Genomic DNA, 57,671 nt, shown 5'->3' with positions numbered 1-57,671 from the left:
TCCTGCGGATGACCTACCCGCACGGCGCCGACCCCAACTTCGTTCTGCAGGCCACCCGTTCGGGCATCACCGGCCAGGTGCACGTCGATCCCGGCGCGCGCGAGATCACCGGCTACAACCCCGACCGGCAGGACAAGAACCTCGGTCCGTTCAAGGCGTCGAACTTCAAGGGGTACTTCGTCGCCCGGTTCGACACCCCGTTCACCGGCCACGGTACGGCCACCGGCGCGACGCAGTACGAGGGCCAGGCCGATCGCACCGACGCCGACCTGTCCGCGTACGTGCGCTTCCCGACCGGTACCCGGACGGTCCAGGTCCGGATCGCGACCTCGTTCATCTCGGTCGACCAGGCGCGGGCCAACCTCACCGCCGAAGTGCCCGACGACCAGACCTTCGAGCAGACCGTCGGCAAGACCCGCGCCCAGTGGAGCGACAAGCTCGACCGGGTCGATCTGCAGGGCTCGACGCCCGACCAGTCAGCCGTCTTCTACACCGCGATGTACCACGCCCTGCAGTACCCGTCGGAGATGTCCGAGCACGGCCGCTACTACAGCGCCTACGACGACAAGGTGCACTCCGGCGTCAGCTACACCGGGTATTCGACGTGGGACACCTACCGGGCCGAGAACGCGTTCCTGACGCTCTTCGCCCCGGAACGGATCAACGGCATGGTCACCTCCATGCTGCAGGACTACCAGCAGGGCGGCTGGCTCCCCATGTGGAAGAACATGACGGAGACCAACATCATGGTCGGCACGAACGCCGACTCGATGATCGCCGAGGACATGGCCAAGGGCTTCTCCGGATTCGACCGCGAGCTGGCCTACGAGGCGGTGCGCAAGGACGCGATGACACCGCCGGACCGGGACACCGAACTGGACTTCCACGACCGCGAGCAGGGCACACCCGTGGAGGCAAGGGCGGGCCTGACCACGTACAAACAGAACGGCTGGGTCGCAGCGGACCACACGTCGGAGGCCGGGTCCCGCACGCTGGACTACGCGTACGAGGACTGGGCGGTCGCGCAGATCGCCAAGAAACTCGGCAAGACCGACGACGCGAAGTTCTTCCTGGAACGCAGCAACAACTACAAGAAACTGTTCAACCCCGCGACGGGCTTCATGCAGGCCCGCAACCTCGACGGATCCTGGGCGAACGGGGGCTGGTCCGAGGGCGACCAGTGGGTGTACACGACCGACGTCATGCACGACATCCCCGGGCTGATCGACCTCAAGGGCGGCAAGGAGAAGTTCGCGTCCTGGCTGGACAGCTACTTCGCCGGCGGCCACAACAACCACACCAACGAGCCCAGCCACCACGCCGCCTACCTGTACGACTTCGCCGGCCAGCCGTGGAAGACGCAGGAGCAGGTACGCCGCATCGCCCATGACAACTACGCGAACAGCGCCGACGGGCTCAGCGGCAACGAGGACTGCGGGCAGATGTCCGCCTGGTACGTGCTCTCCTCGCTCGGCATCTACCCGGCCAACCCCGCCTCAGGCCAGTACACAGTCGGAAGCCCGTTCTTCGACAAGGCGGTGCTGCACCTGCCCGCCACGTCCCGTCCCCTGGTGATCAGCGCGCCGGGAGCGGCCACGAAGCCGTACGTCCAGTCGCTGTCCCTCAACGGCCGGAAGATCACCAAGCCCTTCCTGAACCACGCCGACCTGGTCCACGGCGGAAACCTGAAGTTCACCATGAACTCCGCGCCGCAGGCCTGGGCCGCCACCTCGACTCCGCCTGCCGCCGACCCCGACCTGGCCTTCGGCAAGCCGGTCACCATGATCAACGGCACGTCGGCCTTCGGCTGGGGCAAGCCGGTGGAGGACGCGGTCGACAACGACCCCTCGACCATGGCGCAGTCCAAGGACAGCGCCCCGTGGAGCCTGAAGGTCGATCTGGGTGCGGCCACGTCCGTCGGGCGGATGGTGGTCGATCCCGACTGGGAGAACTACCCGAAGACGTACAGCCTCAAGGTCTCGACGGACGGCGAGAACTGGACGACGGTGGCCGCCGAGGCGGACTCCGGGGGCACGACCGGTTGCGCCGACAAGGGGGTGACCACATGTGGTCAGACGCATGCGTACTCGTTCGCCCCGGTGAACGCTCGCTACGTGCTCCTGGACGTCACCGACTGGACGAACGCCAAGACCGGGACACGCCCCACCGAGGGATGGGGCTGGGCGCTCGACGAGTTGGAGGTGTACGACAGGTGAGGTCCGGCAGCCCGCCGGTGCCGGCTCCCTCCGCGGACGCCGGCTGAGCCCACCGCGACAACGCCGACCACGCCGACCGGCCCGGCGCCCGAGCGATCCACGGCTGAGCCATTCGCCGGACCGGTACGAATCACGCACGTGACTGGTGCGTGGCGGCAACTACCGGCGCCTCGCGCCGGATTCGAGCGCCACCCCGGAGCGTGGGGCGTCGCCCCCGGCCTGCCCCGGCCGGGGGCGACGCCCCACGTGTCTGCGGGTCAGCTGAGATCCGGCCCATCCTGCATTCGATCCCACGGGCGCAGAAATCGCGGGTCGGGTCGGCGTCAGGCCATCTGCGGAACACGGGACAGGAAGGGCTCCCCGTCGAGCGTCCAGTGCAGGTCGGGCCCGATGCCCAGGGCGGCGTAGACGTGGGCGGCGACGTCGGCGTGCCGGAGGCTGTCCGGTGGGGTCGAGGGGTCGATGCCGGGGCCGTTCGCGGCGATCCAGGCGGTGCGCTCCAGTGCGCTTCGTCCGCCGTGGCCACCTTCCTCGCGGTGACCGTGGTCGGTCACCACGATGACGGTCCACTCCTCGGAACGGGCGTCGGGCCGTTCGCGTACGGCGGTGAGGAGCTGTCCGAGCCGTCGGTCCGCGGTCTCGATCGAGCGCCGGTACTCGGGGCCGCAGCCGAGGTAGTGGGCGGTCTCGTCGACGGCGCCGAGGTAGACGAAGGACGCGTCCAGGTCTTCGCCTGAGCTGAGGATCCGTGCGGCTTCGTCGGTCACGCTCTGGTCGCACTCCTCCCAGGCCTGCGGGGTGTCCTCGCGCGGGGCGATGTAGGCGAGCCTGCTCGGGGCCGCGAAGACCGGGCCGCCCTGCCGGGCCAGGAACAGGGGTTCCCAGCCGCCGGCCGCGAAGGTCCGCCGCCCCTGCTCGGCGGCCAGCCGGGTGGTGAAGTCGGGGAACACCCCGAGCCGGTTGCCGGTGAAGTTGTTGCCCCAGACCCCGTGCTTGGCCACGCCGACACCGGTGACGATCGTGGTCCAGCAGGGACCCGACATGGTCGGAGTGTCGTCGTCGATGCCGACGGGCGCGAGGAAGCCGTCGTCCGCGAGTTCGTCGAGGTGCGGGGTGTCCAGCAGGGGCAGCAGGTCGAGGCGGACGCCGTCGATGCCGACGACCAGGACACGGGGTGTGGGCATGTTCTCGGTTCTTTCGTGGTTCGGGTGCGGAAGAGGGGGCGGAGCGTCAGACGGTGCGGCGCAGCCGGATCAGGCGGCTGGAGTAGTCCCCGGCGGGCAGCCGCAGGTCGATGCCCTGCCCGGACAGGACGGCGCCGCTGTGGACGGTGTCCTCGTCGATGTCGAGGTAGTGGGCCGCGGGGTCCAGGGCCGGAAGTGCGAGCGTGGGGGCCGGGTGGCCGTAGCGGGTCGCGGGGCGCCAGGCGAGGATGGCGTGTTCGGTGTCGTCCTGGGACGCGTAGTGCACGGCGGTCACTCCGCCGAGGCCTTCGAGGCGGTGCTGGTGGCCGCGCTGGACCAGGGGGCGGATCTCCTTGTACCGGGTGACGAGCGCGGTGGCCTCGTCGAGCTCCTCCTCGGACCAGGTGGTGAGGTCCCCGCCGATGCCGAGCGCTCCGGCCATGGCGGAGTGGAAGCGGAACTGGAGAGGGGTGCTGCGGCCGGTGGTGATGTTGGGGTTGTCGGTCACCCAGGCGGCCATGGCCTGGGCGGGGAAGAGCTGGCTGAAGCCGTGCTGGATGCCGATCCGGTCGACGGGATCGGTGTTGTCGGAGGTCCAGGCCTGGTCGGTGCGGGCAAGGACGCCGAGGTCGGCCCGTCCGCCGCCGCCCGCGCACGCCTCGATGCGGAGGCCGGGGTGGTCCGCGCGGAGACGGTCCATGATCCGGTAGACGGCGCGGGTGTGATCGATCCACAGCCGGTCGGGGTCCGGGGCACCGGCCCATCCGGCTTCGGTGACGACCCTGTTGGCATCCCACTTGAACCAGTCGATGCCGTGGTCGCGCACCAGCTGGTCCAGGGTGCGGTGGGCCCAGGCCTCGACCTCCGGGCGGGCGAAGTTCAGCATGAGCTGGTTGCGCAGTTCGGTGGCGTCCCGCGTCGGCGCGTGGACGACCCAGTCGGGATGGGCGCGGTAGAGGTCGCTGTCGGGGTTGACCATCTCCGGCTCCACCCACAGCCCGAACTCCATGCCCAGGCGGTGCACTTCGTCGGACAGCGGGCGCAGACCGTCGGGGAACGCCTCGGGCCGGGGTGTCCAGTCGCCGAGGCCCGCGTGGTCGCTGCTGCGGCTGCCGAACCATCCGTCGTCGACGACGAAGAGTTCGGCCCCCAGACGTGCGGCCAGCCGGGCCAGGCCCAGCTCGCGGGGCCCGTCCACGTCGAAGCCGGTGGCTTCCCACGAGTTGTAGAGGACGGGCCGGTCGCGGTCGGTGTCGGGCAGCACGGTGTCGCGGATGTGGGTGTGCCAGGCGCGACTTGCGGCGCCGAAGCCGTCGCGGGTGTAGAGGCCGGCGAAGACGGGTGTGTGCAGGCTCTGACCGGGCTGGATGGTCCAGCTGAGCCCTTCGTGGCCGAAGCCGCCGGTCCAGGTGGTCCGGCCGACCGGGTCGCGGTGCACGGTGATGCGCCAACTCCCGCTCCAGGCCAGAGCGGTGCTCCAGACCTCGCCGTGTTCCTCGCCGGCGGTGCCGTCGTCGAGAGCGAGCCAGGGACTGGCATGGTGGCTGGTGACACCGCGGCGGCTGGTGAGCACGGTCTCGGCGACCGGGAGGCGGTCGCGGTTCAGCTGGAACTCGCTGTTCCAGCCGCCCACCAGGTGACTGAGCCGGTAGTCGGGCAGGGCCGGCAGCGACCAGGAAGCCGAGTCCAGCCGGTCCACGGTGATCGGCCCCGAACCGTCGGCGCCGGTGTGGGTGAGTTCCACCCAGCGCTCGACGACGTCGCTTCCGGGACGGACGCGGTAGCACAGTTCGGCGGCCAGCGGATACCGGCGATCGGCCAGTTGCAGACGGAGTTCGCCGTCCTGGGCCGTGTGGCCGGTGAAGGACCACTGGGCCCCGCGGGTGCCGTCGTCGAACCGTACCTGGAGGCCGGCCGGTCCGAACCGCGCACCGGTCTGCGGGGCCAGTTCGTCCGGGGCCGCGTCCGACTCGAAGCTGCTCGCAGCAGGCGAGTTGGCCACGAGCAGCTCACCAAGGGCTTCGGCGTCGAGCTGTTCCCCCCAGTACAGATGCCGGGGGCTGCCGTCCGCGCCGATACGCACAGCGTAGACGCTGTTCGGGGTCCGGAGGACCGCCAGCTCGCGGGCGGCGTCGAAGGATACGGATGAGGGCATGGGAGGCACAGAAGTTCCAGAGGGGTGTCGAGCGTCGGCCAGGACCGGGCAACCGTCCACGGCGAACAAGGTTTGAAGTGGCCGGAGTTGGGCCAGAGCGTAGAACCGCCCGAACAAGAAAATCAATACTGGACGAAGTTATTTATTTATCGTAGGTTTCGGCCGTGTTTCCAAACCACTCTCGGCCACTGGTCACCGCACCGGCCGAAACCGCCATCCTCGCCCTGCTGTTGGCCGAGAGCCCGCTCAGCCGGGTGGAGCTGGCCCGCCGGACGGGGCTGTCCTCGACCGCTGTGACCAAAGCCGCACGACCACTCATCGACGACGGCTACCTGCACGAGCTCCCCCCGGAGCGCACCGCTCCAGGGGCCGGACGCCCCGTGAACCCGCTGGCCGTCACTCCCGACCGGGAGTTCATCGTCGGTGTGAAGATCAGTGCCGATACCCTCATCGGCGCGGTCTGTGACCTGCGGGCCCAGATGCGGACCACCGCCAGCCGGCCTCTGGGCGACCGCGACCCGGTCTCCGTGTGTGAGCTACTGGCCGAGCTCGTCTCCGAACTCCTCGACACGAAACCCGAGTACCGGGCCCGCACCCGGCACCTGGGCATCGCGGTCTCCGGCGACGTGGACCGCCCCCGCGGGCGTGTTCGCTACTCCGTGCTCCCCAGCTGGCGCGATGTACCGCTGGCCGATACCCTCGCCGCGGCGACCGGCCTGACCGTCACCGTGGAGAACGACGTCAAGGCCATCACCTCCGCCGAGCACTGGTTCGGCGAAGGCATCGGCACCGAGTACTTCGCGCTGGTCTGCATCGGAGCCGGGGTCGGTTCCGGCATCGTCATCAACGGTGAGCTGGTCGCCGGGGCGTACGGAGTCGCCGGGGAGATGGGGCACATCAGCATCGACCCGGCCGGACCGCGGTGCCACTGCGGCCAGGTCGGTTGCGTCGAGGCCATCGCATCCAGCGACGCCGTCCTCACTGCCGTACGCCGCACCACCGGCCAACCGGATCTGGACTTCGACGGCGCGGTTCAGCTCGCCCGTGGTGGAGACCCCACCGCACAGGCCGCCTTCGCAAGGGCGGGCCACGCCATCGGCGTCGGCATCGCCACACTGGTGAACCTCGTAGGTCCCGAGCGCGTCGTCGTCACCGGCGAGGGGCTCGACACCTTCGACCTCTTCGGACCGCACATCAAGGACGCCTACGCGGCGAACTGCTTCAAAGCAGCGGCGAAATGCCCGCTGACCCTGCGTCCGCTCCCCTGGGAGGAGTGGGCCCGCGGAGCCGCCGTCGTCGGCATCCAGGCCCTCTTCCCCTGACCGGGCACACCATCCTGCTCGTCGGCCCAAGTGTCCGGCACAGCCGAATGTCCTCCACCGTCTGCCAACGGTGAACTCCGGACACCGGCCACGCCGGACAACAACACGTACGCCCAACCCTCTGAATCTGAAGGACCCGAAGTGAGCGCACAGAGAGCCAAGCTTAGCCGCAGGGGATTCCTCGGCGGATCCGTCCTGTTCGTCGCAGGAGCAGCGGTCGCCTGCAGCAGCGACCCGACCGGTGGTGGCTCCTCCGGGGCGAAGACCACCCTGAACGTCTGGTCCCACGCCTACGGCGAGGCCGGTACCCAGCAGGCCCTCACCCGTTACGCCACCGCGTTCACCAAGGCCCACCCGGACATCGCGGTCAAGGTCACCTGGACGCCGGGCGACTACACCAGCAAGCTCAACGCGACCCTGCTCACCGATGCCGCCCCGGACGTCTTCGAGATCGGCGACTTCAGCGAGAGCTTCGCCCGGAGCGGCCAGATAGCCGAGCTGGACGACCTCTACGGCAGCGCCAAGTCCGACTTCAACCCGGGCGCCCTCGAGATGGTGACCGTCGCGGGCAAGCTCTACGGCGTCAAGACCCTCGACGACATCATGATGCTCTACTTCCGCAAGAGCACGCTGTCCAAGGCCGGCATCACCCCGCCCCAGAGCTTCGACGAGCTCGTCGAAGCGGCCAAGGCCCTGAGCTCCAAGAAGACCAAGGGGCTGTTCGTCGGCCAGGACGGTCTGGGCGACAGCGCCATCCTGTCCGTGTTCTCCAACGGCGGCGACCTCGTCACCCACGACGGCAAGGCGGCCTTCGGCTCCGCCCAGGCCGCCGAGGCCGTGGCCGGGCTCAAGCGCCTCCACGACGACAAGTCCCTGCTGCTCGGATTCACCACCGACTGGTGGGACCCCTCGGCCCTCACCCAGAACGTCGTCCCGATGCAGTGGGGCGGCCTCTGGTCGATGCCCGCCATCAAGACCGCACTCGGTGACGACTTCGGCGTCCTGCCCTGGCCCGCCTTCAAGTCCGGCGGCAAGCCTGCTGTGCGCGTCGGTGGCTGGAGCACCTGCGTCAACGCCAAGGGCAAGCACGTGGAAGCAGCCAAGAAGTTCGTCCAGTGGCTCTGGGTCCAGCAGACCGACCTCCAGGAGGACTGGTCGCAGAGCTACGGCCTCCACGTCCCGCCACGCAAGTCCGTCGCCGCCACCGCCAGCAAGCTCAGCCAGGGACCTGCCAAGGAGACCGTCGAACTGGGCGCCAAGTACGGCAGGAACAACCCCAGCACCTGGAACAAGACCGTGAGCGACCTCTTCGCCGCAGCCGCGGCGAAGATCGTCAGCGGGCAGGGCGACGCCGCCAAGCTCCTGGCCGACGCGGCCAAGCGGGCCCAGAGTGACATCGACAAGCAGCGCGCATCATGACGTCCGCACCTCCATCCACGCTTGACCCCGAGCGTGTCGGGTGCCCCGCGGCCGAGCCGCGGGGCACCGCCCCCCTCCGCCGTTCCCGCACGGACTGGCGTGCCTGGGGAGCGTTCGCACTGCTCGCCGGGCCCCTGCTGATCGGCCTGGGCCTCTTCAAGTACGTTGCCATCGGCTGGAGTTTCCTGCTCAGTCTCAGTGAGGCCCGCGGCACCATCGCCCTGGGGCACTGGGTCGGCCTGGACAACTACCAGACGCTGTTCTCCGATGCGGTGTTCCGTAAGTCACTCGGCCAGATCCTGCTGTTCACGGTGTTCATCGTGCCGCTGACGTTCGCCGCCTCGCTGGGGCTCGCGCTGCTGGTGCACCGCATCCGGCGCGGCCGGGCCGTCCTGCGCACCGCCTTCCTGATCCCGGCTGCCGTCTCCTACGTCGCAGCTTCCCTGCTGTGGAAGATGTCGCTGTTCAACGGGTTGCCGAGCGGCATCGCCAACACCATCGGCGGCTGGTTCGGCATGGACGTCGAACCATGGCTGCAGACCACCTCGCCGCCGCTGTACTGGGTCGCCCTCGTCACCCTCCGCCTCTGGCTCCAGGTCGGCTTCTACATGGTGCTCTTCCTGGCCGGGCTCCAGGGCATCCCGAAGGAGATGTACGAGGCCGCCGCCCTCGACGGCGCCACCGGCCTGCGACTGCTGCGCAGGATCACCCTGCCGATGCTGCGCAACACCTCGGTAGCCGTCCTGATGCTGCAGTTCATCGCCGCTTTCCAGGCGTTCGACGAGTTCTACAACCTGTTCAACAGCGGGCAGTCCGGAGGGGCAGCGGCCCCGGTCCGAACCCCGCTGGGCTATCTCTACGACACCGCGATGGGTTCCCAGAACTACGGCCTCGGGTCGGCCGGAGCCTTCGTGCTCACCGCCCTCATCGTCTGCGTGACCCTGATCCAGGGCCGGATCACCGGCTTCGGGAAGGGTGAGGAGTGAGCAACATGACAACCGCCCGACACCTGCCGCCGGTACTGCGCCGGTCCGTGCGTGGCGTGCTGGCCGGCCTGCTGACGGCAGTGTTCCTGGCGCCCTTCTATCTGATGCTGCGCAATGCCCTGATGGACACGCAGGGTCTGACGTCACCGCACTGGACCTGGTGGCCGTCGTCGATGCACTGGGAGAACTTCAGCTCGCTCTTCAGCGACCCCGCGCTGCACATGGGCCAGGCCCTCGGCAACTCGTTGCTGATCGCCGGGATCACCGCCCCGGTGTCGACGCTCCTCGCGTCGGCCGCCGGGTACGCCCTCGCGCGGATCCCGGTACCCGGACGGGGCGTTCTGCTCGCCCTGGTGGTGGCGACGCTGATGATCCCGGGCTCGGTGACGTTCGTCCCCACCTTCGTCGTCGTGGGCTCCATGGGCGGGGTCAACACCCTGTGGGGGATCATCGCGCCCGGACTGTTCAACCCCTTCGCCGTTCTGCTGTTCCGTAACTTCTACCTCCAGTTCCCCAGCGAGATCGAGGAGGCCGGACGCCTGGACGGGCTCGGCTGGCTCGGTCTCTACCGCCGGATCGCCCTGCCGTCGTCCGGAGCGATGCTCGCCTCGCTCGGCGCGCTCGCCTTCATCGACAGCTGGAACGCCTTCCTGTGGCCGCTGGTCATCGGGCAGGACCCGTCCTCGTGGACGGCCCAGATCGCCCTGTCGACGTTCCTCACCTCACAGACCGTCAACCTGCCCGGACTGTTCGCGGGGGCCGTCGTGACCATCGCGCCACTGGTGGCCATGTTCCTGGTCGCCCAGCGCTACATCGTCGAAGGCATCGCCACCAGCGGGCTCAAGGGCTGAGAGAGCCACCGAGCCGCGCCTGGCTCCGGACCACCGGTCCGGAGCCACCTGACTCCGGACCACCCGGTCCGGGCCGCACCACCTGGAGATCCAACCCCCACACCCACCCCACCCTTGGAGGGGACAAGCATGAGATCCGCTAGGTCGGCTCCCGCCGTCAGGAAATTCTTCTCCCGCGTCCTGCCCGCCACGGCAGCCGCGGCCACCCTCGTTCTCACCGGAACCTCCGCTTCCGTCGCAGCGCCGTCCCCCAGCACCAGCACCGCAACCCCCCTGACCGGACCGCAGCTGGCAGCCTCCTGGACGGGGCCGCTGAGCACCCGGGGGCGGTACATCGTCGATGCCAACGGCAACCGCTTCAAGCTGAAGGCCGGCAACTGGTCCGGCGCCCAGGGCACTTACGAGGGCAGCGGCGACGTCAACGACCCCGCGAACCACCAGGCGGACCAGGATTCCCACAACATCCCGCTGGGCCTGGACCGCGCGCCGCTGAAACAGATCACGGACGACTTCCACGAACTCGGACTGAACAGCATCCGGCTGCCGTTCGCCAACGCGATGCTGCACGACTCCACGATCGTGCCCGACTCGGCCGTCGCGGCCAACCCGCAGCTCAAGGGCAAGACCCCGCTGCAGGTGTACGACGCGGTGGTGGCGGCCCTGACCGCCGAGGGGTTCGCGGTCATCCTCAACAACCACACCACCACCTACCGCTTCTGCTGCGGCCTGGACGGCAACGAGCGCTGGAACAGCGGCCAGACCGCCCAGCAGTGGCAGGACGACTGGGTCTCCCTGGTGAACCGCTACAAGGCGAACAAGCGGGTCGTCGGCGCCGACCTGCGTAACGAGATCCGCCGCGACACCCTGGACGACCCCAACTGGGGCATGGGCGACGACCACGACGCGTACGCGGCCTTCGAGCTGGCGGGCACCCGCATCCTGGGAGCCGACCCCGACATGCTGATCATCATGGAGGGCATCAACTGGCAGGGCATCCCGCTGGACGGGCTGAACTACGGCCGGCCGATGCTGACCCCGGTCCGCAACCTCTCCAACACCCTGATCGCCTCGGGGAAGCTGGTCTACGCCGCGCACTTCTACGGCTACACCGGGCCGAACTACACGGGCGCCGCCAGTGGACCGGGCCACACCAACGACTGGCCGTACGAGGACTTCCCGCTCGACCAGCTGAAGCAACTGGTCAACGACGAGGCCCTGTTCGTCACCCAGGCCGGCCAGCACTTCACCGCCCCCGTCTGGATCAGCGAGTTCGGTGCGGCCGGCCGGGGATCGGACGACGCCAAGGAGAAGACCTGGTTCGACAACTTCACCGACATCCTGGTCCAGAACGACACCGACTTCGCCATCTGGCCGATGGTCGGATGGACCGACGCCAACGGCAAACCGCAGGACAACTGGGCCCTGATCTCCTACGACGCCACCGGCAAGCGGCAGAGCCTCAGCGACCCCGGTGACTGGCGCTCCGCCGACTGGAACAAGCTGGTCAACGCCTCCGGCGTCTCCGGTCCGGTCGCACAGGTCGACCACTGGAACATGCTCGACCTCGACTTCCGCGACCACAACGTCTCCTCCCACATGCTCGCCCAGGGCGACTGGAGCCCCGGCTACCGCAAGGGCAACTGCCCCGACAGCCAGCGTCTGATCGGCCTCGGCCGCAGCGACAAGCGCGGGCTGTGCACCGACGCGAACCAGCCCGCCAAGGGCACCGGTGACTGGGTGGCCGTCCATGACGACCGCTACGTCACGCACGGCGACTGGGCCTCGGGCTACAACAAGCTCCAGTGCCCCGACAACACCTTCGCCGTCGGCTACAGCGTCAGCGGCAACGCCATGGCCGGCCTGCTCTGCGCGCCGTCCGCCGCACCGCTGCCGCTGACCGGCCGCAACGTCTGGTTCGACAAGAGCGACAACCGTCCCGCGTCGGGCGGCTCGGTCCAGAGCGACTGGGCCCCCGGCTACTACAAGGGTCAGTGCACCGACAAGGAGTACGTCGCCGGTGTCGCCTTCACCTGGCAGTGGAACCACGGCGGCGTGCCCGACGCGCTGCTCTGCCGTCCGCTGAGCTGACCCACCGCACCCGTTCCATCAGCCCCATCATCGAGGAGACCAAGGCAATGCCACGACTCGAGGTTGCCGTAGACGGCTTCCGTCTCGACGACCGACCGCTGCGAATCATTTCCGGCGGGCTGCACTACTTCCGGATCCATCCGGAGCAGTGGGCCGACCGGCTTCGCAAGGCGCGTCTGATGGGGCTGAACACGGTCGAGACCTACGTCCCGTGGAATCTCCACTCGCCCCGTCCGGGCGAGTTCCGGCTGGACGGAGGTCTCGATCTGTGCCGGTTCCTCGAACTGGCCGCCGCCGAGGGCCTGCACGTCCTGCTCCGCCCCGGCCCGTACATCTGCGCCGAGTGGGAGGGTGGCGGCCTGCCGTCCTGGCTGCTCACCGACGAGGACATCGAACTGCGCAGCTGCGACCCCCGCTTCCTGAAGGCGGTGGACGAGTACCTCGGCGCCCTGCTGCCGCCCGTCCTTCCCTACCTCTCCACGCAGGGCGGCCCGGTCATCGCCGTACAGCTGGAGAACGAGTACGGCGCCTACAGCAACGACTCCGCATATCTGGAGGATCTGGCGGAGCTGCTGCACCGGCACGGAGTCGACGTGCCGCTGTTCACCTGCGACCAGCCCTCAGACCTGGAACGTGGCGGCCTCGACGGCGTCCTGCGCACCGTCAATCTCGGCAGCCGGGTGGACGCCGGGCTCGCCGCCCTGCGCACGCATCAGCCGTCCGGGCCGCTGATGTGCAGCGAGTTCTGGATCGGCTGGTTCGACCGCTGGGGCGGAACCCACGTCACCCGCAGCGCGGCCGACGCCGCGGCGGACCTCGACCAGATGCTCGCGGCCGGTGCCTCGGTCAACATCTACATGTTCCACGGCGGCACCAACTTCGGTTTCACCAACGGCGCCAACGACAAGGGCACCTACCGCGCCACCGTCACCTCGTACGACTACGACGCGTGCCTGGACGAGGCAGGCGACCCCGCCCCCAAGTACGCCGCCTTCCGCGAGGTCATCGCCCGGTACGCGCCCGTCCCCGAGGAGCCGGTACCGGCCCCCGCGCCCAAGCTCGCTCCGGCCACCGCCGAACTCGCCGTGTGCGCGGGCCTGCTGGACCAGCGCGAGCAGCTCGGCAGCGCGGTGCACGCCGACCGCCCGCAGATCATGGAGCAGCTCGGTCAGTCCTTCGGATTCGTCCTGTACGAGACGGAGCTCCCGGCGGCCGGGCCGACCGTCCTGCGCATCGCGGAGGTGCGCGACCGCGCCCAGGTCTTCGTCGACGGCCAGCCCGTCGGCGTACTGGAGCGCGAGAGCCACGAGCACAGCCTCGCCTTCCACTCGCCCCGCAGCGGCGCGCGGTTGGCCGTGCTGGTGGAGAACCAGGGCAGGGTCAACTACGGCCAGGGCATGCACGACCGCAAGGGGCTGCTCGGTGAGGTCACCGTCAACTCACTCGCCCCGGAGGACTGGTCCAGCAGGCCGCTGCCTCTCGATGATCTCGGCAGGCTGTCCTTCACCGCGTCCGATCCCGCCTCGCCCCCGGTCGGCCCCACGTTCCACCGCGGGCACCTGGACATCGAGCAGCCGGCCGACGGCTGGATCGCCCTGGACGGCTGGACCAAGGGCCACGTCTGGATCAACGGCTTCGCTCTCGGCCGGTACTGGTCCCGAGGACCGCAGACCACCCTCTATGTCCCCGCACCGGTCCTGAACGCCGGCCGGAACGAGATCACGGTCCTCGAACTGCACAGCGCCACCACCCGCACGGTGGAGCTGCGGGGCACCCCGGATCTGGGACCCGTCGAGGACTGACGTCCGTGCGGCCGGTCGGGCCACCCCGGCCGGTCCACCTGCCGATACCCCCCGGTCGGGCCACCTGCCGGTACGCCCCGGCCGGTGGCCCGACCGGTCGCACCGAACCGACGACGGAGGAATCCGTGCACAGCAAGCGACGCCTCACCGAGCAGCGGCTCGACCGGGTGCTGAACCAGCGCATCAGGCCAGCGGTCCACGCGCGTACCGTCCCGGTCGAGATCGCGATCTGGAACGCGCCGGGCGAACCGGTCTCCGTGTCCGACGGCCTGGCCGCGCCGTACGAGCCCGTGGCGCTCGGGCACCGGTGGGGGCCGCCCTGGTCCACGAGCTGGTTCAGGATCAGCGGCACGGTCCCGCGGGAGTGGGCCGGTCTACGGGTCGAGGCAGTCATCGACCTCGGCTTCAACGTCACCGGTGCGGGCTTCTCCACCGAGGGCCTGGTCCACCGGGCGGACGGCAGCGTGGTGAAGGCCCTCAACCCCCGCAACGCCTATATTCCGGTCGCCGACCCGGCTGTCGGCGGCGAGGAGTTCACCTACTACGTCGAGGCAGCCGCCAATCCCAACCTGAACGACGACCACATCCCCACCCGGACCGGCGACCGCCCCTCCTGGCTGACGGGAGCCGGCTCCGCGGACGCACCCCTGTACCAGCTGCTCCGGCTGGAGTTGGCGGTCTTCGACACGCAGGTGTCGGAACTCGCCCACGACCTGGACGTCCTCGGGGGGCTCATGCGCGAACTGCCCGAGGCCGACCCGCGCCGCTGGCAGCTCCTGCACAGCATCGAGCGGGCCCTGGACGTGGTCGACCTGCAGGACATCGCGGGCAACGCCACCGCCGCCCGCGAGGTGCTGCGCCCGGCGCTCGCCGCCCCCGCCGCACCCGGCGCCCACCGGATGTCCGCCGTCGGGCACGCCCACATCGACACCGCCTGGCTGTGGCCGCTGCGCGAGACCGTCCGCAAGGTCGCCAGGACGCTCTCCAACGTCACCCATCTCATGGACGACCACCCGGGCTTCCTCTTCGCCATGTCCCAGGCCCAGCAACTGGCCTGGCTCAAGGAGCAACGCCCCGAGGTCTACTCCCGGGTCCAGGAGAAGGCGCAGAAGGGGCAGTTCCTCCCCGTCGGCAGCCTGTGGGTGGAGCCCGACACCAACATCACCGGCGGCGAGTCCCTCGCCCGGCAGCTGATCCACGGAAAGCGTTTCTACCTCGACGAGTTCGGCGTAGAGACCGAGGAGATGTGGCTGCCCGACACCTTCGGCTACCACGCGGCCATGCCGCAGCTGATGAAACTGGCCGGGGTCCGGTGGTTCCTCACCCAGAAGATCTCCTGGAACACCACCAACAAGTTCCCGCACCACACCTTCTGGTGGGAGGGCATCGACGGCACCAGGATCTTCAGCCACTTCCCGCCGGTCGACACCTACAACGCCGAGATCACCGGAGCCGAACTCGCGCACGCCGTCGGCAACTTCCAGGACAAGGAGGCGGCCAACAGCTCGCTGCTCCCGTTCGGATACGGAGACGGCGGCGGCGGCCCCACCAGGGAGATGCTGGCGCGGGCGGAGCGGCTCGCCGACCTGGAGGGCTCGGCCCGGGTCGTCATCGAGAGCCCGGCGGACTTCTTCGAGCGGGCCCATGCCGAATACCCCGACGCGCCGGTGTGGCAGGGCGAGCTGTACCTGGAGTTCCACCGCGGCACGCTGACCAGCCAGCTGAGGACCAAGCAGGGCAACCGGCGCAGTGAGCACATGCTGCGGGAGGCGGAGCTGTGGTCGGCGACCGCCGCCGTGCGCACCGGATTCGCGTACCCGTACCAGGCCCTGGACCGGCTGTGGAAGACGGTCCTGCTGCACCAGTTCCACGACATCCTGCCCGGCTCCTCCATCGCCTGGGTGCACCGGGAGGCGGAGGAGACCTATGCCGCCGTCACCACCGAGCTGGGCGCGCTCACGGACGCCGCCCAGCGCGCCCTGGCAGGCGAGGGCAGCCTGCCCGTGGTCTTCAACTCCGCTCCGTTCGCCCGCGACGGTGTCCCCGCCCTCGGCGCCACGCTCCGGCCCCGGCCGCCGGTCCGGCCCGTCGCACCGGTCCCCTGCGGGGACGGTTTCGTACTGGACAACGGCCTGGTCCGTGTCCGGATCGATGCCCGGGGCCTGGTGACCTCGGCGTACGACATCGCGGCCGAGCGCGAAGCGCTGGCCCCCGGCGCCGCCGCCAACCTCCTCCAACTGCACCAGGACTTCCCCAACGAGTACGACGCCTGGGACATCGACGCCTTCTACCGCAACACCGTGCACGACCTCCTCGACGCCGACTCGGTCCGGGCGGAGGACGGCGGTGTCCGGATCGTGCGGACCTTCGGCGACTCCCGCGTCGAGCAGCTGGTCTCCCTGCCCGAGGACTCCCGGCGTCTGGACATCGACACCGAGATCGACTGGCACGAGAGGGAGAAGCTCCTCAAGGCCGCTTTCCCGCTCGACGTACGGGCCGGCCACTCCAGTGCGGAGATCCCCTTCGGACACGTCCAGCGCCCCACCCACACCAACACCAGTTGGGACGCTGCCAAGTTCGAGATCTGCGCCCACCGCTTCCTGCATCTCGGCGAGCGGGGGTGGGGTGCGGCGGTGGTCAACGACTCGACCTACGGGCACGAGGTCACCCGGGACGTCCGCGCCGACGGCGGCACCACCACCACCCTCCGGCTCTCCCTGCTCCGCGCTCCCCGCTACCCCGACCCGGACGCCGACCAGGGCCACCACCGGCTGCGCTACGGGTTCGTCATCGGCGCCGACATCGCCGACGCCGTGCGCGAGGGCTACGCGTTCAACCAGCCGGAGCGCAGCCTCCCCGGCTCGGCCGAGGTCCGGCCGCTCGTCAGCACGGACAGCGAGGCCGTCGTCGTCGAGACGGTCAAACTCGCCGACGACCGTTCCGGCGACATCGTCGTACGCCTCTACGAGGCCCACGGCGGACGCGCCCGAACCGTCCTGACCACCGGCTTCCCGCTGGCGTCGGCGGTCGCGACCGACCTGCTGGAACGCGAACCCGCCCCGGGCGAGGGCGTGGACGCCGTACAGGCGGACGGCCGGGAGATACGCCTGGCGCTCCGCCCGTTCCAGATCCTCACGCTGCGGCTGAGGCCCGGGGCGGGTAACTGACCGCGTTCGAGGGGGACATCGACTCTGGCAACAAGGCCACAGCCGGTGTCCCATTTACGATCAGTCGGCAACCCGCCGACCTGTTGTGGCGTCAGCACACCGTCTACCGGGAACACGGCGGCGCCGTCATCCGCGGCGAGCACGTCGGGAAGTGGATCAGCCTGACAGCCCGCGGAACGCGCCACGTACAGATCCGTGCGGGCCGACTGCTCGAAGGCGGCACCACCGCCCCGGCCCGCGCCGAGACCACCGCACCCTTCGACGGCAACATGACCGAACTGGCAGCTCACTGCCGCGCGTTGCTGGTCAGAACGGTCGACACCACCACGGACACCACCACAGACACCGCAACGGAGAACCCGGCCGCGCCCGCCCAAGGACAACGTCCCCGACGGTCCGGCAATCGGGGTGCGATCACACTCGCGCCGGCCTGTAGCGCTGTTGCTCTCGGACTGCTCCTCGCGGCCATGGGCGGTGCACTGGGCTGAACGCGAAGGCCGATCTGCACAGCAGACGGCAGCCGCCGTGTCAGGCTACGGCGCCGATCGCCGTGTGGATGTTGTCGACCGCAGCCACGAAGGCCCCCGGCTCGCGCGGCTCCATCTCCAGGCAGATACCCAAGGGGGTCTCCGTACCGCGCAGTTCGACGACCTGGGCCAGGAGTCGGTACTCCTCCGCCGGGATGTCGGCGAGATGCTGGTCGAGGTACACGGGCCGGCCCCCGTACTCGGCCCTCACATATCCGGCGAGATGGATCTCCGCGACCCGCTCCCACGGGAAGGAGCGGGGCAGGACGGGGCTGCGTCCGTGCACATTGCGCTCGAACTGCAGGACGTGCGAGAGGTCGAGGCAGATCTGTACGCCTTCGTGGTCCGACGCCTCGTCCAGGAACGACCACAGGCACGGGGAGTTCGGAAGCCACTCCAGTGGCGGGTTCTCGACCCGGAACGGAACCCCGCACGCCGCCGCGATCGCGGCGGCGCTCTCCCCGCACCGTGACGCCGCCAGGTTCATGTCCGGGGGACGGAACCACGTGCCTCGGCGCCGGTCGAGGTACCAGAAGCCGGCATCGCTGACGAGTGCCGTGACCTCGTGCTCCCGCACCAGGGACGCCAGCGACTCCACCCAGGGTCCGGCACCCTGTTCCGGCTGGGCCATATTCATGTCGAGAGGGTGAAGTGTCAGCCCGGAGCCCAGCGCCCGCCGGGTCTCGACCACCCAGTCCGGAACCCCGGCGGCCGTGTGGACGCCGTACTCGACGAAGTCGGTGACCCAGCCTCCCGAGGTTTCTCCGCGTGCGTACTGATCACATGCGGCCTCGACGGCGACTCCGATGCTGACGCCGCCGATCACCGCGCGCCCCCCGCGGGGACGTAGGACATGGAGACGCTGTCGTCGTGCCGACGGAAGACGACGACGCCCGGACGCGGCTCCGGCGAGGGCGTCACGTCGAGCGGCGGCACGCGCAGCAGCCACATCAACGGAGCGGACCGGACGAATGTCATGTCGCGGTAACCAGTGACGTGCTGGAGGGTCTCCAGGACATCGTGGCCCACGATCACGAACTCCTTGCCCCCTCGTTCCTGGATACCGAGGGCCTCCTTCACGGCCTTCCGCTCCGCGTCGTCCAGATTCTGCGCCATGGGGCTGGACCACATCTCGCAGCGGGCGAGGTCCTTCAACCATGCGGGGTGCTCCTGTGCGACGAAGTGGCGCACGAAGTTCACGGCGTGGGCGAGGGGCTCGGTGTACGCGTTCTCGTACTCCCCGGACTCGCAGTAGGGCCGCAGTCCGTCGAGGGATCTGTACGAGGACGCCACGGCCACCGCGAAGTTGGGCGCCCACCGGGAGAGGTCGTCGACGACCTGTGCCATGAGGCGAGCCCAGGCGAGGTACTCCGTCGTCGTCTCGTCGTGCGGGGGCCGCCGGACCAGACTCCGGAAACAGTCGGCCTCCGGCACGTCGCGACCGACTTCTTCCGACGTGGTCATGCCATTGCCCTCTCAATCGCGTCGAGACCGCGGTGCTGGACCTCTGCTGGAGCCAGTTCGGCCTCGTAGGTCACCCAACCAAGCTTCGGGGCGCGCTTCTTCACGATCCGTAACACCTCAAGACAACCCCCCAGCGGTGGGACGTTGTGGTTGTCGAGCAGCAGCCGCCGGTCGCCGTACCCGACCTCGCTCAATCCGGCGATGTGCGCCACCCGGACCGCCTCGAACGGCACCCGGTCCACCTCCCGCTCCACATCCAGGCCCTCGTTGACGCACGCGGCGTAGAAGTGCCCGATGTCGAAGCAGAGCGTCGCTCCGCGCTCGGCCAGTTCCTGCATGAACTCGCGGGGACTCAGATCGCCGCCGTGGGTGAGGCTGAAAGGGTTCTCGGCATGGACCGGGGCACCCAGCTTCGCCGACAGCCCCTGGACGTTGCGGGCGATGCGTCCGGCGACCTCGCGGTCGAGCAAAGCGGGGCGGAACCAGAGGTTTCGCTCGCCTCGCCCGCCCAGCCTCCAGAAACCGAAGTCGGTCACCATGTAGCGCGGCTCGGTTCCCGCGTGGTTCTCCGCGATCAGCCTGGCCTCGTCCTCGATGTCGAGGACGTCGGGCAATTCGACCGACACGAGGTGCCGGGTCATGTCGCTGACGATGCCCTCTTCGAAGAGGTGTCGCATGCCGGGGTCGTTCGCCGGCGGGTGGTGACCGCCGTACTCGACATAGGAGACCCGCCGGTACACGGTGTCGTCCAGGTGTCCCAGAGCGGGCACGAAGTCGGAGACGCTGATCCCGATCCTGGTCAATTCTTCCCGCCCTTCCATTCGTGCCGCAGCAGTCCGAAGATCACCTCGTCGACGCGCTGTCCGTCGCGCAGAATGTTCTCCCGCATGACGCCCTCGCGTACGAAGCCCACACGCTCGAACAGCCGCAGGGAACGTGGGTTGTCGGCGAAGACCTCCACCGTGATCCGGTCGAGACCGAGCACGTCGAAGGCGTGGTCGACCCCCTGCACGACCGCCAGATGCCCGTAGCCGCACCCCCACAGGTCCTTCTCGCCGATGACGATGCCCAGCCGGCACCGCCGGTGAGCCCGTTCGATGAGCGCCAGGTGGAGGAAGCCGATCGGCTCCGCACGGCCTGCGAGCCCGATCGCGAGGTGGACGATGTCGTCGCTGGGACGCATCCAGCGCTCCAGCGTCGCGACGACCTGCTCACGGGTGTACGTGTGCGTCCCGTCGTCGCTGAGCCGCTGGATCTCGGCGTCGTTCTTCCACCGCAGCAGCGGTTCGAGGCTCGCCGACGTGTGGGGCCGCAACTCGACGGCGGCATCGGTCACCTGGGCCGCTGGCCTCTCGTTCATCGCGTCTTTCGCTCCTTGACGAGTTCATGGATACATCGCATCGCGATCTCGGCAGTCTCACGGTGGGCGGGATCGGGCACGAGCTCCGACACGTCGGCGCTCACGACAGTGCAGTTGTCCGCGATCCAGGCCATCACGCGTCTGACCTGCTCCGGGGAGGCTCCGAAAGGCTCCTTGCTCCCCGTGTTCGGGACGTACACCGGATCGAGTACGTCGACATCCAGGCTGACGTGCACCTTCCTGCCTCTCAGCGCGGACAGCGCCCCCGGGTCGACGTCGCGGATGACCGTGACGGGGCCGCCGGGGCCGTAGGGATCGTCGTAGGTCGTCCAGGCCCTCGCGCCCACATTGACCACCTCGCGGAAGGCGCCACCGGCGGCGAGCGCCGCCACGAAGTTACCGTTGTGCACCTCGCCGGATCCGTCGAGATGTAAACCCAGGTCCAGATGGGCGTCCAGGTAGACGTAGGTCAGATCCTGGTGCCGTGCGGCCGCGGTGACGGCTACCGGATAACTGACCGTGTGGTCGCCTCCGATGACGACGGGGACATACCCGGCCGCGAAGACCGTCGAGTAGATCTCGGAGATTCCGCGGACCATGTCGCCCGCGTCGCCGGAGAGGATGCCCACATCGATGGCAGAGGGCCGGTACCGGCGGGCCCAGGGCCGCATCCGGGCGGACCAGCGCCGGACGAAGGTGGCAGCCCCGTCGGAGTTGTCGCCGAACCTCCGCGAGATGTCGAGATCGACCCCGAAGAAGCAGGCCGCCGCGGACGGGGCGCTCGGGAGCCCACCGAGGGGAGTCACCGCTGCGCCCCCGAAACCCACCAGTCCGGTGCCGTGCGGATCGTCGGACGCCTCACCCATCGGCGCCACCCTTCACGAAGTACGAGAAGGGAGCGGACTCGCCCGGGATGCTGAGGCTCAGGTCCGCGACGGTGTCCCTGACCGCACGGTCGCCGTCCCACCGGTACGGAAGACGAATGACCTTCCGCCGATCCGGAGCCTTCCGGCCACCGGCGCGCGCGATCTCCAGCTGATAGGCGGCCGTCTCGACAGCCGTCCGCAGATCCGACAGTCGCGTCTCCAGCTCGGGCGTCATATCGGTCCGCACGAACCGAAGGTGATGCTCACCGTGGTCGTTGGTGGTCCTCTGGCCGTTGAGCACGACGAGGTTGGCGCTCTCGGGGGTGAACGCGAGCGGGGCGTGGGGGGTGAGCCCAAACGAATGAATGCCGAGCGATTCGACGTACTGGAGAATCTCGTCGAGCTTCTCGAGGGTCTCCTCGACGTGACGCAGCTGCATCCTCGGGTGATCGAAGATGAGATTGGCCTTCACCTTGATGCCCTGCTCACGGGCCAGCCTCATCGACCGCAGGATGTCGGTGTACGTGTTGCCCTTCTGCATTCCTTCGAGGACTTCGTCCGCCAGCGACTCGACGCCGATCGTCACCAGGTCGACGCCGCACTCGGCCATGGCCTCGAAGTGGTGGGCCTTCGCCTTCGGTTCCGCACGGATCGAGCATTCGAGTCGTGCACCGAGCTCACGCGGACGACCCGCGCCGGCGTCGGCGAGCAGACGGAAGTATCCCATCGGCACGGCGTCCGAGATCAGGTCGATCCGCGACACCCCGCGTTTCTCGACGAGTTCACCGATGTCGTGCACCACGTCGGTGGCCTGCCGGAAGAAGGCACTGACCTTGAACGGGTCCTGGGAGGCGAGGAACGGGTAGTCGCAGAAGTCGCACTTCCCCCAGTAGCAGCCCTCCGAGACCAGGACCGGATAGATGCGCTCCTCAAGGTATTCCGAGCGTTCGACCAGGTCGTACGAGAGGGCACGGACCATCGTGCGGAAGGTGCCGCCCTTCGCCTTCGCATGGCGCAGTGCGCCCGCCGCGTCGAGGTAGGTCGCGTTCGCCACTTCGTCGGCGCGGCACTCTCCGCGCACGAATGCCGCCAGGCTGGGGAATTCCCCGTAGACGCTGTACTTGTAGGCGAGGTCGGCGGCACAGACGGTCATGAGCTGTTCGAGCGCCAAGTCGTCCGTCAGCTTGATCGCCGCTCCCCCGAGCACGATCCGCCCGTCGAATCCGGCGCCGCGAAGTCTCCCGCACAGCTCGGCCGCCGCCTCGGTCTGCGTATGGAACAGGGTCGAGAACGCGATGTGGTCCGGTTCGCGCCGCAGGATCTCCTGGCAGAGCTCGTCCATGGCCCTGCTGAGCCACAGGTCGCGGAACTCGGGGTCGGGCACCTCTGACCTGGGGTTGACGAGGAGTTCGTGGACGGCGTTCCAGTCGACTCCCGCCCTGGCACCACTGATCTTCCCTCCACGGCAGTAGTCGCTCTCCAGGAAGGACAGGTACCGGCCGATCCGGGTGAGGTCCCCCGACTCGAGCGCGTCGTGCGAGAGTTCTTCGGCGGTGAGTGCCTTGAGCCGGGATGTGACAGCAGCCCGCACGACATCGCTCTGCAGCCAGTCGAAGAAACACAGGTTGGCGTCGAAGAATTCGACGTCCACACCGTGGGGCGCCAGTGCGTACTCGAGCAGCAGGGGAGCCAGCGGCGGACCGTTGAGCATGCTCACCGCTTGCGGCGGAACGACGACAAGGAGCTTGGGCTGTGTCATGTTGTCTCCGCCGGCAGGAACATCGCCAACGCGTTCTTGATCAGGAAGTCGAGCAGGATCTGTACCTGCCGGGAGAGGCCTCCCCGCGCGTCGATCCGCAGCCATCCACCGCGGTCGAACAGGGTCGCGAAGAGCTTCGCCCGTTCGCCTTCGAGGACGACCGCGCGCCCTGTGAGTCCGCTCAAGAGCGTGGTTCCGTTGTGGTCACTGTGGGAGTGGTAGAAGGGGATGACGTCGAACGCTTCCCAGGTCTGCGCATATCCCCACTGCGGTATGGGGAACGGCGCCCGGGAACACTTCTCGAAGTACAGCAGGCTGTGCAACGTGCAGGTGGCACCCAGGAACGGGTACGGGAATCCTCTGACCAGGCGAAGCGCGTGCTCGAAGTCGTCCTCGGGGTAGGCGTCGACCGGTTCGCGGTGGCTCCAGTCCAGCTCCCACGGAATGGCCGGGTCGCCGGAGGGGTCGTAGTGGACATCGATCCCGTAATGATCGGGCCTGAGAGCGATGTCCGCCCCCGGGGTCAGCCCGAACTTCCCCAGCGCGACAGTCGCGGCGGATTCGAGCAGCGCCTCCGCGGTGTCCAGTGTCACCTGGGCCTGGCGGCGTGTCTCCCCGGGATGTCCGGTGAAGCCCATCAACTGCACGGGGATGCCGGCATCCGCGAACGAGCCGACCAGCGACTCCAGACGGAGGACCTCCGTGCCCTTGTTGATGATGTCGAGGACGTCCTGGTCGGTGCTCTCCATCCCGAACGCCGCGCCGAGGCACCCGGCACGGGCGAACACCTCGGTGTTCTCCGTCCGGTAGCTCTTCTCGAGCCTGAAGTCGGCCATCCACTTGATGTCCAGATCACTCGCGATGAGCGCCTCGGAGATCTTCAGGGCGTAGGCCGGCGACAGCACGTCGACGGCGAAGAAGAAGTGCTCGGAGTACTTGGACGCGAGTTGCAGGTCCTCGATGACGCGTTCCGGTGTACGGGTACGCCACGGCGACGTCGGCGTGTTCATCGCAAGCCCGTAGTCGCAGAACGAGCACTTGTTCCAGTAGCACCCGCGAGTCGGCGAGTAGAGCGCACCGGGCTTCGGCGAGGCGTACAGGTCGTAGTCCCACACACCGTAGTTCGGGGACGGCAGAGCATTGACGTTCTCGAAGAAGAACCTTTTCAGCGGGCGGGGGTCCCGGACGTCGACGAGATTGTCGACGTCACCCAGTTCGGCCCCCCGCTGGCAGTGGTCCGCCAGACGCTTGATGGGCGTCTCGCCCTCGCCGGTGACCAGGTAGTCGACGGCGAAGTCGAGTGCCTTCAGTTCGGTCACGTCGTCGATGTACTTGTAGAACTTCGCGGCGATCGGTCCGCCGATGACCACCGGGACACCGCGTCGCTTCAGGCGGGCCGCGAGGGCCAGGGAGTGTTCGAGCTGGGAGATGAACGGGATCGTCAGACCCACCAGGCCGGGGCGCATGGCCGCGATCCGGTCGGCGTGGTGATCGTAGAAGGCGTCCACGACATCGATGCCGAAGCCGGCCTCGATCTCGCGGCGCAGGGTCACGAGGTTGATGCGATCGTGCTCCATGCCCGGAGGCGAGGCGCTGCTGAACGTCCGGTAGACCGCGGAACGGGACAGCAGGGTCATCAGCCTGGGGAGCAGACTGAGTTCGCGCACGGCATCGAGATATGCCGGGAGTTCGTAGAAGGCCTTCTCGTCGCGGAGGGTCGCGAACGCCCGCTGGAAACGCCGACTGTCATCGAGTGTGTCGATGAAGAACGGCAGGAGCGAATCCTCCTCGGGTTCGGCTTCGAGCCGCCGGACACAGACGGCACGCAGCTGCTCGACGACCGGAGGCGACATCATGTAGTGCCAGAACTCGATGGCGAGATCCCGTACCACGTAGGAATGCCCCGAGTCGTCCAGCGTACCGGCGAGATAGGAGAGGCTGTGGTAGGGCTGAGTGATGTCGGTCGTCCCGCAGCTTGTGAGGTAGATGACCGACTCGTCGCCGGAAGCGTGCGCCGAACGTGATGTCCAGTCCTTGTCCTGCCGGTCGAGGACTTCCCGGACGGCGCGAGGCAGGAGGTCCTCGATCCGGACAGTCATACTCAGCGGTCGTACTGCACTGCGGAGATGGAACCAGGCGCGATCTCAAGGGCCTTCACGACACGCACATTGTCCGCGTTCTCGAGGTCCGCGGACGCCAGCATGTCGTCGAGCTGCTGGACCGTGAAGGTGGACCGGCCGTCCTGCGCCGGGGCGCTCGCGGACGCGGCCGTGGCACCCGTCGCCGTCACAGCGGCGGCGACAGCGACGGTCGCGGCAGCCGCGGCAGCCGTTCGGATGATCTTGTTCTTGCCCTTCTCACCGCTGGACGGCTTCTGTTCGTCACTCATGGTGCTTCCTCTCTGTCGCCTTCCGAGTCGCTCTGCTGAGCGACAGGGGACCTTGATAGCAGCACCTCAAAAGGCGCACAAGGGCATGATTGATCGTCAAGTCGCTTACTGGCTGCACCACTTGGGTTGATCGAGAAGCACGTCAGCCTAGTTTTCCGGCGGCTTCGCGGAGTTCCGCGAAGGTCGGGCAAGCGGACCGGCGGACCGGTCACGCCGGTCGCGCGTCTCCGCGTCACGAGTGGACCGTGAAGGCGTGAGCGGCGGCCGAGCCGGCGGCGAAGCCGTGCGGACCGATGCGGCCACCGGTACTCCCGCCACCGCAATCGTCCGAAAACAATCACCGTTCCTAGCGGTGGAGCCGAAGGGAACGATCGGGCCTCCGGCCGGTAGGTGATGCCGCTTCGGGGATTGTCCGCCTCAGTCGTCGCGGGAGCCCCCGGCCGGGGGCAGGTCGCCCAGAGTGAGGGCGCCTTGCCGCACGAGCTCCCGGGCGACGGACTCGAGCGCACTGCCCCGGATGACGCCCCAGTGCACGTCGCTGGAGGCTGTCGCCTGCCACAGCTTCCTCGTCAGGTCGCTGATGTCCATGTCGGCCACGTAGTCGTCCTGGGGCGCGACGAGTTGGTGAGTCTCGGGACCGCCGGGCGGCGCCGAGGACACGAGGTGAACGGCGGGGTTCGGCCGCAGGATGCCATCCGTGTGTCCGTCCAGGTCACGGTCGAGGAACCGGAAGTGGTCCACCACATGGGAGCCCGTCGGCCGCGTCACGGGGCCGGCGATGCTGACGGTCTGGACAGTCCCCGGGCGCGGACCGCCGCCGGGCTGCCTGCGAACGACGATGTACCCGGTGTGGACGGTGCTGATCCCGGCGTCACCCAGGGCGTCCACCATGCGCGCGGCGTACTCCGTCCGTTCCCTGGTCGTCGGGGCGTGTGACGCATGGGTGTCCGCGTAGGCCCAGACCCGGAACTGACGCTCGGCGAGAACCAGGACGTCGAAGCCGTCCTTGGCCCCGAGCCACTCCCCGATCCTTCGGGGCAGATCTTCGAGGTTGAACAGGTCGGTCGTGATGGACATCAGCCCGCCGGGGGCCAGGACCTGGCGGGCCCCGGACACGATCTGCGCGAGAAGCCGTTCCCCGTCCGGTCCACCGTCCCGATAGAGCAGGTGAGCGCCCTCGGGAACCTCCGGCACGAACGGGGGGTTGGAGACGATTCGGTCGAACTCCCGGTCCGAGACGGGTTCGTGCAGATCCCCGAGGACGAAGGTCGTGTTCTCGATGCCGTTGAGGGCGGCGTTGAACCGGGCGAACCGGATCGCCCGGGGGTTGATGTCGACGCCCACGACCTCGTCGCTGTACCCGCTCGCGACCAGTGACTGGATTCCACTTCCCGAGCAGAGGTCGAGTGTCCGCTTCGCCCTGCTACGAGGCGCGACGTTGGCCAGCCCTGCACTGTCGTAACCGATGTACATGACACGGTCACTGAGATCGTCGGCGCCGGTCCACCAGTCGGAGTAGCGACCCGTATCGGTCGCCAGCAGGAGGTCGTTCACGCACGTGATGTGGACCTGGGAACGGAAGCCGCCGTCGGCTTCGTCCAGAACCCCCAGCGAGAGCAGCACGTCCAGGGAAGGTTCGCTCAGGAGGGCCCTGCCGGCCTGTTCGTCCACGGCCCTGTCGAGCAGGAAGAGCCTGATCGCGGCCGCGAGAGGGTCCGCCCCGAGGACATGCTTGTCGAGGTGGTGGAACGCCGCGGGGTGGAGGTCGAGCACCGGCATCCCCAGCAACGCCCGGACACCGGCCTCGTCATAGCCCGCGGCGCGGAGGTCATCGCGCACGGTGCCGATCGCCGCCCGGTCATCGGAAGTCATCGTCGCGAAGACGGCTCGGCCGTGGTGGCGGTCGCTGAAACTGTCGAGCGTCACGGTTCCGTTTCACCTCACCTCAGTTGCTGCCGCACAGCATCCGTGACCAGTGGCCCCGATGGCCCGGTCGGCGGCGCCGCTCATGGTCGTCTCCCACTCGATCGAGGTCAAGGCGGTCGTGCCCAGGCCGTCCCTCGCATAGCCCGAGTGTGTGCCGAAGGTGCGGTAGCCATAGACCAGCGGTGCAGCCGTACGGGAGTCGGCCGAGGTGACGGTGCCGATCAGGAGCAGGTGGTCGCCGCCTTCCACCGCGCGGTCCAGGTCGCAGGCCAGCCATCCCGGAGCGGCAGGGAGTCTCGGTAGCCCCTGGTCGAGTTCCCAGGCCGCGTCGGTGATCCGGTCGATGTCGCGGCGGGCGAAGGCGCTCACCGTCATGCCGAAGGGGGTTCCCTGCTCGACGGTGGTGACGACGGTGACGGGGCCGCACGCATCCTGGAGATCATGGAGCGGATGCGGGACGAGACCACGATCCACCACCGATGGGTGGCCACGTACTACTCCGGCACGGTGGCCCGCATGGCGGCGGAGCACCACGAGCTCTCCGAGGCCGCCCTGGCCCATGACGCGGAGCGCGCCGCACGGCTGATGCGTGAGCACATCGAGGGCGCCCTGCACGAAGCGACCGGTGACCCGCTGCGTTGCGCGTCGCCCTCCGCAGCCTCGGCCTGACCTGCGGCCCGCATGGCTTCACGACGTCCGGGATACCCGGACGCCCCGAAGCCTGCGATCGAACCGGGAAGCGGGGGCAAGCTCCTCAGCTCGGCAAGCCCCCCTCAAGAACCTGCGCCCCGTTCCGGTCGAGGATCTGCGCCTTCTCCACATCGTTCAGCAGCAGCGAGGACGTGATGAAGTCGACCGCTCCGGCAACGGGCACGGGGGTTGTTGCTTCCCAGCACCAGTCGGTCGACGCCGACCGAACCCCGTACGACGTCGAAGATCCGAGGGTCTTCCTGAAGGCTGGTGTCGTACCGGAAGCGCCGCAAGCGCCGCATGGCGCAGCCGGGTTCCTCGTACAGCTCGGGTCGGGTCGCGCGCAGGGACGGCGTCCCAGTGCTGCGCCAGGAGCGGGATGGTGCCTCCGGTGACCGCGGTGACCATGCGCACCCGGGGGTAGCGCAGCGGAATCCGGGCCGCCACCAGACGGCACGGGGCCACGCCCACCTCCGTCGGACGACGAGGGCGGGCGCCGACCCGTAGTCCCCACTCCCCATGCCCATGCAGGGCGTCGTACCGGGGGTGGATGAAGACCACGGCCGAGCGCGCGTCGAGCGCCTCCCGCACCGGGCCGAACTCCGGCGAATCCAGGGGCAGTCCACCGGCCGACAGCCGAGCAGGTAGTCGCAGCCACCGCGGCCCCCCTCCGCATGTCACAGACGGTCGAACTGCCCGTGTGAGGGATTCCGCCGGTCCCGTGTGGCCTACAGGCGTTGCAGCATCGTTGGCCGATGTCAAGACTTTGCCGGGCCCTGGTGCGCGGGGTGGCAGCCGGGCAGGCTAGTTTGCTCGGATGAGTCTCCTTGATGATGTGGCCGAGCGCGACGGCTGGCGGTGCTGGGTGTGTGACGAGGCGGTCGACCCCGACGAGTCGGTGAACGACCCGCGGGGGCCCAGCGTCGACAGCCGGACCGCCGACCGAAAGGCCAAGGTCGCCGAGCGGCTCGCGCACCGCGCGTGCAACACCCGCAAGGGTGCGGTCAAGGCGGTCATCGCCTGGCCGGACCGCCTGTACGTGGTCGAACCCGCGCCGCTGATCACCGTTGCCGGGAGGCTGGAGCGCAAGGGGGGCCGCGAGATGGTGGGCCGTTGTCCGACCATGCGGGACGCCCAGGAGGCAGCGGATTGGCTGGTGGACCGGTTCTCCCGACTCGTACCGGGACTACCGGTGACCGCCGACATCGAGCCGGGCGGCGGCCAGTTCCTCGTCACCCTGGCCACCGGCCGCCGCTGACCAGGAATCACCAGCGCGCGCTTGCGCAGAGCTGAACAGCCGGCCCACACCGACCTGCCCTGACACGAGCTGACCCACACCGACCCGCCCTGACACGAGCTGACCCACATCGCTCGACCGTGCCCAGCTCGGGTCGGTGTCGCCAGTTGCCGCAGCCATGACGGGGCCGAACCGGAAACGTAGCGCGTGCTCCGCGGCCTGGAGCACGTCCCGCTGCCGCCGCCATTCCTTCACGCCGAGGCCGACGCCCTGTACGACACGGGCGTCGGCGTCGACCGTATGGCCGGCCACTTCCCGTCGGGGCGATTGTGCAGCCGGTCGCGGTCAGCCAGTCTCCTCAGCTTCCCGTGCAGCGGCTGATGCGGCCCTCACCGCGGTGCCTCAGCCGCCCAGAGCCGAAGATTTCCCCGGCGCCCCACTCCATCGCGGTCCGTACGGTCCACCCCGCTGCCGCGTACGCGTTGTCGCGGTCCCGTGCCTCAGCGCGTGCGGCTTCGTCCTCCTCGGGAGCGAGGACGACTCCGATGAGGTGGGCGGGCCAGGCCAGTTCGGCGGGCCAGGCGGCTTCGCCGAGCTCGAATCCGGCCTCGGGAGCGGGTACGGCGGAGCGCAACAGCGCCTCGACCAGCTCCCGAGCCCGGGCTCCTCCACCAGGTAGTCGACGACTTCGTCCCAGCCCGGATCGCGCACGGCTCCCGTCGCCGAAGCCGCAGGCCGCGGAGGCGCGACGGGAGAGGCCGCCGCCCCGGCTTCCTCGGTCGGCCGCTCGGACGCGGGCCGTTGCCGCCGGGACTCCAGCCAGCCCACGCCGCCCGTCACGGCCAGCTCCACCGGGTCGAAGCCCGGAAGTTGACTGCCCGCGAGCTGGACGCTGTCTCCCTCACCTTCGTTGAGGAACTGGAGCGGTGTAGGCGGTGACCGCGGGAATGAGGATGCGCAGCGCCTCGCTGCGCAGCTCGTGCGCGAGCAGCAGCTTCACAATTCCGGAACATCTGAGGGCCTTCGGGAACCAACGTCCCTCCACCCCTCCCGGCTCTCACATGAGCGAGCCAGGAGGGTCTCGCCGAGGTCTGTGGGGAGGCTCGGGTATAGGTCGGCCCTGCGTTCCCAGATCTGGCGGCCGGTCACTGCCCGGGCCAGGCTCGACTCCCGGATCCAAGCGAGGTGTTCCTCTACTTGCGGCAGGGCGTGTCCATGTGCGCCTCGATGAGGGCCCGCACATCTGCCTCGACCTCAGCAAGATGCGGCATTGCCTCGATTAGGCCACCTTTCGTGTTGAACAGCTTCAGCTCCACCACTCCCCCTTCACGACCACGATGCCAGACGGCGACGTCGCGGACCGCAGGGTTATTTCCGCGAGGGAAGTCTTTCTCGTCCCACTCCACAGCAAGCCATTGGCGCAAGGGCGCCTTCGCCTTACACACGAGCCGTGCGGATGGTGTTGTGCCCGCTGAGCGGCGCCAAGCCCTCGCTGTCCAAGATGAGGGCGCCGGTAACCTGGCTGTCCTGGTCTCGGTTGAGGGAGCATTCCAGGTGAGCTTGGTTCGATTGACAGCCACGACCTCGGGGTCGGCCGGGCCGTTGGCCTGGTCGAACTCGGCGATCAGGTCGTTCAAGCTGTCGCGCTCGACCTGGCGCTGTGCGGCCCTTTCGAGGTACGCAGATACGCCACGCTTGCCGACCCGACCACGAATAGCCTGCAGGGTTCCGACGGTGAGGGAGACGGCGATCCTGCTGGCGGGGCCGCAGCCGGGGAAGAAATCCGTGTCGCCTTCAGCCATGGGATGAGTGTGGCATTCCCAGGTTCAGGGCGAGGGCGATGCCCAAGTCCGCCCCGCGTCTCTCTGTCAGTACGCGAAAGCCGCCTCCGAGCACCAAGTCATCCGGGCGCGGAGGCGACTTTCACACACCTGACGATCAGTCAGACTTTGGGGCCGATGTGCGTCAAACGTGCGTCAGAAGGGCCTCACGTGCGTCGAATATGCGTCAAGATATCACCCGTAACGCCCACAGCGCACATAATGCACACTCGGCGAAACCGCAGGTCAGGCGCCCTTTGTGACCGGCTCAAGGATGGCAACGCACTCCACATGATGCGTCATCGCGAGACATGTGGAACAAAACATGCGCAAACAACGCCCACGTCGAGGACGAGCCGAGCGTTGTGGCACCGGCCCCCTCCGGCGAAGATCTGGACACGCCCGTTCCCCGTTCCGGTCCGACTGTGTGGCTGCCGCCGCGCCCGCTCAATGCCCTCACGCCGTACCGGGCAGCGCGCGGGTGCGGCCGATGGCGCCGAGCCAGGCGGCCGAGGGCTTGGGGGTGCGGACGAAGGTCTCGCGGTCGACGGCTATCAGGCCGAAGGTCGGCGCGTAGCGGCCCCATTCGTAGTTGTCCAGGGCGCTCCAGTGGAAGTAGCCGCGGACGTCGATGCCGTCCCGCATCGCGGCGGCCAGGGAGTCCAGAGCGCCGGTGGTGTAATTGATCCGGCGGGCGTCGTCGGCGGTCGCGATGCCGTTCTCGGTGACGATCAGCGGCGTACCGGTGGCGACGGAAGCGCTGTGCCGCAGGGCATGGCCGAGCGCCTGCGGATAGTACTCCCAGCCCATGAGGGTGCGTTCCGCGCCCTCGGGTACGGGCAGCCGACCGTTCGGGCCGATGAGTGTGCGCGTGTACGCCTGCACTCCGAGCCAGTCGTCACCGCGGGCCGCTTCGAGGAAGACGTCCACACGCGGGTGGCGGAATGCCGCGGCGACATCCTCGGCTCCGGGCAGGGGCTGACACACCAGGTTGGCGACGGACCAGCCGGTACTCACCGGTGGTGCCAGGGACTTGACCGTTTCGACGGCGCGGGCGTGCGCCCGTATCAGGGCTTCGGTGGTGGCCTCGTCGGGGGCCGGCGGGTCCTCGGCGAAGTTGACCGCCTGCCCTGAGGCGAGGGCGGCCTGGGCGGCTGCCATGACGGCGAGGATGTTGGGCTCGTTGATGGTGCACACGTGTGCCACGTCCGTGGCGTAAATGGGTGCGGCTGCGGTGAGGTAGCGGGCGAAGAGTTCGTCTGATCCGGCGGCGGCCCAGCCGCCGCGCTGGGCGAACCAGCGGGGTGCGGTGAAGTGGTGCAGGGTCACCATGGGACGCAAGCCCCGTGCGCGGGCGCCCTCGACCATGCGCCGGTAGTGGGCGATGGCGGCGTGCGAGAACTCGCCCGGGGCCGGTTCGATGCGGGCCCATTCGATGCTGAACCGGTAGTCGGTGAAGCCGAGTTCGGCCAGCAGGTCCATGTCCTCGCGCCAGCGGTGGTAGCTGTCGCAGGCGTCACCGCTGGGTTCTTTGACGTAGGGGATTCCGCTGTGCTCGAACTCCCACCAGTCGCTGTTGGTATTGCCGCCCTCGATCTGGTGGGCGGCGGTGGAGGCGCCCCACAGGAATCCCTCGGGCAGACGTCGCGCTTCTGTCATGAGCTGGTTCTCTCTTCTGTGTGGCCGTGTGTGGGAACGATCGCCGCGGGGCAGTGGCCCCCCGGCACGCGTCAGGCAGTGGGGTCGAGGGCTTGTTCGCGGCGCGCGTGCAGTTCCCGCTGGATGCGGGCCACGTCGTCGGCGTACGAGCGGTGAAGGAGCGTCAGGAACGCGCCGTTGATCAGCATCAGGACGACGAGGACCCACAGGAAGACCGTGCGCAGTCCGACGGCGTCGCCGAGGAAGCCGGCGCCGAGGCTGTAGGCGGCCCAGGCGATCGCCTCGACGATGGAGATGTAGAGGGCGAACGCGGCGCCGCGCAGTTCGGGTGGAGTGATGGCCATGATCATGGGGCGGTTGACACTCGGGTTGATGCCCTGGGTCGCGCCCATGAGTGCGAAGAAGACGCAGAACAGGGCAATGCTGTCGTAGTCGAACTGGGTGCCGAAGTAGGCGACGAGGGCGAAGACGAACTGGGCCGCCTGGAGAACCGCGACCAGTCCGTGGCGCGGGCTGCGCCGGGTAGCCCGGTCGGCGGCGACGCCGCCGAGGAGCGTTCCGAGGAAGTAGCCGACGCCGAAGGGCAGCAGCACGATGGATGCCTTCTGGGTGCTGAAGCCGTAGACGTCGACGAGGAAGACCACGCCGAAGGTGCCCACCAGGAGGTGTCCGGACAGGAGGCGCGAGACGAGGAGGATCACCAGGCTGCGGATCTCGAGGAGCGAGAGCGCCCGGGTCCAGGTGAGTTTCGCGTGGCAGTCGCGGGTGGTGTGGTCGAGGTCGGCGAGCTGCTCCTCGGCCGCGCCGCGTCCCGGGTCGTGGAACCCCAGCCAGAGGGCGAGGCCCAGCAGGATGTTGAAAATGCCGATGCCCCACAGGCCCCAGCGCCAGCCGTCGTCGGCGTCGGCCAACTGACCCTTGAGCGGGCCGATCACGGCAGTGACCAGGGAGACCGCGCCGTAGACCACGCCGACCGCGCGGCCCCGGGACGAGCCGCCGAAGAGGTCGCCGATCAGCTCGGTGACGATGGGGTTGGCGGCAGCATAGCCCGCCGCCAACACGGTGTAGAGAACGAGGAGTTGGGTGAAGTTCTGCGAGAAGCCCGCGGCCACGCCCCAGACGCCCCAGAGTCCGGTGGCCACCACGAGGACGCTCTTGCGTGACCAGCGCTGCGCCGCCCACACCCAGAAGGGGCCGGTGAAGGCACCCACGATCTTGGCTGCGGCGGTCAGTATCCCCAGCGCGCCCAGCGAAACCCCGAGGGACTGCCGGATCAGCGGGAAGAGGCTGCTGACCAGGCTCGCCTCCGTGCTGTCGACCAGCATCGTGCCGCCGAGCAGGGACAGCTGTCGCCAACGCCCCTCGACCCGGGCCTCGGCTTTGGGCGTGACGGTGCTCTGGCTAAGCTCAGGCATCGCGCCTTCTCTTTTCTCTGCGTTCTTCTTGGCGGGAGATCGGCGGGAGGGAGAGGGCAATCGCCGGTGACGGGGAGGCAACCCCGTCACCGGCTCAAGTAGCCGCAAGAGCCTCAGAGTTGAGCGAGTTCCTCGGCCACCAGGCGCAGGTTCGACGGCGGGAACAGCGCGCCCGCCATCGCGGCGACATCGATGAGCGGGGTCGCCCCGATCATCTGCAGGAGCTCGGAGTCGGCGACGCCTGGTAGGTGCCTGCGCAGCACTTCGACGGCGACCGGGTCGGAGATCAGCGCTACGAGGGGCGTACGCAGCGAGAGACGGCCCTCGGGGAAGTCCTCGGCACGGGGCAGCGGTTGGGCGGCCCGCTCGGCCTGCTCGCACTGGGCCCGTACCAGGAGGTGCTTCTCGGTGACCGGGCCGTGGGCCGGCAGACCGAGGCGTTCGTACTGGCTGGGTGGGGCGTCATTGGTGCGCATCAGCTCCACCAGCAAGGTGGCCATGCGCAGTTCGGCGGCGTCGTCGACCAGCGGGGTGTGCTGCTCGGGGTCGGTCTCCAGGTCGAAGAGGAGCGTGCCGTGGTGGTACGGGTTGACGAGGGTGCGGCCCGGGACGCGCAGAGTGCACACGTTCTTGGTGAAGTCGAACGGCTCGGCCAGCTCCAGGTCCACGAGTTCGGCGGGCGAGAAGCGGCCCCGCATATGGGTCGGCATCAACGTGTGTTCGTACAGGGGCGCGTTGTCGGATGAGGCGGGCGCCCGCATGTAGACGTAGCGGCCGTCTGTGACGTTGACGTGTCCGCCGTGGATACCGAACAGGCCCGCCTCGCGCACCGGGGTGTCCTCGGCGACCGGGAGTGGTGTGCCCTGCATGTCGCCGGGGCGGTCGACGCCGAAGAACTCGAGGAAGGTCGGCGCCACGTCCACGGTCTGCACGAGCGCCGAACGCCGTTCGCCCGCGACGCGGTTGCGCGGGTCCCAGGCGAACAGCGGCAGATGGACCAATTCGTTGAACCAGGGCTGGACGCTCTTGCCCCACCAGCCCTTCTCGCCGAGCAGCAGCCCGTGGTCGGTGTTGACGATGAGCAGGGTGTCGTCCCACAGCTCCAGCTCGTCCATGGTGTCCAGGACCCGGCCGAGCGAGTGGTCGCACATCGACAGGAGCGCACCGTACTCGAAGCGGGCGTGCTCCACCTGGCCGTCGGTCTCGACGACGCGCTTGTAGTCGGGCCAGTCGAAGTGCGGTCCTTCGTAATCGTGCGGGTAGAGGTCCTTGTACTGCTGGTGGCTGAAGAACGGCTCGTGCGGGTCGAAGGTCTCGATCTGCACGAACCACCGGTCGGCGTCCTGGTTCGTGCGGACGAAGTCGAGGCCCGCGTCGAAGGTGAGGGTCTGGGGGTGCCGGTCCTCGGTCGCCATGTGGGGGCGGTTCACCCAGTCCTGGCGGTAGGCGGCACCGAAGCGCACCCGCTTCAGGTCGTCGGGTATCTCGGGGTCGGCGACCTGTCCCTTCCACGGGTCGCCCTCCTGCCCGCGGAAGAACTCCCAGGTGTTGTAGCGGCCGTGGTAGGTGGCGCCGCCGTCCTCCCAGTAGTGCGGGTGGTCGCTGACGAGGTGGGTGTAGACGCCGTTCTGCTTGAGGAGTTCAGGCATCGAGTCGTCGAAGGGTTCGAGCGGTCCCCAGCTGCGGTGCAGGAAGTTGTGCCGCCCGGTGTGGAGTTCGCGGCGGGCCGGCATGCAGGGCATCGATCCCGCGTACGCGTTGTCGAAGGTGACGGCCTTCTCGGCGAGCCGCGCGAAGTTCGGAGCGTGGGTCCAGTCCCCTCCGTACGGTGGCAGCATGTGCCGGTTGAGGCTGTCGAACATCACCATGATCGCCCTCATTGGACGGGTTTCCCTTCTGTCAGGCTGCGCAGGGTGTGCTCCAGCCAGGCAACCCAGCGGTCCATGGCGGCCGCGCCGAGCATGTGAAGAGCGTCGTGGACCTGCCGGTCGAGGTCCTGGTCGAGGCCGGGTGCCGGGTCCTCGTAGAGGAGAGTGCGGTCGCGGTCCCGGTTCTTGGCGATCTGCGCGCGGCGGTGGTCGAGTTCGGTCCCGACAAGCTGGATCGCGGCGTCCTTGTCGAGCGGCGCCGCGACGCTGAACCGCGCGAGGAAGTCGATCTCCTGGAAGCGGCTGGGCGGCTCGTAGGGCGAGCGCACCCAGTCCAGGAGGACCTCGCGCCCGCGCTCCGTGAGTCGGTACACCTTGGCGTCCGGGCGGCCTTCGCGCGCGTCGACCTCGTGCCGCACCCAGCCGTCCACCTCCATCTGCCCGAGCTTGCGATAGATCTGGCTGTGGTGCGCCCGCGCCCACAGGAACTGCCCTTCGATCTCGAGCCACTTGCGCAGGTCGTACCCGCTGTAGGGACGACGGGCCAGCAGGCCCAGCAGGACGTACTCGAACTTCACGGACGTGGACTCCCTGAGTACGGAGGCTGTGTGCGACGCCTCATTTCTATGTGCAGTTTCACCTAGGTGAGAATTCATATACTCACGTCATGGAGACGTCAATGGGATGTTGCGTACCGGAAACCCGGATCTGCTCGACAGGATCGCTGCCCACGCCGGCCCGCGTGCCGATCGCACACGACCAAGTCACCCTCCCCGGGGACGAGTTCCTCATGGGGGACGCCTTCGACGAGGGCTATCCGGCGGACGGTGAACAGCCCGTGCACGCGGTGCGCGTCGCCCCGTTCGCCATCGACGTCACGGCGGTCACCGTGGCGATGTTCGAGACGTTCGTCGCCGACTCCGCGTACGTGACCGTCGCCGAGCGGGAGGGCAGCTCCGCCGTGTTCCACCTGGCGGCCGCCGCCGAGCGGGCGAACGTCCTCGGGGCCGACCCGGCCGCCCCCTGGTGGTTGGACGTACGGGGAGCCGACTGGCGCCACCCTCACGGCCCGCTGTCCGCCGCTGAGCCGGACCACCCCGTGGTGCACGTGGCGTGGGACGACGCCATGGCGTACTGCGCGTGGGCGGGCCACCGCCTGCCGACCGAGGCCGAGTGGGAGTACGCGGCCCGCGGCGGACTCGAAGGCCGGCGCTTCGCATGGGGAGACGAACTCACCCCTGACGGACGGTGGTTGTGCAACATCTGGCAAGGCCGCTTCCCGTATGCCAACACCGGTACGGACGGTTGGCTGGCGACCGCCCCGGTGCGCTCGTACCCGCCCAACGACCTCGGCCTGTACGAGGTCGCCGGGAACGTGTGGGAATGGTGCGCGGACTGGTTCGCCGCGGACTATTACGCGCGCTCGCCCTCGACCGACCCCAAGGGACCGGAGAGGGGCGAGCGCCGTGTCATACGTGGCGGCTCCTACCTGTGCCACCACACCTACTGCCACCGCTACCGCGTGGCCGCCCGCTCGGCCAACACGCCCGCCTCCAGCAGCGGCAACTGCGGGTTCCGGACGGTCGCCGGCTGAGAGGTGACGCCGGGGTCAGGAGGTCTCCTCCTTCCCGGTGCCTGCGGCCGACCGCACCGTCTCGACCAGTTCCCGTACGTCGCCGAAGCCAAGGGGAACCATCGGGAGCTGGGCGATCTGGCTGAGGCGCATGGTGGGCAACATGCGGTGGCGGGAGCTTCCTTCCTCGGGGTACGCGTCGCCCATGGACTTCTGGACCCGGCTCAGCAGGGCCGCGACGGCCGGGCCGCCCACGGGGTGGGCGAGCCATACCGAGACGGTCGAGTCGGCGTCCGGCTGGTCGGCGCAGGCGTCGCCGTCGACCGGGACCTTCGTGGTCAGCCGGATGTCGCGGCTGGAGGCCCCGACGTCGACACGGTGATCGGCGCCCTCGACGAGCCAGGTACCGGCCGCGGTGTCGAAGTAGGCGAGGTCCGCGCGGGCGATACGGATGGTGACGTCCCGGGTCTCGTCGGGCGTGAGCCACACGGTGGCGAAACCCTTCAACTCCCTTACGGGGCGCCGCGCCCGCTTCCCCGGCGCGCCCACGTACACCTGCACGACCTCGTGACCGGCCCGCTCCCCGGTGTTGGTGACCGCCACGGTGACGTCGAGCCCCGCGTCGTCGGAGGCCACCCGCAGGTCCGCGTAGTCGAAGGTGGTGTAGGAGAGGCCGTGGCCGAAGGGGAAGGAGACTGCCATGTCGCGGGCGTCGTAGTGGCGGTAGCCGACGAACAGGCCCTCGCTGTACGTGACATGGCCGTTCTCGCCGGGCCAGGCCAGGTACGCCGGGGTGTCGGCGAGCCGCAGGGGGATCGTCTCCGCGAGGCGGCCCGACGGATTCGCCCGCCCGAACAGCAGGTCGGCGGTGGCCGATCCGCCCGCCTGGCCGAGCAGCCAGCCCTCCAGGACGGCCGGCACGTCGTCGGCCCACCCGGACAGGCGCACGACGCCGCCGTTGGCGAGGACCACGACGGTGTTCGGGTTCGCCGCCCGTACCGCGTCGAGCAACGTGGTCTGTTCTACCGGCAGTTCGATGTGCTCACGGTCGTAGCCCTCGGACTCGGAGCTCGGCGGCAGCCCGAGGAACAGCAGGGCCACGTCTGCCGACTCCGCCGCACGGACGGCCTCCTCGTGCAGTGCGGCCACGTCGGCGTCCGGCGCGTCGACAGGGAAGCCGGGCGCGAAGGTGACGTGCGCCGCGGGCGCGGCCTCGATGACCGAGCTGAGCGCTTCGTCGAGCCGGGTCGGGGTCACGCGTGAGCTGCCGTCGCCCTGATAGCGGGGCGTGCGCGCGAACTCACCGATGACCGCGATGCGTTGGGGAGCGGCGGGGTCCAGCGGGAGGAGCGCGCCCTCGTTCTTGAGCAGCACCGCCCCACGTGTGGCGACCTCGCGGGCCAGGTCGTGGTGGGCGGCCGGGTCGAAGGCGGCGTCCGGGCGCGCGTGCGCGGCTGCCTTGCGGGCCAGTGCCACGACCCGCGCGGCGCTGCGATCCAGTGCTTCCTGCGGGAGTTCACCCGATTCCACGGCCTCGACGGCCTGGGCAGGGCCCACGCCGAACGAGGACGGCATCTCCAGGTCGAGCCCGGCGGCAAGCGCCCGCGCCCGGTCGACGACGGCGCCCCAGTCGGAGACGACCAGTCCGTCGTAGCCCCACTCGCCTCGCAGGACGTCCGTCAGAAGCCACGGATTCTGCGACGCGTGCACGCCGTTGACCCGGTTGTAGGAGCACATGACGGTCCAGGGCGCGGCCTCGGTCACCACTCGGCGGAACGCCGGGAGATAAATCTCACGCAGCGCGCGTATGTCGATGTCCGCACTGACCGACAAGCGGTCCGTCTCCTGGTTGTTCGCGGCGAAGTGCTTGACCGAGGCCCCGACGCCCTGCGCCTGCAGGCCCTTGACCCAGGCCGTACCCAACACCCCGCTGAGCAGCGGGTCTTCGGAGAAGTACTCGAAGTTGCGCCCGCACAGCGGGCTGCGCTTGATGTTGACGCCGGGGCCGAGCAGCACGTGCACGCCGTGCGCGAGACTCTCGCGGGCCAACGCGTCGCCGACCCGCCCCGCAAGGTCGCTGTCCCAGGTGCAGGCCAGGGTGACGGCCGGCGGGAAGCAGGTGGCCGGGTCGCTGTCGTCGATGCCCGGGAGGCCGGGGTACGGGTCGTTCTGCAGCCGCAGTCCGTGCGGGCCGTCCGAGAGGCGGAGCTCCGGGATGCCCGCGTCGGGGAGTGCGGTGGTGTGCCACCAGCCCGTACCCGTGGTCAGAGCGGCCTTCTCGGCGAGGGTCAGCCGGGTCACCGTCTCGCCGGGCGTCTCCGTCGGCTGATTCGGGGTGTTCATTCCTTCTCCTTGGAGCGTGGTGCGGATTGATGCGCGGTGCGGAGGTTGCGGTGGTCTGCCAGGGGTCATCGGACTTCCTTCACTCGCAGGACGGTCACCGCACCGAGCAGCGCGAAGGCCAGCGCGAGAGGGAAGAGCGTGCGGTACCCGCCGAGCCAGAGGACGACGGCTCCTGCGATGGCGGGCCCGAGGACCTGCGGCAGGGTGGCTGCGAGGTTCACGACGCCGAGGTCGCGGGCGAAGGACCGTTCGGACGGCAGCACTTGGGAGATGAGGGCGGCGTCCACACCCTGGAAGCAGCCGAAGCCGATGCCCACCAAGAAGGCCATCGCGGTCATACCCGTCATGGTGGGGACGGCGAACGGGATGAGCATGGCGCAGCCGATGAGGGACGCCGAGGCCACCACGAACACCTTGCGCCTGCCGAGCCGGTCCGAGAGGGGTCCGGTGACGACGGCGGCCGGGAGCAGGCCCGCGACAGCGGTCAGCGCGAGGGCGGGTACGTGATCGATAGCCCTGTCGTGCAGGCCGACGTAGTCCTGGAGGATGTAGAGCTTGTAGCCGAACACCAGGAAGTACGACGTATTGGTGCACAGCCTGCTGACGAACACCCAGAAGAAGTCGGGGTGCCTCCGCGGGTTCGGCAACAGCCCGCCCAGGAACTCACGGACCCGGAAGGGCTCTTGGGGCGCGTCCCGGCTCGGGCGGTCCGGGTTGAGGGTCACGAAGACGACAGCCAGAGTCGTCGCGAGCGCAGCAAGTACCACGTACGCCGTGATGATCCGGTCCTCGAAGGCGGCGGCGAAGATCTGCCCGAGAAGCGAGCCGACCATGGAGCCGAGGCCGGTGACAGTGGAGAACAGGCCACGCTTCTCGGGCGGCACCCTGTCGGGCATGACGGCCGAGAGCGGGCCCGCCGCGAAGTTGTAGCCGAGCTGCACCAGGCACCACAGGGCCAGCGTCGCCGGTACGGAGTGCGCGAACGCCATGCCGATCAGGGCCAGGCCACCGGTCGCTACGCCCGCCACGATCCAGGGCCCGCGTCTGCCGAAGCGGCTGCGGGTCCGGTCCGAGACGGCTCCCGCGACGGGCTGGGCAACCATCGCGACGAGCGCGCCCACCGTGGTGACGACCGCGAGCATGCCGACCTTCGCGTCCTCGCCCACCGTGCGCTGGACCTGGAGGGCCAGCAGGGTGCCGGGGACGGCTCCCCATACGAGGGCAATGCCGAGGTTGGCGGGGCCGATGCACGCCATCAGGCGTCGCAGGCCGTCGACCGGCGGGGCGGCCGATCCTGCCGCTCCGCCGGGATCGGCAGGGAGCGGGGAGGGAGCACGGAGCTCGCCAGGGGGTCTCGCCATCGGGACCTACTTTCGGTGGGCCGCACGGGGCCGCACCTGCGACTGGTGAGAAACAGTACGGCGTACTGTTTTTGCGGGCAAGGCTTTGCACAGGGGGAATACCCGCCGCATAGGGTGGGCGCGTGACAGCCAGAAACTCCTACCCCAAGGGGGTCGCCAAGCGGGAGGAGATCCTCAAGGTCACCCTCGAGATCTTCGGCCGCGAGGGCGAGCGGAACACCACCCTGCGGATGGTCGCCAAGGAGAGCCACATCAGCCTGACCGGTCTGATGCACTACTTCGCATCCAAGGACCACCTGCTCACCGAGGTCCTGCGCGCAAACGACCGCGCGGCCGAGGCGCGCTTCCACGACCCGGACGTCGTGCGCGATCCGGGCGAGTTCCTGGCCAAGGCCCTGACGGCGAACGCCGCCAACTCCGCCCGCGTACGCCTCTACGTCACCCTTGCCGCGGCCTCGACCGACCCGGCGCACCCGGCGCACACGTACTTCAGAGAACGCTTCACACTGCTGCGCGCCACGATCACCGAGCACCTCACGGCCGAGCAGCGGGCCGGCCGGGCGAGCCCCGATCTCGACCCGCACTTCACCGCCTCAGCCCTCGTCGCAGCAACCGACGGCATCCAACTCCAATGGCTGAGCGACCCCGACATCGACATGGCGGACCAGGTCCGCGGGGTCTGGCGGATGCTCACTTCTGCGCCCGGCTCATCGGACACCGCCGCAACACGCACGTAGCGCCTCAGGCACAGTCGGCCACGTCGTGGCCCGCCGCCCCTCTCACGTAGGCACGCAGGGCGGCGATGCAGGCACCGAGTTGGTCGCGGGCATCGGTGAAGTGGTTCTGGGAAGCCGCCATGCAGGAAGCCCGCGCCGCGTACGCCCACGCCTATCGCGTCAAACACCTCGGAGAGCAGGCAGACGCCTGGCACCGGACCAAGCTGCTGACCGAATACGTCACAGCAGTGCGCGACCAAGCCACGTCACTGACGCCCGGGCAGGAAAGGACAGATCGAGGCGTGGCTCGCCTTCGCGGATGCCCGCCTCCAGCATCTCGCCAGGTCCGCCGCAGCGCCAAAGCTACCCTCCCCTCCGAAGCCCAGCGGCGACGGCCTCAAGCCTTTCCTCGGTCACTGGAGCCCGTACAGACCTCACCCCTAATGAGCCGCAAACCAGGCATAACCGACGCCCCTTGGCTCAAGAGATAGCAACGAAGGGACCCGGCACGCCCTACCCGACGCACCGCCACCTGCAAGAACGGCCGCCCGACGCCCCATCAGAACGTGCGTCAAACGTGCGTCAGAAGGGCCTCACGCGCGTCGAATGTGCGTCAAGATATCGCCCGTAACGCCCGCACCGCACATCATGCGCACGCACAAAACCGCAGGTCAGGCGCCCTTTGTGACCGGTTCAAGGATGGCAACACACTCCACATGGTGCGTCATCACGAAACACGTGGAACAAAAACATGTGGAAGTTGCCGCAGGTCAGCGGCCCGCATGGGAAAAACCGGACCATTTGCCTTTGTGCGTTACGGGCGCTGTGGGCGCTACGGGCGCGAAACTGACGCACGCCGCTGGTGCGACCGTCCGCACGTCAGGGACAAACGCAAGGCGCTTGCGGAGGCGGCGGCAGCCAGGCTCGCAGCCGCAAGGGACGCGACGGAGAGCACGGTGGACATGTGCGGGTAGCCGCCCAAGATCTCGGCGAGGCTCGCACCCGCCCAGGGCGCGATGGCTGCGGCGACGGTCGCAGGTGCAGCCAGTAGGCCGGAGAGAGCCGTAGCGGGTGACGCCCCAGCGATCGGTGACGGCGGTGGCTTGGAGGAGCGTGAGGTTGCCGCGGACCCTGCCGGCGGCGACGACCCGAACCACGAGGAGGGGAATGGGTCCGGGAGCCAGGCCCAGGGCGAGGGTGGTCGCACCGCCCGCAGCGATGAGGAGCACTGTGCGGGTGGTGGCCGTGGTGTGCCTGGCGAGACGTGCCTACAAGGTGCGGCCCAGGGTCTGGCCTGCACCGCCACGTCCCAAGGCCCATGCGGCCGTTGTGGAGCTTGCGCCGCGTTCGGTCAGGAGTGGGACGAGCCCGATGACGACCGCGTAGACCGCGAATCCGGAGAGGGCGAAGGCAGCGGCGAGTAGAAGAAAGGAGCGTGACAGGGCGACCGTGTCCTGCTTGTTCGAGGAGGTGGCGTGGGTGGGTGGTTCTGGTGGCGGTGGCCATGGGGCGCGTAGGGCGAGTGCGTGGGCGGGGACGGTGTTCAGAGCGAGGATCGCGGCCAGGATCGCGTATGTCGTGCGCCAGCTGAAGTGGTCGGCGAGGGCGGCCGTGATGGGTGCGAAGACGGTGGAGGCCAGTCCTCCGGCGGTTGGCTCGCGCCACCACGAGCCCACGCCCCGGCCCACGACATCGGCCACCGCACCGACTCCCACCCTCACCCCCACTGCGACGCCCGCAGAGTCCTCGCCCATCCCGTCGGCGAAGCCCGCGTCTCCCGGGCACCCGCCCCACCCGAAGGGCGGACCGGGGAAGGACGGCAAGGGGGCCGGGAAGAAGCCCAAGCACCCCTGACAACGCCTCGCCGCGAGTCCCGTGTGTACCGCTGTGCAGGGCTCAGGGGCCCGGTGCGAGCCCGTGGCGCGCTGAAGCGCTGGGTGCGTAGGTTTCCTGCGCTCGGTCCCGAGCAGGACACATGATTCGGACATCACCGGCAGACTGCCCTACTGCTGGCCTGGGTGAGAGGGGTCCCAGGCCAGCTGACCGTTCGGTGTTCTCGCGCTGCGATTCACTCATTCGGACATCTCAGTCAGCAGAGGATCCGGGCAGCAGCCTGGTGCTCAGGGCCGTACGATGCAGGCGCAGGGGCCCGCTGATTTGGGTATACCTCTTCTTACAGGCAGTCCACATCGGAGGGTGACAGGCGTATGGCGGCGAACGCCGAGCACCTGAAAGCTCTTGTGCGGGCGCACTCCGAAGCCAATGACGACCTCTTCTACAGCGTCGCCCTGCAAGTCGCGGCGAAGTCAGCCCGCCAGGGGCAGGGAAAGTTCGCGGTAGAACTGCGTGAGCTGGTCGAGGCCGCCCAGCAGAGGCAGGGGAAGCAGGACACCCAGCGTGGCGCTACCCCGGTGGTGCAGCCCCGCGGAGAGCTGACCAGTCTCCTGACGGCAGGCTATCCGGACACCCAGCTCGACGACATGACTCTGGACGCCGGACTGCGTGCGTCGCTGGACCGCGTGCTGCACGAACAGCGACAGCGTGCACGTCTGGAGCGTTTCGGCTTTACCCCGGTGCACCGCATTCTGCTGTCCGGGCCTCCTGGGACAGGCAAGAGCATGACGGCAGCGGCCCTGGCCGGAGAGCTGAAACTGCCCCTGTTCACCATTCGCCTGGACGGTCTGATCAGCCGGTTCATGGGCGAGACCGCCGCCAAGCTGCGTCTGGTCTTCGACGCCGTGGCTCAGACCCGAGCGGTCTACCTGTTCGATGAGTTCGACGCTCTGGGAGCCGAACGGGCGGCAGGCAACGACGTCGGCGAAGCCCGCAGGATCCTGAACTCATTCCTGCTGTTTCTTGACGAGGCGCCCTCCGAGAGTCTCGTGGTGGCCGGCACCAACCACCACCAGCTTCTGGACCAGGCTCTGTTCCGCCGCTTCGACATGATCGCCACCTACGGCCCTCCCACCGGGGAGGAAGCTGTACAGGTGGTGCAGCGACGTCTAGCCGGAATGGACACAAGCACACTACGGTGGGGCCTCGTGACAGAACGTGCATCGGGCCTGAGTCACGCCGAGCTGGTCAAAGCGGCGGAAGCAGCGGCCAAACGAGCCATCCTGGCTGACCGGGACGTGGTCGACGAACAGCTGCTGCTGGAAGCCCTGAGCGAACGGCACGCCTCCCACCATGCCTGAGCCCGACACTTCCGCACGGCTCAGTCCGCACCTGATCGTGCCCTGGGAGGCCGCCACCCTCACGCCGCGCTCCGAGCCTGCCGGCGGAAGCGGCCCGGACCTGGTCCAGCACACGGACCGGCAGGGGCACGCCGACGCCTTGGTGGACGGGCTGGAGACGGCCCGCCGTGAGGCGACCCAGCTCATGCAGCAGACGCCCGAGGACCGCCAGCCTGACGGTTTCGCGGTGCGTATCGAGGCGGCTCGCGACCACCCTCTGAGCCTTGAGCGCCTAGACGCATCCGGCCTGACACTCATGAGCAGCCACCCGCAGACCGAGAACAGTCAGCAGGACGCGCTGGTCTGGATCCCCTTCGACAAAGTCGCCTCGTTCACCCAGCGGATCGCCGACTTCACGGACAACACCCCTAGCGGCAACCCTAAACAGGCCCTGCTGGTGGCCAACATGGAACAGGTCCAGCGGGCTCTGCTGGAGCACCTCTGGCAGGAGCGGCAGGATCTGCCGCCGCTGGACGAGGAGCGGTGGTGGGAGCTGTGGTTCGATCCGCGGATCTCGCCGACGGCGGTTGCCACCTTGCGTTCCCTGGCCGAAGAGCGTCGCTGGCGGGTCAGTGAACGGGCGATCCATGTCGGGGAACGCCTGGTGGCGCACGTCGCGACGACCGGTAACGAGCTGGCGTTCCTGTTGGCCACGAACGCCTGCCCTGCTGAGATCCGCAGCCCTACCTTCGCCGAGGGCCTCTACGCCGTCGACCGCGAGTTCCGCGTGGACCTCGTCAAGGACCTCGCCGCGCGCATCGAGCCGGCCGCACCGGAGTCCCCGGCGGTATGCATCCTGGACACAGGGATAGCCCAGGAGCACGCCCTGCTGAAGCCCGCGTTGCACGAGCGCGCCTACAGCGTGCTCCCTGGCAGCACGCCGGCCGACCGGATCGGGCACGGCACGCAGATGGCCGGGCTCGCCCTCTTCGGGGACTTCGCCGCAGCCCTTGAATCACAAGGTCCCGTCGTCCTCGGTCACGGCCTCGAGTCCGTGAAGATACTCAGCGACGCTCACACACCCGCCGCGTCCCCGCGCACCTGTGCGGAGACGACCGCGAACGCGGTCGCGACCGCTGAGATCGGCAACGGAGGCCCCGCACCGTCCGGACGTGTCTTCTCCATGGCCGTCACCCGGCAGTCCGGGGAAGGCGAGAACGGCGTAGACGGCACCGCGACCCTGTGGTCAGCCACACTGGACGCCCTGGCAGCGGGCACGGACGTCACCGTGCGGGACGACCGCATCGAACTGATCGGAGCACCCGATCCCGAAGCGTCACGCCTGATCATCGTCAGTGCCGGCAACATCCGCGGTGCCGTGCCCCACCAGATGCGCGGCGACGACGGCACGCTGGATCCGCTGCTTCTGTCCGACCTGTCGCGCATCGAGGAACCCGCCCAGGCACACAACGTACTCACCGTCGGGGCGTGCACGCACATGGACGCCGTCCCCGATTCGGCCCTGTTCCGGGGATACCGTGCGCTGGCGGCACCAGGCGCCCTGTCCCCCTTCAGCAGAACCTCGGTGGCGCTGACCAACGCAGCCATCACCAAGCCCGACATCGTTCTGGAGGGCGGCAACATGCTCGTCGCCCCTGACGACAGCATCCTGGACGCACACGAGCTGGTGAGCGTGGCGACCACCCACCACGACCCTGCGCGTCAGCTGACCTGGACGAACGCCACAAGCGCTGCCACGGCCCAGGCAGCTGCGCTCGCCGCCACGGCGATGAGCGCCTACCCCGGACTGCGACCGGAGACGGTTCGCGCACTCCTCGTCCACGAAGCCCAGTGGACCCCGGCCATGGTCGAGCAGGGCCTGTTCAAGAAGACCGGCGCCCCCAAACTCGCCAAGGGCGACGTGATGCGACAGGTGATCCGCCGGTACGGATGGGGCATGCCCACCGCCGAACGTATCCGCAGCAGCGCCTCGAACGCCGTCACAATGATCGTCCAGAACACCCTGGTGCCGTACAAGGTCAAGGGCGGACAGGTCCGCCTGGCCGAACTCAAGCTGCACGAGCTTCCGTGGCCGCTGGAACAACTGCGCGATCTGGCCGAGACCACCGTCGACCTGCGCGTGACGCTCGCTTACATGATCGAGCCCAATCCGGGCCGGCGCGGCATGCTCGGCCGCTACAGCTACGCATCGCACGGCCTGCGCTTCGCCATCAAAGGCTCCACCGAATCCAGCGACTCCTTCCAGAGACGACTGGCCGAACAGGCTGAGCACGAGAGCGACGGCCTTGACAACCCCAGGGCATTCGAGTCCAACAGCAGGTGGCTGGTCGGCCCCCGGGCCCGCAATCTCGGCTCCCTGCACGCGGACATCTGGCGCGGATCGGCGGCCGAACTCGCCGACTGCGGCACGCTCGCCGTCTACCCTGTCGGAGGCTGGTGGAAGGCGAACAGGCGCAACGACCGCATCGGCCTGCCCGTCAGCTACGCCCTCCTGGTCTCCCTGCGCACCCCAGAGGTCTCCACCGACCTGTATACGCCCATCGCCACCCAGCTCGGCGTGTCGATCGGAGTGACTCCACACGCCCAGACCGAAATCGTGGACGGCATCCCCATTCAGATGGAATTCGGCTGGTAGCTTCCCGGGCGGGTTCGGTCGAGGCCGAGCTTGATCCGGCCGCGCCCACGTGTCCATCTTCGGGACGCGTGTCCCGGCGAGGTGGGGGCTCAAGACGCGCGCGGTGGTGCCGACTTCGCGGGAGATTTGGGCGACCGAGACACCGGCGTAGGTCACTGAGGTGCGATGATAGGTGGAGTTGCCCGGGCGCTGGCGCGCCGGCGGCATATTGGTTGATCATGGTTGCCGTGGCGGGGAACCAGGCGCGCGCAGCGAATATCCGAAGCCCTGCTGAGTGCACAGGTTTCGTCACCGGGCAGATCCGGTAGGGCGACGTCGCTCGCGTAATTCCTCCACCAGCGGCGCCACTTGCCGCGCCCATCCTTCGAGGGCTTCGCGCATTCCGTCCGGTTCTTCAGACCAGTACAACATCATTGGTCTATGACCGTACCCAGCCTTGCCCAGCGGCTCGTCGACCACGTTCAGCACCTCCTGGGCGGTGGTCCGTTTCTCCATCCCGGCGGATGGACCCACATGGGTGCTGTCATCTGCGATGTCAGCTTCCAGCCCAGATGTAACTACGAAGCGACCCTTCGGCCGCGGCTTCTCCAACTGCAAACGAGCTGGCCGGACGCGAGGACAGTCCGCGGGTTCCAGGGCCGGCTCGCCGCAGAGGACCTTGCCATCGCCATGAAGTTCAACCACGCCCAGAAGGTCGCGACGGCCCATGCCATCACCGACCTCCTAGCTGCCAATGGGGTAGATACCCGCGACGATCTCCACACTTGGCTCGACCAGCAGGCCAATCGCGCCGCTCTACGCACTGTGAAGGGGGTAGGGCCGAAGAGCGTCGACTACATCGGCAACCTTATCGGCCGTTCACAGGTCGCGATCGACGTACATCTGCGCTCCTTCGCTGCAGATGCTGGCGTTCCGGATCTCCGCTACGAACAGCTGCGCACACTATACGAGGAAGCCGCCGCAATGCTCGGGCACGACAGAGGCGGGTTGGAGCATGCCGTCTGGCGGCACAAGTCAGGGGCCGCGTAACCACCGCTTCCGTCTCCCACTGCCCGCAGACCCGCAGCCGCGCCTACCCCGCCCAGCTGCTCGACGAGCGAACAGTTTTGGGGAGTGACGAGAAGCTTCACAGCCAGGTAGCAGGTTCAAGACGACTCCTGAACAGCGCCACCGTAAGCGGCTGTTGTCGTACCGAACCTGAGGGCGGCGTTGTAGCTGGGCAGGCATAGGGTCGACGAACCCGTGGGAGTGGTGACCTGTCCTGTCATCGTTCCTGGGGAGGCCGTGGATGCCGTCGGTCGTGGGATTGCTGGAACAGCTCGAGCTCGCTGCCCGCCGTCGGGTGGACGAACTGCGGGAGGAAGCCGACCGCGTCCAGGCCGAACTGGCCGTGGCCGAGTGGGATTGGAAAGAGTGGGTCATCGCCCGGTCCGGGGTCGGCGAGGTGCTGGACCCGGTCAACGAGCCCGAAGATCACGACCAGACTGAGCGGACTGAGGAGACACCGTCGGTGACGACGGCCGCGAAGCCGACGTCGCAGGTGCCCATGTGGCGTGAGGGACTGGGCTGGTCGGTGCTGTCGGTGGACTGCCAGCGCATCGGGCAGGCACTCGCGGACTGCCATCGTCTCCATCAAGGGCCTCTGACCCGCCAGGAGATGGCCGTCTTGTTCGAGATGGATGCGGTGCCGGCGAGGTGGAGGCACTGCGGTCGAAGGCGAAGCGCCTGGTGCTGCGCGGCTGGCTGGCCGAGCGGCAGCCGGGCCGGTTCACGCTCGCCGCGGGCGTGTCCGGGCCAGGCGGCGGGTCATGAGCATCGCCATCGATCAGTAGACCATCGCCTCGGCTCTGGTGGTGGGCCCCACACCCCGGCGCGCGACCAGATCAGGAACCGGCGATGGGCCGTGGACTTCGATATGCCGAAACAGGGCGGCAAGGCCCGCCAGGCGCAGCCACTGACCAAGACATAGATGATCGCGGCGAACAGGGTCTCATCGGGTGTGTCCTGCGTCCCTCCGCCCTGCGGCCGCACCCGAGAGGGCGGGATCAGCGGCTTCGCGATCTCCCACAGCCCTTCCGGAACAATCCAACTCCACGTACCCCACCCCATGACGACCTCAATGTCCGCCTCACCACATAGGACACGATCTTATGAACTTCAGTCCGTCGTGCTCATCTCTTCGTGGGCCGCTTCGCAGTCGCAGTCTCCGTCGTGGCCCGGTTTAAGTCGGCAGTAGAACCAGTAGGGCAGGCCCGTCAGGTGTGGAGGGTGGAAGCGTCGATCACAGTAGGTTTCACTCCAGTGGTCGGTGCCCCGCTTCGCCATCAGACTCACTCCTCGCAGAGATTTCGAGCGTGCAAGAGTCGCAGCGCCCGCGTATGAAGAATGCCAGATCGAAACGCTCTCTCCCCGCGGTGGGCACCCGGGCAGCGGCTGTGACCATGGGCCTGGTCAGCTGGCACCCAACTGGCCAAGCGAAGCGTTCAGTCACGGCTCCCGAGCACACCAGGGGGCGAGGGAGCGCCTTGACCAGTGACCGGCCGTGTGGTGCCGTTCGGTCACTCGCAGAAAATCAGGAGTTGAGGCGAGCTTTCTTCTCGGCTTGAGCCCTCACGGGGTCAACGGGAATGACGCCAGGTGGAAAGCTGCCGCCATACGGCAGGCCCTCGTGGTCGATATGTACCACGGCATTGTAAATACGCTGATCAGGAACGGTAGGGGACTGCTCGGTGAAGCCGATCAGTTCACGGCCATGGAATACCTTCACCTGTTGATCGGCCATGTACCGGAGGATGCCGCCGCGCCACACTGTCAGCCCCAGTGCCGGCCATCCGGCCGCCACCGGGCCGAGCAGGTCGTCCAGCTCTTCCGACGTCAGCGGCTCCTTCCGGTGTGCCACGGCAAGCCGAGACGGACTCTTTGGAGTCTCTGCTCCTTCCAGCGCAACCACAGCAGCTTGGCCAACGAGCTGCAGGACGCCACCGCGAGTTTCGATCTCCTGCCACGCCCAGCCCGAGGCGGAAGATGCGGAGTCAGCTGGACGGTAACCGAGTGAAGCAAGAACAGCTGTGCGATCAGCAGAGGATGGCAGCACGCCGGGAGCTGTGGCTTCGAGTTCCTTAATCAACGCGCCTGCCGAACCCTTTGGCACCCACAACTGCCATGCTCCACCCGGCATTTGCCGCAAACTGGCTTTAGTCACGTCGCTCATACCTAGACCATCGTCCTTCCGGGCCTCAACAGCCCCGTCATCCGTATCTTCTTGACTGGGCAATGTATCTGCGCATAGCAGCGTCCAAGCCCGGATTGACAATGCCCAGGCGGGATTCGGCCCGTTCTCCCCACGCAGGCGTCGAGCCAACAGAGCTATCCGCCCTCCCTGGTACTACCTGGGCAGCAAATAGCTGGCCCAGGCTCCTACCGATGGCGCCAGAGCTCATACAGAGCCTGCGCATCGGCTTCGAGAACGTCGCGGAGATCGTGCGGATCCTCGGGCAGATCAATCCCGAAGCGAGAAGCCGCGCGCCGGAATGCTGGTATGAGGGCAGGATCTCCGAGGGCGAGCAGAGTCGACAGCAGGGGCTCGTTTGACGGAGTGTTCCGGTCGACCTCGTACAGGACGTTGGCCTGGTCCTCGGCTTTCAGACTGGCGAGGGGAACGGGCCCGATCTGGTCGCGCAGCTTCGCCCACGAGCTCGTGGTTCCTTCGCGAGCTTTCTTCCGCAGAGCCCCGCGTACGGCGGCAACGCCGTCCCTGATCTTCGCCGCCCGCTCCTGTTCCAGGATCGTGGCCCGTGCGGTGGTCTCCTTCGCCGCCCTGTCTGCTGCGGCCCTTCTCGCCTCCTGGTCCGCAGCGGTGGGCTCCACACGCCGTGGCATGGGCGAGGTGAAGCGCCCCGGGGGGAGGGCCCGGCCGGGGGATGAGGAACGGGCCGCCCGCGTCTTGGTGGCCGACCGCTGGGAGACGGGGCTGGGACGAACGCCGACGCCGCGCTCCATGCGCAGCAGTGCGTCACCTGCGGCCCGGATGAGCCCGTTCTCCCGCAAGTTCGCGCCCGAGCGAGTGGCCGTCTCCGCGCGTTCGAGACACAAGCGGAGCTTTGTCACGTTACGCCCGTCGGCGAGGGCATCTTCCAGGGCTTGGATGACTTCCGTGCGGTCGTAGCCCTGGGGGTCGTTGACCGCCCCGCCGACCACTGCGGGGGTGGTCGGCGGGGGTGTGGCAGGGGTGCGCCGGCCAAGAAGATGGGAAGTGGTGCGCTGGCGGCGTACCGCTTCCACGGACGGGGTCGACGTGCCGTCGGGAGTCAGGGCGCATTCGTTCAGCTCATGCCAGGTCTGGCCGCTGCGCGTCTTCGTGCCGATCTGGGTACGCCGGCGGGTGCCGTCAGGAACGCACCGGACAAGGTTGACGTATCCGTGTCGGGCCAGCACGGCCTCCACGATGGCGGCCAGGTCCTCGGCGAGCAGGATGTGGGAGGGGCTGCGGTCGGCGATCTGGGCACTGTCCGCGGCGAGGAGCACGCGTAGTCCCGCACCTTGCTGGGGAGTGAAGCGCACCGCTCCGGCCATATTCCCGTCCGCGGCCGCCTCAATCTCGGCGGTGGCATCGTTGTTCTGGTCAGCCAGCCAGCGCAGCAGGTCCTGCTTGATGTAGAGATGGTCAGCGCTGGACACTCCGAGCGCTGATCGTCGGCAGTTGTCGGCGTGGGACAGGTGCGCGAAGTGGCAGACGCATTCGCTACACCGGCGGGCAGTGAGCCGCTGGCCGCACCCGCCCAGCCACACCCCGCACCAATAGGTGTCCTCAGGGTGCCGACGACGGAACGCATCGAGTTCAACGGCGTCCAGCGGCAGAACCACCGGCAACTCCGAGTCGGGGCCGCCGATCACCGCCGTCTGCACCCGTCGCTTGTCGCGGGCCATGCGACCTCCAGCTCACCAGAAAAGGAATCCAACTCCGCATACAGGTCGAGCTCCTGGCACCGGTGCCCGACCCATTCCTCGAGGCTAGTGCCCGCCTCTGACAGTCAAGGCTCCTCCAAGCAGCCGCGACGGCGACAGGTCGATCATCTCCACCCAGGGCAAGCCCGCTCGTCGTCCGAAGGCGCTGTACAACGCGCCCTGTCTCCGTGTTGCCTTGATGCATAGGCGCGACCTGCGCCACGAGAAGGGACGGACCCCTTGAACGACCTGACTGCCAAGCTGTCCCAGGAGCAGACGGTGCTCCTGAACACCATGGCGCAGCAGTACCTCATGGAGGGTGTGTGGCCCGTCTGGTCCTTCACCGTCGCCACCTTGGACAATTACGACCTGGAGGCGGAGAAGCTGATCCGCTCCCTGCCCCGCGTCGGCTCCCAGGGCAACATCGGCATCTCCTACGGCCTCACCTCGCAAAGCAGCCCTTACCTCGCCGACGACGACCGCCCCTCACTCACGATCGCGGCCTGCCTGCACCTCCCCGAACTCCAGCCGTACATGAGCGAGCCCTTCCTGCGAGTCCTCCACGTGCTGATCGGTATGCATCGCAGCGCGCACATTTCGACGCAGGAAGCTGCCAGGCCGCGGTTCACCATCGACGACATCAAACAGGAGCTCCCGGGGCTCCCTGAGAGCTTCGCGGCCAGGCTTCCGGGCGTCCTGGCGCTGGAACCGGCGACATGGGGCGGCTCCAGCGGCGGCACGGCAGCGGCAGGCACCTGGTGGCGTGAGCTGCGCCGGGAAATCCGCCGGTACAAGAACGCCAAGACCCTTCACGACTACGTCCAGACAACAGCCCGTCTGGTCGCCGCTCAGGCGAACGAGATCCCGGGCGCTGCCACCATCGTGCCGGTCCCGGTGTCGAACGCCGTACCGGGCCCGGGCCCCTATGTGGACGAAGCTCTGATCGCCGATCTGAAGGCCAAGAACACCGTTTTGCAGCTCGACAAGCTGCTCGCCCTGGTGGGCGAGCTCAACACCAACCACGCCGATCGGCATCCCTACGCCTGCCAGATGCTGTTGCGCGCCATCCTTGACCATGTTCCGCCCGCCTTCGGGCTGCGCACGTTCGAGCAGGTGGTAGCCAACGTGGCGTTCGGTAAGACTGACAAGGCGTACATCAGGAAGCTCACCGATTTCCGCAACAGCGCCGATGACGCCCTGCACCGCCCGATGAGCACCAGACCCTCCCGCCTCAGCATGGACGACCTGCCGCCGCGCACATACATCAACGCACTGCTCCAGAATGTGTTGGACAGCCTCCGCACAGTCCCGCAGCCCACGGCTCCCGTCACTGCCCCGTGACCGCAGGCCGTCAACCCACACCACCTGATCCGCACCCAAGGGCATGCCCCGGCGGTTATCTTGGCTCGAAGCACTTCACACCGGTCAGCCAAGGTGATCCTGTGTCAGGCAAGTTGGCAAGTAGGACTCGGCCCGGTACTTCCGAAGCTACGGGCCCCCGGGCTGACCCGAGTGTTCACGAGCAGTCCAGATTCTCGCCCCTCTCGATGGCCCGGTTGATTTCGCGCAGGTAGGAGTCCTCCTTGACCTCGACGTCGATCAGGTTGTGGCGGAAGGACAGCTTCGGTTGTCCCTCGACGAGGACCGTGTAGGTGACCGATACACCCTTGCCCAGGCGACCGTCTGGAAGGCGTCACGCCGCCACGGGATCTCGACCAGAGCGTCCAAGACCTCGGGCACGGGCACCTTGGCGATCCGCGCCGCTGCGATGCAGTTGGCGATGACGTGCAGACCGGCCGCCGCCGAGTGGAGATACTGCTGACGGAACTCGGTGACGCTGATCGTCCCCTCAGCGATCTCGCGCCAGCCGGGCATCCGCTCGTGCGCGAGGTCCAGGATCTCCACGACCTCGTCGCCGATCAAGGCCAGCGCCTCGTCACCCGAGGACCCCACAGCGGTCCGGGCCTGAACGATCGCGTCCAGGTGCGTGTCGCGAATCTCGGAGGAGCGGTCACGGACGCCGACGCCCGCGACGGCCGAGGCAGCCGAACGGGCCGCCGCAGCCGGGTAGAGGGCCTCGAAGGCATCGCCGGTCTCTTTGGCCAGCTCCTTGTGTGCGGCGCTGGCAAGGTAGGTGGCCCGGCCCTCGAACAGCGTGGCCCGGCGGATGACGTGTTGGCCGAGGCGGTTCGGCGTGGAGCTCTTGTCCATCACGGCGATCAGCGAGGGAGAGATCGGCTTGGTGGACGCCATCGTGATGGAACAAGTCGGCCAGGATGTCGTGGTCGCCCTCCAGGAGTAGCGTCAGCTCTACCGCGGACTCCTCGATGACGCGGCGGGCCGACAGCGCGTCGTTCTCCACGGCGTCCTTGACCGAGCTCCAGCACCGCGTGACGGCCATCACGCGGTATTGGCCGTCCACGGACCAGATGATCGGGGCACCCTCGTAGATCATGATTTTGACCAGGAAAACGCCGGGCATCACCTCGACGCCCTTCTCGATCTTCACGAACTCGATGTCGTACTCCATGCCGACCACTAGCGTCCCGATGTACGGGCGCTCGGAGGTGCGGATGCCGTCGGTGATCTTCTTGATTTGGGACTCGGAGATGTCCCGCTGGCCGGGGCGGCCGTGGTCGTTGAGGTTGTAGTTGCTGCGGTCGATCAGGGACTCGAAGTTCCACAGCTCAGCCATGGACCTCATGGGCTCCGTCCAGCTGATCTTGTGCAGCTTGCCGGAGCGGGACATGAACCCGATGCGCTCGACCCGGATCGGCCGCTGACCGAGAGCCACCGGAGAACACGCAAAGTCACCAGCAGACTGGGTCCCACGAGGACTGGCGACAGTTGAATACGAGCCCCTACCAGTAGGCCGGCGTACGAGTCGATGACCTGCACGCCCGCCGCCTCACCCCTGAGCTGGAGGCGGCGCTTGACCCCGGTGTACGAGCCGAGCGCGGAGGCCAGGTTGTGCGCCGGGATGCCGAGGGCGACCCCGGCGGCGAGCGCGGCGACCGCGTTGTGCGCGTAGTGGGCGCCCGGGACGGAGGGCGCGGACACCTCGCCGAGCAGATCGCGCACCGCGTCACGCACCGAGGCCGCCTCGTCGGACCGCGGGCCGGACTGGCCGCCCGCCTCTCACTCCTCCCGCGCGCCACGGGCCACTTCGGCCATGACCTCCGTAGCGATGCCGAAAAGGGGGCGGAAGTCCCCGTAGGCGGCTTTCCACCACGCCGAGGTGCGCGGGTCGAGGATCTGGCACGTGATGAGCGCGTCCCAGTCGGCCGCCACCCGACACCGTTGCATGTGGTGGTCCTCATGCGGGAAGTGCCCCGTGCGTCGTGCCTGCCCTACCCGCAACACGCCGCCCCGTAAGACAACGTCGCTGCTTTCATCGAGCAGCCGCAACGCGCGGTCCGTGTCGGTGAGGTTGGCCGTGCTGACCATGTCGATCAGGCTGACCATGCCGTCGCCGCGCGTGGGTCCCGGCTTGTAACCCTGCTCCTCCATCAGCTCGCGCAGGCGTCTCGCCCGCGGGTTGGCGGAGAGGAATGCCTCTTCCAGGGCCTTCTGGCTCAGCGGGCTGAGGGGCTGTCCCATCTCGGCACACATGACCTCGAACGCCTCGCGCAGACCGGTTCTCCAGGCGCGCTTCCCCCCGGTGGCTTCCTGCACATCCTTCAGAAAGGCGACGATCTGGTCCTGGCTGAGCCCGCGAATCTGGGCGAGGTGGGCGAACATCCCCAGCACCGGCTCGGGTGAAAGCGGAAGCAGCGCCTCGATGGCCCTCTGGGAGTAGACGTTGATTCTAGGAGTCGGTGGTCCGGTCTCAGGTCGCTTCAGGAGGTTCTCGACTCCCTTCCGCAGTACGGTGCGGAGGTTGCGGGTGGCGCCGGGATCCGGGTTCATCGCCAGCAGCCTCCCTTTCACCCCCGGGCACAGCTGGCCGGCAGTACGGGCCCCAGCGCAGAGTTCGGCGGCCAGCACTGCGTTATCGATCTCTTCAGGCGTGGCGTCCGCGGTCAGCTTCGGAATGAAGCCGACGTCGTAGTCCCGAAGAAACGTCTTGTCCTTGTAGACGTCCGGACCGTAGCCAGCAGCGTCCAGGGCTTGCCGTACGGGCCGGAACGCGAGGGGTGGTTTGTTGTCACGGCTCACGCCCCGAGGCTAGGCGTCCTCACGGGGCGGGGGTCCACTTTTCCGCCTGCCCGCCATCCGGCGCTTGCGGTCCGATGGGCTCTCCACGAGGACGAGGACTTGCGGGGCTAACCCCCGCTCCCTCCATCGTCACGATCCCAACTCACCGGAGGTCCCTCATGTTCGGCATCGACGGCGTCACCTCGGCGGCCGCCTCCCAGGACACGGCGCCCATGCCCGCTGTGACGTTCGACCTGTTCACCGCATTCGTCGTCGCCGTCGCGTTGGTGCTCGCCTGGCTCGTCTACCGGTGGACGGCCCCGGCTCCGGGGTCCCCCGTCCAGGCGTCCAAGGGCGAACGGCTCGCGTACGCCATCGGCGCTGCGGCGTCGGTCATCGTGATCGGCGGCTACCTCGGCGGCGGGTTCAGGGGGTTCGGGTACCCGGAGACAGACGCCCGTCCGGTGTCCCGTGACAGCCGTTCGGCGGCGCTCGTGGCCGACGGCAGTCCTGCCGGCCACGGGCCGTAGACCCGTGGCCGGACCAGGTCCCTCGCGGTCAGGTCGCGGGAACGCGGCACGGACGCCTGCCGACCGCG

At 68.4% G+C, this 57,671-nt stretch carries 43 protein-coding genes and 4 pseudogenes (1 of these 47 running past the window's edge); 19 read left to right on the top strand and 28 right to left on the bottom strand.

Features of this window, described 5'->3' with window-relative positions; genetic code table 11:
* Nucleotides 1-2,216, top strand: partial view of a GH92 family glycosyl hydrolase gene (locus OG709_RS28105; RefSeq protein ID WP_329168021.1) — the 3' portion only. Its footprint begins 580 nt before the window's first position; only the last 2,216 of its 2,796 coding nucleotides appear in the window; its start codon lies off the left edge, out of view; the stop codon is at nt 2,214-2,216.
* Between the two features lie 323 nt (nt 2,217-2,539).
* Here OG709_RS28105 and OG709_RS28100 read toward each other — a convergent pair whose 3' ends face one another.
* A complete protein-coding gene (locus OG709_RS28100) occupies nt 2,540-3,400 on the bottom strand; it encodes an alkaline phosphatase family protein (RefSeq protein ID WP_329168019.1) in 861 nt (286 codons plus the stop codon).
* Nucleotides 3,401-3,446: 46 nt separating this feature from the next.
* Nucleotides 3,447-5,555: an alpha-galactosidase gene (locus OG709_RS28095; protein WP_329168018.1), complete on the bottom strand. Its 2,109-nt coding sequence runs from the start codon at nt 5,553-5,555 to the stop codon at nt 3,447-3,449.
* Nucleotides 5,556-5,719: 164 nt separating this feature from the next.
* Between OG709_RS28095 and OG709_RS28090 the strand changes: the two genes are divergently transcribed.
* The 8 genes from OG709_RS28090 to OG709_RS28055 all read left to right on the top strand — a co-directional run bounded on the left by OG709_RS28090 (nt 5,720) and on the right by OG709_RS28055 (nt 17,678).
* Nucleotides 5,720-6,877, top strand: coding sequence for an ROK family transcriptional regulator (locus OG709_RS28090; RefSeq protein WP_250304723.1), 1,158 nt, complete (start codon nt 5,720-5,722; stop codon nt 6,875-6,877).
* A gap of 141 nt (nt 6,878-7,018) precedes the next feature.
* Nucleotides 7,019-8,296 (top strand): ABC transporter substrate-binding protein, encoded by a 1,278-nt coding sequence (locus OG709_RS28085; protein WP_250304724.1) that lies wholly within the window; start codon nt 7,019-7,021, stop codon nt 8,294-8,296.
* Nucleotides 8,293-9,282, top strand: a complete 990-nt coding sequence (locus tag OG709_RS28080; protein ID WP_250304725.1) for a carbohydrate ABC transporter permease — start codon at nt 8,293-8,295, stop codon at nt 9,280-9,282. Before OG709_RS28085 ends, OG709_RS28080 begins: the two co-directional genes overlap by 4 nt.
* 5 nt (nt 9,283-9,287) lie before the next feature.
* Complete coding sequence (locus tag OG709_RS28075; protein WP_250304726.1) at nt 9,288-10,133, top strand: carbohydrate ABC transporter permease; 846 nt, start codon at nt 9,288-9,290, stop codon at nt 10,131-10,133.
* 129 nt (nt 10,134-10,262) lie between these two features.
* Nucleotides 10,263-12,221: a glycoside hydrolase family 5 protein gene (locus OG709_RS28070; protein WP_250304727.1), complete on the top strand. Its 1,959-nt coding sequence runs from the start codon at nt 10,263-10,265 to the stop codon at nt 12,219-12,221.
* Between the two features lie 47 nt (nt 12,222-12,268).
* The gene (locus OG709_RS28065; RefSeq protein WP_329168016.1) at nt 12,269-14,023 is read left to right on the top strand and encodes a glycoside hydrolase family 35 protein; all 1,755 of its coding nucleotides are present in this window, start codon (nt 12,269-12,271) and stop codon (nt 14,021-14,023) included.
* 125 nt (nt 14,024-14,148) lie between these two features.
* Nucleotides 14,149-17,190, top strand: coding sequence for an alpha-mannosidase (locus OG709_RS28060; protein ID WP_329168014.1), 3,042 nt, complete (start codon nt 14,149-14,151; stop codon nt 17,188-17,190).
* A gap of 83 nt (nt 17,191-17,273) precedes the next feature.
* Nucleotides 17,274-17,678 (top strand): hypothetical protein, encoded by a 405-nt coding sequence (locus OG709_RS28055; RefSeq protein ID WP_266640369.1) that lies wholly within the window; start codon nt 17,274-17,276, stop codon nt 17,676-17,678.
* 40 nt (nt 17,679-17,718) lie between these two features.
* On the opposite strand, the gene OG709_RS28050 is transcribed toward OG709_RS28055, so the two are convergent.
* From OG709_RS28050 to OG709_RS28005, 10 genes are all read right to left on the bottom strand, one after another.
* A complete protein-coding gene (locus OG709_RS28050) occupies nt 17,719-18,543 on the bottom strand; it encodes a multinuclear nonheme iron-dependent oxidase (RefSeq protein ID WP_250304731.1) in 825 nt (274 codons plus the stop codon).
* On the bottom strand, nt 18,540-19,181 hold the full coding sequence (locus OG709_RS28045) for a hypothetical protein (RefSeq protein WP_266640370.1): 642 nt from the start codon (nt 19,179-19,181) through the stop codon (nt 18,540-18,542). Before OG709_RS28045 ends, OG709_RS28050 begins: the two co-directional genes overlap by 4 nt.
* Nucleotides 19,178-19,984 carry a multinuclear nonheme iron-dependent oxidase gene (locus tag OG709_RS28040; RefSeq protein WP_266640371.1) on the bottom strand — a complete coding sequence of 269 codons (807 nt, stop codon included), beginning with the start codon at nt 19,982-19,984 and terminating at the stop codon, nt 19,178-19,180. Before OG709_RS28040 ends, OG709_RS28045 begins: the two co-directional genes overlap by 4 nt.
* The gene (locus OG709_RS28035; RefSeq protein ID WP_266640372.1) at nt 19,981-20,541 is read right to left on the bottom strand and encodes a GNAT family N-acetyltransferase; all 561 of its coding nucleotides are present in this window, start codon (nt 20,539-20,541) and stop codon (nt 19,981-19,983) included. Before OG709_RS28035 ends, OG709_RS28040 begins: the two co-directional genes overlap by 4 nt.
* The gene (locus tag OG709_RS28030) at nt 20,538-21,407 is read right to left on the bottom strand and encodes an arginase family protein (RefSeq protein ID WP_329168012.1); all 870 of its coding nucleotides are present in this window, start codon (nt 21,405-21,407) and stop codon (nt 20,538-20,540) included. The genes OG709_RS28035 and OG709_RS28030 overlap by 4 nt, the downstream gene beginning before the upstream one ends.
* Nucleotides 21,400-23,166 carry a B12-binding domain-containing radical SAM protein gene (locus tag OG709_RS28025; protein WP_250304736.1) on the bottom strand — a complete coding sequence of 589 codons (1,767 nt, stop codon included), beginning with the start codon at nt 23,164-23,166 and terminating at the stop codon, nt 21,400-21,402. Before OG709_RS28025 ends, OG709_RS28030 begins: the two co-directional genes overlap by 8 nt.
* Nucleotides 23,163-25,265, bottom strand: coding sequence for a B12-binding domain-containing radical SAM protein (locus OG709_RS28020; protein ID WP_250304737.1), 2,103 nt, complete (start codon nt 25,263-25,265; stop codon nt 23,163-23,165). Before OG709_RS28020 ends, OG709_RS28025 begins: the two co-directional genes overlap by 4 nt.
* Before the next feature lie 2 nt (nt 25,266-25,267).
* Nucleotides 25,268-25,555 (bottom strand): hypothetical protein, encoded by a 288-nt coding sequence (locus OG709_RS28015; RefSeq protein WP_250304738.1) that lies wholly within the window; start codon nt 25,553-25,555, stop codon nt 25,268-25,270.
* A gap of 417 nt (nt 25,556-25,972) precedes the next feature.
* Nucleotides 25,973-27,481, bottom strand: coding sequence for a methyltransferase (locus OG709_RS28010; RefSeq protein ID WP_329168008.1), 1,509 nt, complete (start codon nt 27,479-27,481; stop codon nt 25,973-25,975).
* Nucleotides 27,482-27,490: 9 nt separating this feature from the next.
* Nucleotides 27,491-27,856 carry a flavin reductase family protein gene (locus OG709_RS28005; RefSeq protein WP_266640377.1) on the bottom strand — a complete coding sequence of 122 codons (366 nt, stop codon included), beginning with the start codon at nt 27,854-27,856 and terminating at the stop codon, nt 27,491-27,493.
* 66 nt (nt 27,857-27,922) lie between these two features.
* Between OG709_RS28005 and OG709_RS28000 the strand changes: the two genes are divergently transcribed.
* Both OG709_RS28000 and OG709_RS27995 read left to right on the top strand, forming a co-directional pair.
* Nucleotides 27,923-28,150 (top strand): FCD domain-containing protein, encoded by a 228-nt coding sequence (locus OG709_RS28000; RefSeq protein ID WP_250304741.1) that lies wholly within the window; start codon nt 27,923-27,925, stop codon nt 28,148-28,150.
* Nucleotides 28,151-28,988: 838 nt separating this feature from the next.
* Nucleotides 28,989-29,429 carry a hypothetical protein gene (locus OG709_RS27995; RefSeq protein WP_250304742.1) on the top strand — a complete coding sequence of 147 codons (441 nt, stop codon included), beginning with the start codon at nt 28,989-28,991 and terminating at the stop codon, nt 29,427-29,429.
* Between the two features lie 337 nt (nt 29,430-29,766).
* On the opposite strand, the gene OG709_RS27990 is transcribed toward OG709_RS27995, so the two are convergent.
* The 6 genes from OG709_RS27990 to OG709_RS27965 all read right to left on the bottom strand — a co-directional run bounded on the left by OG709_RS27990 (nt 29,767) and on the right by OG709_RS27965 (nt 36,748).
* Complete coding sequence (locus OG709_RS27990; RefSeq protein WP_266640380.1) at nt 29,767-30,042, bottom strand: hypothetical protein; 276 nt, start codon at nt 30,040-30,042, stop codon at nt 29,767-29,769.
* 559 nt (nt 30,043-30,601) lie between these two features.
* Nucleotides 30,602-31,210 carry a hypothetical protein gene (locus OG709_RS27985; protein WP_329168004.1) on the bottom strand — a complete coding sequence of 203 codons (609 nt, stop codon included), beginning with the start codon at nt 31,208-31,210 and terminating at the stop codon, nt 30,602-30,604.
* Between the two features lie 474 nt (nt 31,211-31,684).
* A complete protein-coding gene (locus OG709_RS27980; protein ID WP_250304745.1) occupies nt 31,685-32,887 on the bottom strand; it encodes a glycoside hydrolase family 1 protein in 1,203 nt (400 codons plus the stop codon).
* A 71-nt stretch (nt 32,888-32,958) separates the two neighbouring features.
* Nucleotides 32,959-34,302 (bottom strand): MFS transporter, encoded by a 1,344-nt coding sequence (locus OG709_RS27975; RefSeq protein WP_250304746.1) that lies wholly within the window; start codon nt 34,300-34,302, stop codon nt 32,959-32,961.
* 113 nt (nt 34,303-34,415) lie between these two features.
* Nucleotides 34,416-36,170 (bottom strand): sulfatase, encoded by a 1,755-nt coding sequence (locus OG709_RS27970; protein WP_329168002.1) that lies wholly within the window; start codon nt 36,168-36,170, stop codon nt 34,416-34,418.
* 8 nt (nt 36,171-36,178) lie between these two features.
* Nucleotides 36,179-36,748, bottom strand: coding sequence for a PadR family transcriptional regulator (locus tag OG709_RS27965; RefSeq protein WP_250304748.1), 570 nt, complete (start codon nt 36,746-36,748; stop codon nt 36,179-36,181).
* Nucleotides 36,749-36,837: 89 nt separating this feature from the next.
* Between OG709_RS27965 and OG709_RS27960 the strand changes: the two genes are divergently transcribed.
* Nucleotides 36,838-37,764, top strand: coding sequence for a formylglycine-generating enzyme family protein (locus tag OG709_RS27960; RefSeq protein WP_443068555.1), 927 nt, complete (start codon nt 36,838-36,840; stop codon nt 37,762-37,764).
* Between the two features lie 15 nt (nt 37,765-37,779).
* On the opposite strand, the gene OG709_RS27955 is transcribed toward OG709_RS27960, so the two are convergent.
* Both OG709_RS27955 and OG709_RS27950 read right to left on the bottom strand, forming a co-directional pair.
* Nucleotides 37,780-40,086 (bottom strand): glycoside hydrolase family 3 C-terminal domain-containing protein, encoded by a 2,307-nt coding sequence (locus OG709_RS27955; RefSeq protein WP_329168000.1) that lies wholly within the window; start codon nt 40,084-40,086, stop codon nt 37,780-37,782.
* 65 nt (nt 40,087-40,151) lie between these two features.
* Nucleotides 40,152-41,447 (bottom strand): MFS transporter, encoded by a 1,296-nt coding sequence (locus OG709_RS27950; RefSeq protein ID WP_329167998.1) that lies wholly within the window; start codon nt 41,445-41,447, stop codon nt 40,152-40,154.
* A gap of 122 nt (nt 41,448-41,569) precedes the next feature.
* Here OG709_RS27950 and OG709_RS27945 point away from each other — a divergent pair, with 122 nt between their 5' ends.
* Complete coding sequence (locus OG709_RS27945) at nt 41,570-42,184, top strand: TetR/AcrR family transcriptional regulator (RefSeq protein ID WP_250304751.1); 615 nt, start codon at nt 41,570-41,572, stop codon at nt 42,182-42,184.
* Between the two features lie 811 nt (nt 42,185-42,995).
* Here the strand turns inward: OG709_RS27945 and OG709_RS27940 are convergent.
* Nucleotides 42,996-43,812, bottom strand: a pseudogene (locus OG709_RS27940) (MFS transporter); the annotation flags it as partial.
* Nucleotides 43,813-44,370: 558 nt separating this feature from the next.
* On the opposite strand from OG709_RS27940, the gene OG709_RS27935 reads away from it, so the two are divergent.
* From OG709_RS27935 to OG709_RS27920, 4 genes and pseudogenes are all read left to right on the top strand, one after another.
* Nucleotides 44,371-45,357, top strand: a complete 987-nt coding sequence (locus OG709_RS27935) for an AAA family ATPase (RefSeq protein ID WP_103512483.1) — start codon at nt 44,371-44,373, stop codon at nt 45,355-45,357.
* The gene (locus OG709_RS27930) at nt 45,350-47,992 is read left to right on the top strand and encodes a S8 family peptidase (RefSeq protein WP_329167993.1); all 2,643 of its coding nucleotides are present in this window, start codon (nt 45,350-45,352) and stop codon (nt 47,990-47,992) included. Before OG709_RS27935 ends, OG709_RS27930 begins: the two co-directional genes overlap by 8 nt.
* Nucleotides 47,993-48,412: 420 nt before the next feature.
* A complete protein-coding gene (locus tag OG709_RS27925; protein ID WP_329167991.1) occupies nt 48,413-49,021 on the top strand; it encodes a hypothetical protein in 609 nt (202 codons plus the stop codon).
* A gap of 259 nt (nt 49,022-49,280) precedes the next feature.
* Nucleotides 49,281-49,804 (top strand): annotated as a pseudogene (locus OG709_RS27920) (hypothetical protein).
* A 45-nt stretch (nt 49,805-49,849) separates the two neighbouring features.
* Here the strand turns inward: OG709_RS27920 and OG709_RS27915 are convergent.
* The 3 genes and pseudogenes from OG709_RS27915 to OG709_RS27905 form a co-directional block, all read right to left on the bottom strand.
* Nucleotides 49,850-50,101, bottom strand: a pseudogene (locus OG709_RS27915) (transposase); the annotation flags it as partial.
* A 463-nt stretch (nt 50,102-50,564) separates the two neighbouring features.
* Nucleotides 50,565-51,203 carry a DUF6303 family protein gene (locus OG709_RS27910; protein ID WP_329167990.1) on the bottom strand — a complete coding sequence of 213 codons (639 nt, stop codon included), beginning with the start codon at nt 51,201-51,203 and terminating at the stop codon, nt 50,565-50,567.
* A 206-nt stretch (nt 51,204-51,409) separates the two neighbouring features.
* Nucleotides 51,410-52,918, bottom strand: a complete 1,509-nt coding sequence (locus OG709_RS27905) for a competence protein CoiA family protein (RefSeq protein WP_329167989.1) — start codon at nt 52,916-52,918, stop codon at nt 51,410-51,412.
* 258 nt (nt 52,919-53,176) lie between these two features.
* Here OG709_RS27905 and OG709_RS27900 point away from each other — a divergent pair, with 258 nt between their 5' ends.
* Nucleotides 53,177-54,277 (top strand): hypothetical protein, encoded by a 1,101-nt coding sequence (locus OG709_RS27900; protein ID WP_329167987.1) that lies wholly within the window; start codon nt 53,177-53,179, stop codon nt 54,275-54,277.
* Between the two features lie 258 nt (nt 54,278-54,535).
* Here the strand turns inward: OG709_RS27900 and OG709_RS36125 are convergent, their stop codons facing one another.
* From OG709_RS36125 to OG709_RS27885, 4 genes and pseudogenes are all read right to left on the bottom strand, one after another.
* Entirely contained in the window at nt 54,536-54,889 is a 354-nt protein-coding gene (locus tag OG709_RS36125; RefSeq protein ID WP_443068554.1) for a hypothetical protein, read from the bottom strand.
* 58 nt (nt 54,890-54,947) lie between these two features.
* Nucleotides 54,948-55,631 carry a hypothetical protein gene (locus OG709_RS36120; RefSeq protein WP_443068553.1) on the bottom strand — a complete coding sequence of 228 codons (684 nt, stop codon included), beginning with the start codon at nt 55,629-55,631 and terminating at the stop codon, nt 54,948-54,950.
* Nucleotides 55,632-55,810: 179 nt separating this feature from the next.
* A pseudogene (locus OG709_RS27890) lies at nt 55,811-55,984 on the bottom strand (UDP-N-acetylmuramate--L-alanine ligase); the annotation flags it as partial.
* A gap of 90 nt (nt 55,985-56,074) precedes the next feature.
* A complete protein-coding gene (locus tag OG709_RS27885) occupies nt 56,075-57,094 on the bottom strand; it encodes a hypothetical protein (protein WP_329167985.1) in 1,020 nt (339 codons plus the stop codon).
* 158 nt (nt 57,095-57,252) lie between these two features.
* Between OG709_RS27885 and OG709_RS27880 the strand changes: the two genes are divergently transcribed.
* The gene (locus OG709_RS27880) at nt 57,253-57,603 is read left to right on the top strand and encodes a hypothetical protein (protein WP_200695346.1); all 351 of its coding nucleotides are present in this window, start codon (nt 57,253-57,255) and stop codon (nt 57,601-57,603) included.
* Nucleotides 57,604-57,671: the final 68 nt, after the last annotated feature.

Source organism: Streptomyces sp. NBC_01267 (assembly GCF_036241575.1).
Classification (GTDB): Bacteria; Actinomycetota; Actinomycetes; order Streptomycetales; family Streptomycetaceae; genus Streptomyces.
The sequence above is the reverse complement of the archived record's forward strand: the minus strand, read 5'-3'. Positions and strand labels throughout refer to the sequence as shown.

What these genes read in the sequence shown, in the direction of transcription:
- OG709_RS28100 (WP_329168019.1), bottom strand. Translation starts at nt 3,400, where the DNA reads ATGCCCACACCCCGTGTCCTGGTCGTCGGCATCGACGGCGTCCGCCTC.
- OG709_RS28095 (WP_329168018.1), bottom strand. Translation starts at nt 5,555, where the DNA reads ATGCCCTCATCCGTATCCTTCGACGCCGCCCGCGAGCTGGCGGTCCTC.
- OG709_RS28080 (WP_250304725.1), top strand. Translation starts at nt 8,293, where the DNA reads ATGACGTCCGCACCTCCATCCACGCTTGACCCCGAGCGTGTCGGGTGC.
- OG709_RS28075 (WP_250304726.1), top strand. Translation starts at nt 9,288, where the DNA reads ATGACAACCGCCCGACACCTGCCGCCGGTACTGCGCCGGTCCGTGCGT.
- OG709_RS28070 (WP_250304727.1), top strand. Translation starts at nt 10,263, where the DNA reads ATGAGATCCGCTAGGTCGGCTCCCGCCGTCAGGAAATTCTTCTCCCGC.
- OG709_RS28065 (WP_329168016.1), top strand. Translation starts at nt 12,269, where the DNA reads ATGCCACGACTCGAGGTTGCCGTAGACGGCTTCCGTCTCGACGACCGA.
- OG709_RS28045 (WP_266640370.1), bottom strand. Translation starts at nt 19,181, where the DNA reads ATGACCACGTCGGAAGAAGTCGGTCGCGACGTGCCGGAGGCCGACTGT.
- OG709_RS28035 (WP_266640372.1), bottom strand. Translation starts at nt 20,541, where the DNA reads ATGAACGAGAGGCCAGCGGCCCAGGTGACCGATGCCGCCGTCGAGTTG.
- OG709_RS28030 (WP_329168012.1), bottom strand. Translation starts at nt 21,407, where the DNA reads ATGGGTGAGGCGTCCGACGATCCGCACGGCACCGGACTGGTGGGTTTC.
- OG709_RS28025 (WP_250304736.1), bottom strand. Translation starts at nt 23,166, where the DNA reads ATGACACAGCCCAAGCTCCTTGTCGTCGTTCCGCCGCAAGCGGTGAGC.
- OG709_RS28020 (WP_250304737.1), bottom strand. Translation starts at nt 25,265, where the DNA reads ATGACTGTCCGGATCGAGGACCTCCTGCCTCGCGCCGTCCGGGAAGTC.
- OG709_RS28015 (WP_250304738.1), bottom strand. Translation starts at nt 25,555, where the DNA reads ATGAGTGACGAACAGAAGCCGTCCAGCGGTGAGAAGGGCAAGAACAAG.
- OG709_RS28005 (WP_266640377.1), bottom strand. Translation starts at nt 27,856, where the DNA reads ATGACGGTGAGCGCCTTCGCCCGCCGCGACATCGACCGGATCACCGAC.
- OG709_RS28000 (WP_250304741.1), top strand. Translation starts at nt 27,923, where the DNA reads ATGGAGCGGATGCGGGACGAGACCACGATCCACCACCGATGGGTGGCC.
- OG709_RS27995 (WP_250304742.1), top strand. Translation starts at nt 28,989, where the DNA reads ATGAGTCTCCTTGATGATGTGGCCGAGCGCGACGGCTGGCGGTGCTGG.
- OG709_RS27985 (WP_329168004.1), bottom strand. Translation starts at nt 31,210, where the DNA reads ATGGCTGAAGGCGACACGGATTTCTTCCCCGGCTGCGGCCCCGCCAGC.
- OG709_RS27980 (WP_250304745.1), bottom strand. Translation starts at nt 32,887, where the DNA reads ATGACAGAAGCGCGACGTCTGCCCGAGGGATTCCTGTGGGGCGCCTCC.
- OG709_RS27975 (WP_250304746.1), bottom strand. Translation starts at nt 34,302, where the DNA reads ATGCCTGAGCTTAGCCAGAGCACCGTCACGCCCAAAGCCGAGGCCCGG.
- OG709_RS27970 (WP_329168002.1), bottom strand. Translation starts at nt 36,170, where the DNA reads ATGGTGATGTTCGACAGCCTCAACCGGCACATGCTGCCACCGTACGGA.
- OG709_RS27960 (WP_443068555.1), top strand. Translation starts at nt 36,838, where the DNA reads ATGGAGACGTCAATGGGATGTTGCGTACCGGAAACCCGGATCTGCTCG.
- OG709_RS27955 (WP_329168000.1), bottom strand. Translation starts at nt 40,086, where the DNA reads ATGAACACCCCGAATCAGCCGACGGAGACGCCCGGCGAGACGGTGACC.
- OG709_RS27950 (WP_329167998.1), bottom strand. Translation starts at nt 41,447, where the DNA reads ATGGCGAGACCCCCTGGCGAGCTCCGTGCTCCCTCCCCGCTCCCTGCC.
- OG709_RS27935 (WP_103512483.1), top strand. Translation starts at nt 44,371, where the DNA reads ATGGCGGCGAACGCCGAGCACCTGAAAGCTCTTGTGCGGGCGCACTCC.
- OG709_RS27930 (WP_329167993.1), top strand. Translation starts at nt 45,350, where the DNA reads ATGCCTGAGCCCGACACTTCCGCACGGCTCAGTCCGCACCTGATCGTG.
- OG709_RS27925 (WP_329167991.1), top strand. Translation starts at nt 48,413, where the DNA reads ATGACCGTACCCAGCCTTGCCCAGCGGCTCGTCGACCACGTTCAGCAC.
- OG709_RS27910 (WP_329167990.1), bottom strand. Translation starts at nt 51,203, where the DNA reads ATGAGCGACGTGACTAAAGCCAGTTTGCGGCAAATGCCGGGTGGAGCA.
- OG709_RS27905 (WP_329167989.1), bottom strand. Translation starts at nt 52,918, where the DNA reads ATGGCCCGCGACAAGCGACGGGTGCAGACGGCGGTGATCGGCGGCCCC.
- OG709_RS36120 (WP_443068553.1), bottom strand. Translation starts at nt 55,631, where the DNA reads ATGGCTGAGCTGTGGAACTTCGAGTCCCTGATCGACCGCAGCAACTAC.
- OG709_RS27880 (WP_200695346.1), top strand. Translation starts at nt 57,253, where the DNA reads ATGTTCGGCATCGACGGCGTCACCTCGGCGGCCGCCTCCCAGGACACG.